The sequence below is a fragment of the Streptomyces sp. NPDC054765 genome, from assembly GCF_053612065.1.
This window is the reverse complement of sequence record NZ_JBSHBP010000049.1, coordinates 1-55,460: the sequence shown is the minus strand read 5'-3', so window position 1 is coordinate 55,460 and position 55,460 is coordinate 1. Positions and strand designations below refer to the sequence as shown.

Genomic DNA, 55,460 nt, shown 5'->3' with positions numbered 1-55,460 from the left:
GGTCTTTTTTGTTTTTGTGGGGGCGGTGGGGGGGGGCGGCCGCGGCGCGCCCGCGGGGGGGCCCCGCCCCCGCGGCGACGTCACCCGTTCCCTGGTACGAGCATCTACGAGTCCGCCAAGGGGTCGCCGGCGTCGGCGGGACTGTATGTCCGTCGGCTGTGTCGGCTATGAGGAAAGAGCGTTCCCGGTGCTCGTCCCGTCAGAGGTCCAGGACGAGGCGCGGGGTCAGGGCGCGCCGGTTGCCGCAGTCACTGCGACCCCTGGTGCCGGTGCTGCGGGCAGCGCACGATGAGCCAGACCCGTATGCCTTCGCCCACCCGAGTGGTGACTGTTCCGGCTGGGGCGGTGAGGGGGCTGTGGGCGGTGCCGCACCGGTACCACGGCTCGCCATGTGGCTGGACGAGGCTTACGTCGGGGTCTGGAGCAGTTGGAGCTGTTGTTGCGGTCAAGGTTTCTCCCAGTGCCGTTGGGCTCAAGAAGAGGGTGGCCCCGCGGGTACTGCTCAAGTACCCCTGCCAGGGGTACCGTTCAGGCGCCCGCTCCTGCGTGGCACCACTCGGCGAAGCTGCTGAGAGATGCGGCGTCCGTGCGCTTCAGGCGACGCAGAGTGGCAGCGTCCTCGCGCACCCACCGGTGCTCCCGGGCGCCCGCGTGTGTCCCTGCGTCGAAGTGAAGTTCGCCCAGCTCATCAGGTCGAGAAGTCGCGCCGAGAGATCCTTCGCCCCGAGCTTGAACGCCACCGCGTCGGCGGCCCGGCAGGGCCGCCAGTGCCGGGCGGACATCGGGATACAGGTCCGACTCATCCCGGAACTCCCCCTGGCCGGCTCGCTCCATCGCCGCCCGTTCGGCCTCTATGCCGATGCCAGGCCGCACGAGTCTCAGCGCGTCGGCGTTGTCCCTCCCCTGGGCAACCACAGCGCCCACCAGGGCCGACAGCGTGTGCCGGTTGACGCCGAGCCAGTCAGCCCACGCCCCCCACCCGCGATCGTCCCTGATCAGGGTCTCTCCCACGTCGAACGCCACCGCACGGATCATGCAGGCAGCCTACGGCGGTCCAACTCACATGCGTTCGTGAGTGAGAATCCGAGGGTTCCGCTCCCGTGCGACCACGCACGTCCCAGGCGCCACGCCGAGGCCAATGAGGGACATGTCGTGTCAGCGTCCGCCGCCTCGCGGGCCCAGCCGAGCGCCCTGCAGGCCACCGCCGACCGCCGGGGCGGTGCCGCTCGAAGCGTTCCGCCAGGAAGCCCCGCACTGCCATGGGGCACTGTGCGCCGCCTCAGAAGGCGGAGTGGGTCACCCAGCGTGCCAGCAGTTCCTCGTCGCCGGTCTTCTCGACGGTGTCCGCGCCGCGCGCCGGGCGGCCGTAGACGAGGAGCAGCAGGTCCGCGGCGGCGCCCTGTACGACGGCGTCGGCTGCCGCGTCCCCGGGCTGCGGCGCTGCCTCGAAACCGTCGGGCCGCAGGTGGACCAGCCAGTCGCCGGCCGTGTCCGTGCACCGGAAGCGCAGGGTCTCACCGTTGCCGCGCAGGTGCGCCACCCCGGGGGCGAAGGAGGCCGCGAACGGCAGATTGACCAGGAACTCGTCCACGCCGTCGGCCGCAAGGGCGGGGTCGATCACCGTACGGAGACCCACGGCGCGTTCCGCGTCGGTGCGGTGCACCAGGGTCTCGAACAGCATCCGCCGCATCCAGAACCGGGCGTGGTGATCGGCGCCCCAGGCCCACATCGCGGTATCCGGGCCGGTGGCGGCGAACGCGTCGGCCGCCACCGCCGCACTCGCCGCCAGCCAGTCGGCCCAGCCGCTCTCGTCCGCGGGCAGCTGTAGCTCCACCTCGCGGCTGCGCGGTGGCTCCTGGACCCGCTGACGCAGCAGGAGGGAGAACCACCGCTGCACGCTCCCGGTGTGCCGGACCAGGTCGAGGAGCGTCCAGTCGGGGCAGCCGGGCACCGGCAGCGACAGCTGCGCACCGTCCAGTGCCGCCACGAACCTCGCGGTCTCCGCCGCGACGGCAGCGCGGTGTACGGCAGGCGTGACGGTCTCCCGGCCCGAGGCGTCCGGCGTGTTCATGAGCGCTGTTCCTGCTCTCCTCGGCCCGGCGACCTGACCGGCCGGGCATCTGCGGGCAGCCTGTCACAGCCGGTCGGGGGAGCCGTGTGCGGGTGGCCGTGAGCGGGCCGCGTGGTTCAGCCGACGTGGACCCGCGGGCGCCGGGCCGGGTCGGGCTCGGCGCGGCGCAGGACCTCCCGGGCGACCGGCGCGACCTCGCCGTCGCCGAAGACCAGGAACCGCAGCAGATGGCTGAACGGATGCCCCTCGGTCCAGTTGAAGTAGGCGTGCGGCACCTGGCCGGTGTGCTCGCGCAGCTGCATCAGGACGGCGGCAATGGTGTTCGCCACGCCGGCGCCCTCCACCCGCAGGATCTGCGCCCCGTACTGCTCCTCGCCCCGGACGTGCAGGTCCGTGGTGAAGTCCGAGGAGTCCCTGACGGTCACTTCCAGGAACAGCACCGGCCGGCCGTCGGGTATATGGGTCTCCTCGCGCTGGCTGTACTCCTTCTCCTGGTACGCCGCCGCATCCCGCTCCTCGGGCTCGTTGGCGATCACCCGCAGCGGACCGGCCGCCATCGCGGTGCCGATCAGCCGCTCGGCCGTCTCGTCGAAACCGACCTGTACGGCGCGCAGTTCGAAGGCCCGGTGGACACGCGAGGCGAACGAGGTCAGCAGGATGCCGAGGATGAACAGCAGCGCGATCTTCAGGCCGTCCGGCCGCTCGATGACATTGGTGATCAGGGTGTAGCCGAAGACGACCGTGATGGCGCCGAAGCCGATGGTGGCGGCATGCAGCCGCCGGTGGCGCGCGGCGACGGTGGAGGCGAAGGACGCCGAGAGCATCAGCACCAGCACACCGGTCGCATAGGCACCGCTCTGCTCGTCGACACTGGCGTTGAAGAAGAAGGTGATGCCGAAGGCTGTGGCCAGGAAGATCAGCACCAGCGGACGCACCGCACGGGCCCACTCCGGAGCCATGCCGTAGCGGGGCAGGTAACGCGGTACGAGATTGAGCAGCCCGGCCATTGCCGAGGCGCCGGCGAACCAGAGGATGGCGATGGTGGACAGGTCGTAGACGGTGCCGAAGGCCTCGCCCAGGTACTGGTGCGCGAGGTAGGCCAGCGCACGCCCGTTGGCCGAACCGCCGGTCGCGAACTCCTTCTGCGGGATGAGCAGAGTGGTGGCCAGGCTCGACAGCAGCAGGAAGCAGCTCATGACCAGCGCCGCGGTGGTCAGCAGCCGGCGGGTGCCGCGGATCCGCCCGGCCGGGTGTGCGTCGGTGTCGCCGGCGGCGCCGCGTATCTGCGGCATGACCGCCACGCCCGTCTCGAAGCCGGACATGCCCAGCGCCAGCTTGGGGAAGACCAGCAGCGCCACACCGACGATCGCCACCGGCGAGGAGTGCTCGGCGGTCATCGCGCCCCACCAGTTGCCGACCACCACCGGGTGCGACAGCACATTCCAGGCCGCGGTGGCCAGGACGACGATGTTCAGCACCAGATAGGTCCCGACGAGGCCGACGGCGATACCGATCGCCTCACGGAAGCCCTTGAGGAACACCGCGCCCAGGGCGGCCAGCAGCACCAAAGTGATCCACAGGTTCGCGCCGTGCAGCAGGGGAGGGGCGAACGGGTTCTCCACGACGTGCGCCGCGGCATCGGCGGCCGACAGCGTCATGGTGATGATGAAATCCGTGGCGGCGAACCCCAGCAGCACCAGGACCAGCAGCTTCCCCGCCCACCACGGCAGCAGCCGCTCCAGCATGGCGATCGAACCCTCGCCGTTCGGGCTCTCCTTGGCGACCTTGCGGTACACCGGCAGCGCACCGAGCAGGGTCAGTGCGATCAGGACGAGCGTGGCGAACGGCGAGAGCAGTCCGGCTGCCAGCGCGGCAATGCCCGGCTGGTAGCCCAGCGTGGAGAAGTAGTCGACGCCCGTCAGGCACATGACGCGCCACCAGGAGTGCCCCTTGTGCTCGGCCGGCGGGGTGCCGTGCGGCCCGGGGTGACGGGCGGCCTGGCTGCTCAGTCCGTCCAGGAGCCAGGCGCGCCACCGCCGGGGGGTGGGGGTGGGAGGCGTGGGGTCCGCCTGGACAGTGGTCATACGGCTATGTCCTGCCGATCATCGGTTCGCGGTGCGGGCAACGAGGAGCGAGTATGCATCACCACCTCGGCGGCGCCTCGGCCCACCCCGCTTTGGACGACATCGAGGGGTTCCCGTCTGCCGTCAAGACCGTGTCAGAAATCGTCCACCGCCCGTACACAGGGCGTTAAGGGACGGCGCCGCGGCGCCCCCGCACCGCCTCGGGCGCGCACTCTGGCGGCAAGGGTCCACCGCGGGTCCACGGGACCGACCGGTCCGCCGCAGGGGCCACAGCAGGAGGTGTTCCCCGTGGCCACCCTTCACCGTCCGGCGCCCCCGCACCGTCCGTACGGCCCCTATGCCCCCCACATCCCCCGCACCCCGCCGTTCCCTCGGGTGACGCGGCCCCGTACCCAGCCGGACCACCGGGTGCCGTCCGACCGTGCCCTCGCCCGGGACCTCGCGCTGCCGCTCGGCGCCGTGGGGGCGGCGCTGCTGGTGACGGCCCTGATGCTGGCCGGCGAGGCCGCCCACGCCGCGCTCGCACTGGCGGTCTTCGCCCTGCTGACGGTGGCTGTGTCCCTGCTCGCCCGGCCGGCTCTGGTGCCCGTGGTGGCCCTGGTGTGCTGGCTGTTCTACGACGGCTTCGTGCTGCACGGGAACTCCGACCTGGCCTTCGGGCCACCGGACCGGACCGGCCTGCTCGTCCTCCTCCTCGCCGGTGTCGCGGGCGCGGGCTGCGCCGCCGCCGTACGGGCCGTCCGGCGGCACGCGGCCCGCTGACCGGCCCGCCTCATTCGGCTGAACGGCACGCGCGGGCCTTCGCGGCACTCAGCCCCGGCAACGGCCGCGGTGGCGCCGACGGCAGCCGGCCGCGTGCCGGTACCGGGATGCCGCGGCCCGGCGGCGGCCGCACGGCGCGGCCAGAAAGCCGAGCCCGATGCCCAGCATCCAAGAGTCCTTGGCCATCGGAATCCCGTCCTGGGTCGGCCGCAGACTCCCCTCCTGCCGCATCCCCGGGACCCGCAGATACAGGCCCACCAGCCCGCCGGAGAACCCGGTCAGGGCCAGCCCGGCCAGCCGGGTCGGTACGAACGGCGCCAGCAGCGCGCCGCCGACCGCGAGTTCCGACCAGGCCAGCAGCCGGGTGAACCGTTCGGCGGGAATCGAGTCCAGGAACGGATACGCCACACAGGCCATGCCGTGCACGGCCTGGGCGGTGGCCTGGTCGGCCCGCAACTTCGTCAGCCCGGAGTTGAGGATGAACACACCGGTGGCCAGACGAGGGGCCAGATCACGCGCTTCGGGCAGCTGCACCACGGGAGCCTCCAAGATCAGGTCTTCGGCCCCTTCACCGAGCTTAGCCAGGGGGCCACGGGGGTGCATCCGCCGGTGACCGGCGGGCGGGCGCGCGGATGGCCGGGGCGCGGGCGACGGCGAATGGCCGGGGCGCGGCGCAACGGCGGACGGCCGGGGCGCGGGCGACGGCGGACGGCCCACCGGTCACCGGCCCGGGACGGCGCGCCGCGCCGCGCCCGCCCCCCGTCACGGCGCAGGGACGTCGTCCCACTGGTCGAGGATGTCGTCGGCCGAGTCCGGACCGGGTTCCGGCCGGCCGCCTTCGAGGGACTGCTCGGTCCAGATCACCTTGCCGTTCGGTGTGTAACGGGTGCCCCAGCGCTGGGCGAACTGGGCGACGAGGAAGAGACCGCGGCCGCCCTCGTCCGTGGTGGCGGCCCGGCGCAGATGCGGGGAGGCACTGGTGCCGTCGGAGACCTCGCAGATCAGGGCGCGGTCGTACAGCAGCCGGACCCGGATCGGCTGGGCCCCGTAGCGAATGGCATTGGTGATCAGTTCGCTGAGGATCAGCTCGGTGGTGAATGCCGACGCTGCAAGCCCCCAGGACTCCAGCGTGCGCAGACAGGCCGACCGGACGGGGGCGACGGCCGCCGGGTCGGAGGACACGTCCCATTCGGCGACCCGGCCCGGGTCCAGCAACCGGGTACGGGCCACCAGCAGGGCGATGTCGTCGCTGGGATGCACGGGCAGCATCGTGTCGAGGACCGCCGTGCAGATCTGCTCCGGGGAGCGGTCCGCCGCGGTGGTCAGCGCCGCGCGGAGCCGTTCCAGGCCGCTGCCGATGTCGTGGTCACGGCCCTCGAGCAACCCGGCCGTGTACAGCACCAGCCGGGAACCCTCGCTCAGGGTGAGTTCCGTGGTCTCCACCGGCTCCCTGCCGCCCAGGCCCAGGGGCGGGGAGACGGGCACCTCGGGGAACGACACCGTGCCGTCAGGGGCGACCAGGGCCGGCCCCGGGTGGCCCGCCCTGGCCAGGGTGGCGCGGCCGCCGACCGGGTCGTAGATGGCGTACAGGCAGGTCGCACCGGTGATACCGGTACGGCCCGCGTGCGTCGGCAACCCCTCGGTGTCCCGGTCCGTGCCGCCCGGCCGGGTGCCCTCGTCGTCGCCCTCATCGCCGGTGGCGGAGCCCGCCGCCCGTGCCTCGTCGGTATCGATATGGGTGACGAGTTCGTCCAGGTGGTGGAGCAGTTCGTCGGGCGGCAGGTCGAGGGCGGAGAAGTTGTGGACGGCGGTACGCAGCCGGCCCATGGTGGCGGCGGCGTGCAGCCCGTGTCCGACGACATCGCCGACCACCAGCGCGACCCGGGCGCCGGGCAGCGGGATGACATCGAACCAGTCGCCGCCCACCCCGGCGTGCGCGGGCAGATAGCGGTGCGCCACCTCCAGGGCGGACTGCTCGGGCAGGGCCTGCGGCAGCAGACTGCGCTGCAGGGTGACGGCCGTGGTGTGCTCGCGGGTGTAGCGGCGGGCGTTGTCGATCGAGACCGCGGCCCGCGCCGCCAGCTCCTCGGCGAAGGCCAGATCCTCCTCCTCGAAGCGGCCGGAGGCCTCGTTCCGCCAGAAGTCGGCCAGCCCCAGCACCACGCCCCGCGCCTGCAGCGGTACGGCGAGCAGCGACCGGACGCCGGCGTCCAGCACCCGCTGGACGCCCGCCGGATTCTGCCGCCGCCACTCGTCCGACCTGCGCAGATCGTCCACCAGAACCGGGCGGCCGCTCTCCAGGGCCGTTGCCATCGGCGTGCCGGGCACAAACCTGAGCACCTCGCCCACCCGGTAGATCGCCAACTCCTCGGGGCCCCCGCTGACCGCCATCCGTCGCAGACCGGTACCCACCCCGGCCGCCGGTTCGTCGCCCCGCAGTACCGGCTCCAGCAGCTCGACGGTGACCACATCCGCGAACTGGGGGACCGCCACGCCGGCCAGCTCCTCGGCGGTCCGCCCCACCTCCAGCGTGGTGCCGATCCGCAGCCCCGCGTCATAGAGCAGCTTCAGCCGCTCCTGGGCCACGCCTACCCGTCTGGCCAGCGCCCGCAGTTCGGTGGTGTCCCGCAGCGTCACCACCGTTCCGGCAGGGCCGCCGTGGGGTGCGGTCGGCCGCACGTTCACCGCGATCAGCCGGTCGCCCGCCAGCAGCAGTTCGTCGGTCGCCGCCCGCCCCGAGGCCAGCAGCGCGCTCAGCCGTGGCTCCAGGCCCAGATCCGCGACCGGGCGCCGCTCCGCGTCCGCGGGCAGTTCGAGCAGCCGCCGGGCCTCGTCGTTGGCCAGCAGCAGCCGCCCGTCGCTGCTGATGATCAGTACGCCCTCCCGTACGGCGTGCAGCACCGCGTCGTGGAGTTCGTACATCCGCCGCATCTCGGCCGGGTGCAGCCCGTGCGTCTGCCGCCGCAGCCGGCGGCTCATCCAGGCGGCCCCGCCGGTGACCAGCAGCAGCCCACCGGCGGCGGAGCCGAGCACCAGCGGCAGCTGGCGCGCCGCCCGCTCGCCCGTCCGCTGGACGCGGATCCCCACGGACACATACCCGGCGGTCGAGCCGTTGCGGTCGAGAACCGGGACCGTCGTGTTCACCGCGGGACCGAGGGACGAGGGGAAAGTGGAGGTGTAGGGCCTCCCGTGGAGCGACGGCAGGTAGGCGCCGCCGACGACATGCCTGCCGATCAGACGCGTATCGGGGTGGGTCCAGCGGATGCCCGAAGGGCTGAACGCGATGACGTAGTCGACACCGGCGGCCTTGCGCGCCGCCTCCGCCTGGGGCTGCAGTACCGCGGTGGGGTTGCGGGATGTCATGGCGGCGAGGGTTCCGGGCGCATGGGCGAAGGTCGCGGCCCCGACGATCGAGCGCTGTCGGGCCTCCTGCATGCTCGCGCCCTCCGCCTGGAAGACGAGCGCCATGACGGCCGCGACGACCAGCAGCACCGCCAGGGCGAGCTGGAGCACGAACACCTGGCCCGCGACGCTGTGCACCTTCAGACGCGAGCGGAGGCGCTGTCCCGGGGAGTGCGATGACGTCCCGGAATCGTCACCCTCTCGCCCGAAATTTTCCGTCATGACCCATATGTAGCATTGTGCTCCACTGTGGGGTGTGCGGCTGCGCCGGTACCGTACGTCGCCGGCGCTCCCGTCGCCGGCCTGTGGAGCCGCGCTCGACCGCTCCCTCCGTACGCCTGCCCGGCCCTGCCCTGCCCTGCCCCTGCCGTACCCGTTCCGGGCCCCGCCGGACCGCGACCGGGCGCGCGGGAGCCTCGCCCTCCTCGCCCTCCCCATCCTTCCCGCCCTTCCGCCCTTCCGCCCTTCCCGCCCCCGCAGGGCACCCCGATGCAGGGGCGCCGGACGCGGCACTTCCCGGTCACCCCGCCGATGGCCTGTGGAAGGATGCGGCCCATGGGAACCACACCGGACGGGCGGCCCATTCCGCCCCTTCAGGCGGATGAACGCGCCATGCTGGAAAGCTGGTTGGACTTCCACCGTGCCACCCTCCCGCTGAAGTGCGCAGGATTGGACGACCGTCAGGTCCGCCTGGCCTCGGTGGCGCCGTCCTCCATGACCCTGCTCGGCCTGGTCCAGCACATGGCGGAGGTCGAACGCACCTGGTTCCAGCGGGTGTTCGCCGGCCAGGACCTGCCGCCGGTGAACGGCGCGGGGGACGGGAACGAGGGCGGGAATGAGGGCGGGAGCGAAGACGGTTTCACGCTCGCCCCGGACCGCGGGATCGACGAGGCGCTGGCACTCTGGCACGCGGAAGTCGCCCGGAGCCGCGAGCTGACCGCCGCCGCTTCGCTGGACGACACCGGCAAGCTCCCGGGACGGGAGGCCGGCCTCGTCGGCGGCCAGGAAGTTTCGCTGCGCTGGATCCTGGTCCACATGATCGAGGAGTACGCACGCCACAACGGTCATGCGGATCTGCTCAGGGAGAGCATCGACGGCGTCACGGGGGCTTGAGGCCCGAGCGGGACTTGAGCCCGAGCGGGGGCGTGAGGCGCCCGGGAGGTGCCCCTAGGGGTTTCGTCAACCTGTGGGGGGAGGGCGGGGGTTCGTGGAAGGTGCCGTCGTGGCGACCGGGACGACCAGGGCCCGCAAGCGTTCGTCGGCCTGGCGAGGACGGCCGGGCCTCGCCAGGGTGCGTCAGCCGCTCTTGCGCTCCGGCAGCAGCAGCTCTGCCAGTGCTCCGCCACCGGGGGCCCGGGAAAGCCGGGCGGTGCCGCCGTGGAGCTCGGCCACCCAGCGGACGATGGCAAGACCGGTGCCGGTGCCGGTGCTCGCGGCTCCGGTGACGCGCCGCTCGAAGACCCGGGTACGGTCCTCGGGCGGCACGCCGGGGCCGTGGTCCCGTACAGCGACCCGGCCGGCGGCGACGGTCACTTCGACCGGGGTGCCGCCGCCGTGTCGTAGGGCGTTCTCCACGAGGTTGTGGACCGCTTGGGCCAGCAGTTCGGGATCCCCGTCGACGATGACGGCCTCGGTGGTGACCGTGACGCCGGTGGGGTCCGGCAGTTCCTCGATGGTCTGTTCGACCAGTTGGTCCAGGCGTAGCGGGGTGAGTTCGACTTCCTGGGTGCCGGCTTCCACCCGGGCTCGGGCCAGCAGCCCGGTGACGAGTCGGCCCAGCCGGTCGACCAGCCGGACCGCCTCGTCCAGGGCTGCGGGTGCCCGGCCTGGCGAGGCGTTGCCGTTCTCCACCACCAGGCGCAAGGTGGCCAGTGGCGTGCGCAGTTCGTGCGCGGCTTCCGCGAGGAACTGCTCTTGCTGCTCAAGTCCCTTTACAGCGGGGTGCATTGAGCGCCCGGTCAGCAGGTGGCCCACTGCGGAGGCCGCCAGCACGAGCGTGGCGCAGCCCAGGGCAAGCCACTGGATCAGCCGTTTGTGATCCGTCTGGCTGCGTGCTGGGTCGGCTCCGACCAGCACGGTGGCGCCGATCCGGTCGTTGTCCCAGACCGGGGCTGCGGCCCAGTGGTACGCGCGTCCGTTGGCGGCGGTGGTGGTGACCAGGGCGGTCTCCTGGCCGTGTTGGACTTCCTCCCAGATCTCGTCGAGTTCTGCCTCGGCGGGCAGGGTGGCGTGGGAGGGGTACGCGTAGAGGATCCGCGGTCCGGCGTTCGGGGGTGCCTGGAGAATGCCGAGTGCCTCGGCGCTGCGGGCGAGTTCGTCCTCGTGCAGCGAGTCGAGGCGCAGAGTGCCGTCCGCGTCGTAGAAGAAGGTGCGGGCGAGGCCGTCGGCGCGGTGGCTGACGGCGTTGTCGAGATCGTTGGTGCGGGAGTGGCTGTCGGTGTGGACCGCGATGGTGGCAAGCACCAGCAGGCAGGCGGCAGTCGTCGCGGCGAAGAGCAGGGTCATCACCCACCGGGCGCGGTGCAGCTGCGCGGCGGCGGGAGTACGCGACGTCACAGACCCGTGGCCGGGTCGGCGAGGCGGTAGCCTGCGCCGCGCACCGTCAAGATGAGCTCGGGTGGTCCCAGCCGGCGGCGCAGCTGGCCGATGAGGACGTCGACGACATTCGAGAGCGGTTCGGCCTGTTCGTCCCAGCAGTGTTCAATGAGATCGCTGCGGGTGACCACCTCGTCGGCACGCAGCATCAGGACCTCCAGGACCGCGAACTCCTTCGCGGTCAGTGTGAGCAGCACGCCGCCTCGCCGCACCCGGCGGCGTGGAAGGTCGAGCTCCAGGTCGCCGACTCGCAGCACGGGCAGCCGTGCGGGCTGGCCGCGGCGGCACAGGGTGCGCACCCGGGCGTTGAGCTCGGCGAACGCGAACGGCTTGATGAGGTAGTCGTCGGCGCCGTGCTCGAAGCCGGCCACCCGGTCGGTGACGGCGTCAAGCGCGGTGAGCAAAAGGACCGGGAGGGGGGAGCCCGCCCTGCGCTGAGCAGCAAGGAGGGTGAGCGCGTCCCCGTCGGGCAGAGTTCGGTCGGCGATCAGGCAGTCGTAGGCGTTGACGGCGAGTTTGCAGTCGGCCTCGGCGAGATCGCCGGCGAAGTCGACGGCGAAGCCTGCCTCGCGCAGACCTCTGGTGATCGCCGGGCCAAGCTCTGGGTCGTCCTCAAGGACCAGTACGCGCATGACCGGGGAGCCTACGTGGTCGGAAGATCGCGAAGGCGTGGGTCATGGTGGGGAGCGTCGACGTGGCGGGGAGCGCCGGGCGCTGTCGTCTTCCTCATGATCCCCTCATGAAGTCGCTGGCAGTCTGCGGGGCATGCCAAGAAAACGTACCCGCGTCATCGGTCTGACCGCTGCCGGCCTGACCGCTGCCGGCGTGGCAACCACCGTGCTTGCGGTCTCTTGCGTTCAGTCCGCCCAGGGAGCGGGCGGACTGGACACAGCGCCCCGCGCCGTGGTGCGCGTCGACCAGGTCGGCTACACGCCCGGTGAGGCCAAGCAGGCCTACCTCATGACCTCGGCTTCCGTGTCCACGGCGTCCTTCCGGGTGCGGGACGCCTCCGGGAAGGAGGTGCTCACCGGCAAGGTCGGGGCCTCCACGGGAGAGTGGAACGGCACCTACAAGGCCGTTCACACCCTGGACCTGTCCCGCCTCACCGAGCCCGGCGACTACCGGGTGGAGATGTCAGGGCCCGTGACCGCGACCTCCCCGCAGTTCCACATCGCGCCCGCAGACGAACTGTTCGGCAAGGTCATCCAGAACAACGTCCGCTTCTTCCAGGCCCAGCGCGACGGAAGCGACGTTGTGCCCACCGCGCTGCGACGTAAGCCCTCCCACCTGGCGGACCGCCAGGCCACCGTGTACGACACCCCTGCCTACGACGCCGACGAGACGGTGCTGCAGGCGCCCCTCAAGCCGGTCGGGGGACCGGTGGATGTCTCGGGCGGCTGGAACGATGCCGGTGACTTCCTCAAGTTCACGCACACCGCCTCCTACTCCACCGCGAGTCTGCTGCTCGCGCAGCGGACCACGCCCGTCGGCGGGAAGGAACTGGCTGCCGAGGCCCGCCACGGACTGGACTGGCTCGACAAGATGTGGGACGACGAGTCCCGCACCCTCTACGTCCAGGTCGGCCTCGGCAAGGGCGACACGGACGACGGCAGCGGCAAGATCCGCTCCGATCACGACGTCTGGCGCCTGCCCGAGGCCGACGACGCCCTCAACGTCAAGCCCGGCGATCCGAACTACCTGATCAAGCACCGGCCGGTCTTCCGAGCGGCACCCCCCGGCAAGCCGATCAGCCCCAACCTCGCCGGGCGCGTCGCCGCGACCTTCGCCCTGGCTGCCCAACTGGATGCGGCAGACAACCCGGACCGGGCGCACGCGGAGCTGGAGAAGGCCGCACACATCTACGAACTCGCCAACACCAACCCCGAGGACAAACTGGTCACCGCCTTCCCTCACGGGTTCTATCCCGAGGATTCCTGGCAGGACGACATGGAATTCGGCGCCGGCGAGCTGGCCCTCGCCGGCCAGGCCCTCGACGACCACCGGTCAGCTGACTGGATCAAGCAGGCCGGCCACTGGGCCGAGCAGTACCTCGCCTCGGACAACCTCGGCACCCTGGGACTCGGCGACGTCAGCGCACTCGCACACGCCGACCTCGCCAAGCTGCTCAACTCCGACGCCCCGAGCACCGAGGTGACCCGCAGCCGGCTCATCGCCGACCTCAAGCGGCAGCTCGATGACGGCAGCTCCCGCGCGGCCCGCGACCCGTTCCGAGCCGGTGCCCCCTACACCGACTTCGACTCCGTGCCCCACACCTTCGGTCTGGCCGCCACCGCCCAGCTGTATCACCGCGTGACCGGAGACTCCCGCTACGACGCCTTCGCCACCCAGCAGCGCAACTGGACGCTGGGCGCCAACGCGTGGGGCTCCTCCTTCGTCATCGGGGCCGGCACCACGTTCCCGCACTGCCCCGAGCACCAGGCCGCCAACCTCGCAGGTGACCTCGACGGCGAAGGCGACATCCTGCTGGGCGGCGTCGTCAACGGTCCCAACGCTGCTGACAAGCTCAAGGACCTCAACTCCTTCCCCACCATGCGCAAGTGCCCGACGAACCAGGGCAACCCCTTCGCAGCTTTCGACGGACGCGGCAGCGGCTACATGGACCACGTAGGAGCCTGGCAGACGGTCGAATCCGCAGACGACTTCACCGCCACTGCCCTGCTCTCCTTCACCCTCTCCGCCTCCACTCCCCAGGACGCCGAGACCGACGCCAGTTGACGACAACATGGGCGATCACCACCAACGTGGGCGATCGCCGGCTCGGGCGTCTGACCTCCCGCCTCCCACACCCCTGAACAGCGCAACAGCTCTGGCTCCCCGCTCACCAAGCGGGGAGCCGGAACGCGTGCGTTCGGTATGCAAGGCGGGGACGGTCCCCAGCGCCCAGCCAGGGCCTGTCCGATAGGTCAGAGAGGCAACGTGGTCTGGCAACGATGGGGCTAGAGATCTTTCCCACTGCTGTTCGGACTGGCCAATGGGTTCCGTACGCAGCTGGAGTGCCGGGGCATGCGGGGCCCGCGGGCGGCGCGCGTGCGTGAGAGAGCCGCTGCGGTGCAGGCGAAGCCGATCAGTGCGCCGAGGGTGTTGCCGGTGAGGTCGTTGATGTCGGCGCTGCGTCCGGAGTGGGTCAGGTATTGGGTGGCTTCGATGGCGAGGGAACCAAGGAATCCCAACAGAGCTGCCTGGTGCCGGCGCATCGGGAGGAGTGCAAGGAGGATGCCGCCGGGGGCGAACATGAGCACATTGAGAACGGCGTCGACGATGTCGGCCTTGTTGGTGACATCCAGGGGCTTGAGGTTGATGGCCTGGCCGCCGCCGGAAGGTGTGCCGAAGGTGAAGTAGGTGACGCCGGCCGCCCAAAACCACAGCAGAGCGAGGGCCATACGCCGTGACATCTGCTGGGGGCATCTGCGCAGGGAGGCGGCGCTGTAGATCAGCACTCCGCCCAACACGCCGATGAGGAAGGCAATCAGGAAGAACATGGCCGGACGGTAGCAGTCGGATATACGCGGCTCTTCACTTTCCGCGTGAGCGGCTCTGCGCCGGCCGTCGTTCTGATGGAGTGCGGTGGTCTGTGCGACGTGGCGGCGCGCGGCGTACCGGGCGCCGGTGTCACCCCGAGCCTCCGGCAGCCCCTCCAAAGACCAGAGAGGGCGGTTTCCGTGCCGGAGAACCGCTCTGGCTACCCTCCGTATACGAGAGGGTGTCTGCGTTTGTTGCGGGAAGTGTGAGGAGAGCAGAGTGCGACCGAATTCCGGGGGGTGCGACGTGGAGCGGGTTTTCGTCTTCCGTACCGAGCGGCGTTGGGACGGCGCGGAGGCGTGGGAGTCCGGCCCGTGGCTGCGGGCGGGTATCGACCGAAGCGTGCGTTCGCCGCTGGATTGGCTCGGCTGGCGTACGCGCGACGGCGCGGAGGCAGCAGTCGGGTTCAAGGCGGCAATGGAGGGCTTCTACGGGTACTACCGGGCCGCCGACGGCCGGTCGGCGGAGTACCGCGGTGAGCTGGAACGGTGCGAGGCTGTCGAGGACGGCGCGGCCCGCCGGTTCCGTACGGAGGAGAGCCGGGGCGAAGAATGGCACGCCGCGGGGGACTGGTGGATCCTGCTTGAGGACGGCGGCGCCCACGTGGAACGCCTGGACTGGCACGACCAGGCGGGCGCATCGGGTTCGATGACGCTGCGGGCCGCTGTCACCGAACCTGGCCTTACGAGCGAGGTCACCGCCCTGGTCGGCACGGTACGGGCGCACCACGAGTACGAGGTGGCCGGCGAGGTCGCCGACAACGTGCTGAACGGCTCGCACGCCAAGTGGCTGGGCAACTGGGGGATGGGCGGCGCGTGGCTGGAGTTCCGCCTCGTCCGGCCGGCCGTCGTCCGGTACTACGTGCTGGCCTCGGCGAACGACTGCCCGGACCGCGACCCGATGGACTGGACGCTACAGGGCTCGCACGACGGCCGGCAGTGGACTGCGCTCGACTCCCGTACCGGTCAGGTCTTCACCCGTCGGCACCAGCCGCGGGGCTTCGCCGTGACCGGCACGACCGGCATGGCGTACCAGCACTACCGCCTTGAGATCACCGCGAACGCCGGCTCGGTACACGTTCAGCTCTCCCAGGCCCGGCTGTTCGACACCGCCCCTGACACCGCGTTCGAGGGCTTCTTCGGCTACCGCCAGCGGGCGGGCCAGAGCCCGTCCGGTTTCCGTGGCGCGCCGATGGCACCCGCACCGGAAGGCACCGCCTTGCGCACCGTCGAAGAGTGGCGCGCCTATTTGTTCGACTACAGTGCCGATGTCATCCGCGTAACCCAGGACCGCCAGCCGGGGAACGTCAGCGACGAGCAGCGGGCCGCCGGCTGGCTGGGATACGAGGGCGCGAGCAAAGAGCGGCTCGCGGCGCTGGAGGAGCGACTCGGCACCCGGCTTCCGCCCAGCTACCGCGCGTTCCTCGGCGCCTCCGACGGCTGGCTGCAGCTGAGCTCGTTCATGTGGGAGATGCGCACCACCGACACCGTCGCCTGGCTCACCGAGACGGACGCTGCCGGCTTGGCCGACTTTTACGACGAGGCCGATGAAGACGATGAAGAAGGCGCCGTCCTCGGACGCTCGCTGCTGATCTCGCAGGACGGCGACGCGCAGTACTGGCTGCTCGATCCCGGCGACGTGTCCGGGGACGGGGAGTGGGCGGCGTACATCTGGGCGAGCTGGTACCCGGGCCTCGGCGAGCGGCATGCGTCGTTCGCCGAGCTGGTGCAGGCCGAGCGCGCCAGCTTCGAACGGCTCAAGGGCCGAGAGGGCCACGGCGTGCACCCGGAGGGCGCCGAGGACCTGGTCACCCAGGGCCGTGAGCAGGCACTGCGGGGCGAGGCCGAGCAGGCGCTGGCGAGTTTCGATCGCGCCGAGGTCAAGGGCTCAGGCGTCGGTATGTACCTCAAGACCATCCTGGGCGCGTTCCTCGACCTCCGGTTCGCCCACCACGAGATCCGCAACAACATCTTCGGCCGGGACCACGTCATCGCAGCGGTCGGCGAGGACCAGGTCCGGGCCGAGGCGCTGCCCCTGTACCTGCGCCGTACGGTGGAGGAGCACGGGCCGCTCGTCGGGTTGCCGCGGCTGGAGATCCTCGGCCGGCTGGTCCCCGAACTGAGCTTCTCGGAGGGCGAGTCCAACAACGACTGGATCGAACGCGCCGCCGCCCACGTGCCGCCCCGGCTGCCCGAACCGCCGGCCTTCGAGCAGGCCCTGCACCTGGCCCGTTCACTTGCCGCGCAGGGCGACGACGAGGAAGCGTGGACCGTCATCGAGGCCGCCCTGCCCCGCTGGTACTCCGACAACCCCCACCGCATCGCCCCGGTCATCCTGCTGACGGACCCGGTCCTTCGTGGCGTGATCACCCCGCACCGGGCCCAGCTGGTGGTAAGGATCCCCTGCGGAAAGGTCTTTGGAGGAGATACGCACTGGTGATCACCGCGATGTCCCCGCAGCGCAGCTCTTTCGCGGATGCGCTTCACCGTCAGCGCGTCGACCATGCTCACCTGCCCGCTCCGGTCGGCCCGCTCGTCGGCAACGTGCTCCCTGAGTACCGTCAGCACATCCTTGTAAGCGGCCAGGAGCTGCTCGGTGGACGCCTTGCGGCGCTGTTCCAGGTCCGCGAGCTCCTCCTGGGCCCGCCCGGCGTGCCGGGACATCCGCTTGGACAACATCACCACGAACTCGTCGCGCACCCGCGCCCGAGCCTTCGCCACCACACAGGCCAACAGAGCGGTCCGCCGCGGCTCCGAAATGTCGGGCATCTCACCGACCGACAGCACCCTGGCCTGCTCCGCGAACGCGCTGACCTTCGCCGCGGCCACGCCTTCGACCCGGCTCCCGGCGTCGCCGAGGCCGTCGACCAGAGCCACGCGCTCGCCGCGCTGCCGGAACCTGGACCATGTCGCCCGCCGCCCCGGCTCCTTGACCCTGCCGAACGAGCTACGGCGCTCGCCGTCCGGCACGACCAACAGCCCCGCCAGCCGGGGCCGGGCCGGGCCCGCCCGCTCGGCGATCCGAGTGCAGATCTCGCCCTCCACCCGTCTCCGGACCGAGGCCGCCATCCGGTCCAGCGTCGAGAACCCCGGCAGCTCCGGACCCGCACGGGCCAGCTCCTCCCACGCCATGTTCACACCGGGTGACCTTCTCGGGCGTCAGCAGTGGTGGGCAAAGGCTGCGGACATTGCCCTTTGTGGGACGGGGGCGGGCTCTGGGCGTGTGGAAGAGGGCGGGTAGACGGTCCTGCCCTCCTTGATGGTCTCCACGACGGTGATGTCCTTGATTCTTTGCTCGGAGATCGTGAGCGGGTTGTGGCTGAGGATCACCAAGTCGGCGAGCTTGCCCACCTCGATGCTGCCCTTGGTGTCCTCTTCGAAGTACTGGCGGGCGGCGTTGAGGGTGATGGACTTCACCGCGTCCAGGGCCGACACGCACTGGTCCGGGCCCAGGACGCTTCCTGAGGTGCGGGTGACGCGGGTGACCTGGCTGGACAGGATGGCGATCGAGTTGGGCAGGGCGACGGGGGCGTCGTGGTGGGAGGTGTAGGCCATGCCGCGGTCCACCGCCCACCGGGCCGGCGAGATGTTGACAGCGCGTTCGGGGCCGAGCACGGTCTTGCGGTACCAGTCGCCCCAGTAGTAGGTGTGCATGGAGAAGAACGACGGGATGATGCCGAGTTCCCGAAACGCCTCGACCTGGTCCTCGCGGGCGGTCTGGCAGTGGATGGCCGTCGTACGCCGGTCCTGCCCGGCTTCCTTGGTGGCCGCGCGCACGCAGTGGAGGAGTTGGTCGATGGCGGCGTCGCCGTTCACGTGCGCGATGACGTGCCAGTTGTTGGCGAAACCCGCCCGGACCTGGGCCAGGACGTCCTTGTCCGGCAGGGTCGCATAGCCGCGGTATTTCTTGTCCTGACCGTCGGGCGGGGTGAGGTAGGGCTCGGTGAGCCAGGCGGTGCGCCCCTGGGGTGAGCCGTCCAGGATCAGCTTCACCCCGGCCGCGCGCAGGCCCTTGGTGTACTCCCGGCTCGCCCGGACCGTGTCAGGGGATTTCATGGCCTGGTCAGCCTTGACGTAGACGACCACGTCGGTGGGCAGGCCGGCGGGGTGGGCGTCCGCGACCTGCCGCAGGAGGTCCAGGACCTCCAGGCTCGCTGCCCCCTCCTGCACGGTCGTGAAGCCGAAACTCGCTGCCGACAGGAGGCCCACGGGCAGGAACTGTCCGCTGTCGATGGGGTCCATCCCGGCGACGGCCAGGTCGGCGGCGGGGTTGAACGCGGTCTCCTCCAGCACCCCGTTCGGCTCCCCGTACACGGGCCCGGATTCGGTCCCGCGCTCCAGCCTCCGCCGGATCACCCCGCCGTCCGGGTCCGGTTTCATGGCGGTGTACCGGAGCCGTTCGAGTCCCAGGCTGTTGACCGCTCCCAGATGGAAGGACTGATGGATCGCCAGGACAGGCTTCTCGGTGGATACCACGTCCAGGTCGTGGCGGGTGGGGTGCCTGCCCTCGGTGAGCATGGAGTCGTCGTAACCAAAACCGACGATCCAATCCGAGCGTTTCCCCACCGCACTTTCGGCGAACTCGCGCAGCTTGCCCTGGAGGGACGCGATATCGGTGACGTTGCCGTCGGGAGCGGCCAGGAGATTGGCGATCGTGGCCTGCAGGCCGGTGCCGACCACGTGGCCGTGCGCATCGATGAAACCCGGCAGCAGGGCCTGGTCCGGCAGCAGGTCGTGCAGCCGCGTGTCCGGCCCCCGCCAATCGGCCTGTGCCTGGGACAGGTTGCCGACGAAGACGATCCGGCCGTCCTTGACGGCCACCGCCTCGGGCGCCGCCGACTTCTCATCGGTAACCGTCACGATGGAACCGCCGGTGAAGATGATGTCGGCATCTCCGGACCGCGTTCCCGGCGAGTTTTCCTGGGACATCACGCACCACCTGTTCCCCTGAGAATGATCAGCTTTCACCGCGAAGAGTAGCCGCATGAACGCGGAGCGTGATCGATTGAGGTCGGCCGGCAGCCGGATGAAGTCGGCTCGACGCAGTGCACGCAAAGGTGGCATCCCATGGACCCTTATTGCCTATAGTTCGCAGTTGCAGAATTAGCGCATTTAAGCTGGCCGCGGTACGCGAGAGGAGAACGGCATGCGTGGGACACCCGTGGTACTGGGCATCGAGTCGTCCTGTGACGAAACGGGCGCCGGACTGGTGCGGAACGGCCGGCTGCTGGGTCATGCCGTGGCGTCGAGCATGGACGAGCATGCCCGGTTCGGCGGGGTGGTTCCGGAGATCGCGGCCCGTGCCCATGTCCACTCGTTCACCCCGGTGGTGCACCGGGCGCTGGCGGAGGCCGGGCTGCGGATGTCCGACATCGGGGCGGTTGCGGTGACGACCGGGCCGGGGCTCTCCGGTGCGCTGCACGTCGGACTGGCCGGCGCGAAGAGCCTGGCGTACGCGCTGGACGTGCCGCTCCACGGAGTGCACCACCTGGCGGGTCATGTCGCGGCCGACACCCTGGAGCACGGCCCGCTGCCCGACCCGTGTGTGGTGCTGATCGTCTCCGGCGGTCACACTTCGCTGCTGCTCGTCCGGGACCTGGCCCGCGACCCGATCGTGCACCTCGGCGACACCCGGGACGACGCCGCCGGTGAGTGCTTCGACAAGGTCGCCCGGGTCTTCGGGCTGCCCTACCCCGGCGGCCCGGCCATCGACCGGACCGCGCGCGAGGGCGATGCCCGTGCGCTGCGTTTCCCCCGCCCGCTGACCGGGCCGCGCGACGATCCGTACGGCTTCTCGTTCTCGGGGCTGAAGACCGCCGCCGCGCGATGGGCGGAGCGGCATCGTGGTCAGGTGCTGCCGGTGGCGGACGGGGCCGCCGCGCTGCAGGAGGCGGTCGCCGACGTCCTGACCCGCAAGGCGGTGGCCGCCTGCACCGCCCACGGCGTCGGCACCCTCGTCGTGGTCGGCGGGGTCGCCGCCAACTCCCGTGTCCGGAGCCTGGCGGAGGAGCGCTGCGACGCTGCCGGGATCACCCTGCGGGTGCCGCCGCTGCGGCTGTGCACGGACAACGGGGCGATGATCGCCGCCATCGGGGACCTCCTGGTCCGGGCGGGAGCCGCGCCGGCCCCGCTGGACGTCGCGGTCGATCCCTCGGCGCCCCTGGAGTACGCCGCACTGCACCCGGTCGCCCGTGCCTGAGTGGCGCCGGACCGGCAACCCGCGCGCCGCGGAACGCAGGGCGTGGCGGGGGCGGTGCTGCGGAAGCGGCATCGGAGCGAGTGCTCATCAGTAGGTGCGTCCGGAATCCACGCTTTTTGGGCGTGCGTGTGTCGAACCATCGGGAACTTCGGAAATCGCTCCGCGAGGTCGTCGCCGTCGTACTCCTCTTCGATTCGCTGAAACCTTTCTTCGTTCTTGTTTCTTGTGGTCCCGGCCGAACCGCGGGTCTTCCCCACCGGAAGGCCCGGTGAGCGCCGCACTTGTCCGGTATCGGCCCCGGCGACAGAGACGGCGGGGCGCCGGTCAGGTGGCCGGCTGCGGAATTGTCAACTCCTCTTGGGGTGTGCTGAGTTAGCGCGCCGTCGTCGGAAACCCGAGATTTCGCCATGCCTTCCACCTTCTCCCGTTGCCGGTATCAAATGAGTCCGGTGCGCCCGGGTGTGCGGCCTGACCTCCGCGTTGTCGGTGAACGGGGTCCCGGGGGCAGAGGGGCCGGGGGTCCCCGGGTGCGGGTGCGGGAGTGGAAAGGGTGGCGAGTGCATGGGAAGTGCGGGCGATCTACCTGGCAGTTCGATATCTACCTATCGGTACAGCCAATATGGCGCGTTTAACTCCCCCCGGAGCGTCACTCTGCGAGCATCATCGCCAGTGGAATTCAGGCCATCCGGAATGCCGTGGGGGGAGTGGCCATGGGGCTGCTCGGCGATGAGCTGGCGTTCGCGCGCGCTCTGACAGTCCAGGAAAACGAGAGTGTGATGGCTCTCGGAAATCGGAAGCGTTATGCGGCCGATGCTCATCTTTTGACCGAGGGCGACCGATCCAGTCACGTAATGATCATACTTGCGGGCTGGGTGACCGTTTCTGTCGTCACGGACCGCGGTGCCACCCGACTGATACTCGGGCTGCGCGGTCCCGGCGAACTCCTCGGCGAGATGGCCGCGCTGGACAGCCGCCCGCGCAGCGCCACCGTACGCGCCCTGGGCCCGATAGAGGCCCAGGTCATATCCGGGGACGCATTCCGTCGCTTTCTCGCCCTGCACCCCCGCGTCAGCGGTCTGGTGATCCGCCAGCTCACCTTCCGGCTCCGAAGCGCCGACCAGGAGCGGTCCGCACTCGCCTCGCTCACCGTGTTGCAGCGCCTGGCCGCCCGGCTCACCGAACTCTCCCGGGCCGAACCCTCCGGCCCCTACACCCCTTCCGCCCCCGGCCCTTCGCCCGCGGGCACCGTCGTCCAGCTGGCTCAGGACGAGCTCGCCGCCACCGTCGGAGCCACCCGCGAGGCCGTCGCCAAGGCCCTGCGGCTGCTGCGTACCCAGCACGTCGTGCGGACGGGGAACCGGATGGTGGAGATCCTCGACCCCGCGCTGCTCGCCCTCCTCGCGGAGGGGCATCAGGAGTAAATCCCCGCCCGGTCGTGTGTAAACGGCTACAGACGGCCTTGGTCCCGGGCCCGAAGCTGACGGGGACGGCAAGCGGACAGGACAGGGGGCACGGAGTGGACGACGACGCAATGGATGTCGCCGAAGCGCGCTACGAGTTGGTGATCAGCGTCGACGCCCGGCGTTCCGGTGCGTACGACGACGTGGACAAGCCGCGGATGCGCGCCCGGATCTACCGGGTCCTGGAAGCGGCGTTCACCCACGCCAAGGTGGCGCGGGACGCCGTGCACATGGAGGACCGCGGCGACGGGGTGCTGCTGTCGGTGGCCGGCCGGATCGCGGTGACCCGGCTGCTCGGCCTGTGGATGGTCGAGGTGCACGAGAGCCTGCGGGACGAGAACCGCGCGCTGCGCGTCCCCCTGGGGCTGCGGGTCGGCATGCATGTCGGTCCGGTCCGGCACGACGGCCGGGGCATCAGCGGGCGTGCGGTGGACCTCGCCTGCCGGCTGGCGGACTCTCCCGTCGCCAGGCAGCTGCTGGACGCCGAACGCGCCGACCTCGTGCTGGTGGTCTCGGAGTCGCTGTACGAGGACATGGTCAGCAGCGGCGGCAAGTTCATCGAGCCCGCGCGCTACTCCTCGGCCCGCCTGAAGCTCAAGGAGGGCGAGGTCACCGCCTGGTGCCAACTCCCGGGGCGGCCCGCTCCGGCGATACCGGCCGGTGATCCGCCGCCGCCCGCCGGTACACAGACGCCCGAGAGCGGCGAGGCGGGGGCCGTGGCCACCGAGCCGGGCGCCGGCCCGGACACCGGTCCGGACGACGACGCGGACGATGACGACCGGACCGGTACCTCGGGCGCCCGCTACACCGTTCACGGCGACATGTCCCAGCACCGGGACAACGTGTACCAGCAGCCCGTGCACATCGGGCGGATCGCCGGTGGCGCCGGACCACGGAAGGACTGAGTCACGTGGCCGACGAACAACAGCAGGTGGACGCTTCCCCCGAACCCGCACCCCGGAAAGCGGCCGGAGCACCCGCTCGCGGGGCCGACAACGCCGGCAACGCCGATAACGCCGACAACGCCAACAACGCCGACAACAAGGCCAGGGCCGGGGACGGCGACGACCGGCCACGCGGGGAAGAGGGAGACGGCGGGGATTTTGCCGACAGCGAGGCCGCGGAGAAGGAGAAGGAACGGGAGCGCGCCGCAGGGCGGTTCAAGGAGCACACCCGCGACCCGCTCGCCGAGGCGGAGGGCGAGGACGGTCCCACGGATCTCGCCGCCGCCTCGCGGGCCCGCCGCTCCACTCGGATGCTGTTCGACACCGGCCGTGACCTCAACAGCTTCGACCGTTCCTACATCCAGAGCGCCCATATCGGCGATATCCATCTGCGGATGGACGCCCGCCACTCCAGCGCGGGGATGCGCAGCGGGCCCGTTCCCGACGAGGAACTGCGCAGGCTCCGCCGGGTCCATGTGGAGCCGGAGGGCTATCTGCATCTGCGCAACGCGCTCCAGGCCCGTCGGCTGCTGGTGCTCGGCGCCGCGCCCGGCACCGGACGTACCAGCACCGCGCTCTCCCTCCTCGACGAGGTCACCGCCCGTGCGGAGAGCGGCACCAGCACGGAGACCGGGACGGGTTCCCGGGTGCGGCGGGTCGATCCGGACGTACGGGGGCTGGCCGGCTCGCTGGAGGAGCGGCGCGGCATCGGCTACCTGCTGGAACTCTCCCTCGCCGGGCCCGGTTCGCTGCCGCCGGACGCGATGGACCTGGACGGGCTGGCCGCGGCCCTGGACGAGCACGAGTCGTTCGCGGTGATCGTCGTGACGGTCGGATCGGCGGCGAACCCGCTGCTGGCCGGGCGGTACGGGATGCTCTGTCCGCCCGTGCCCACGCAGGAGCTGCTCACCACCCGGCTGCGGGAACGGCTGGAGGACCGCATCGCCACGGCGCGGGCCGGCATGCCGGACGGCGGACCGCGGGTGGCGGAGCTGCTGGGCAGCGCGGAGGAGCTGGCGGGCCGGAAAGCGGTCAGGGATGCGGTCGGACTGAAGGAACTGCGCCCCGCCGAGGCCGAGTTGGTCGCCTCGCTGCTGGCCGAGCATCTGCTGGGTGACGTCTCGTACGAGGAACTGCTCGCCGGCTGCCGCAGCCTGGCCGCGGACCAGGCCCAGGAGTGGTTCGCCGGCGTGGACCGGGCGCTGGCCGCGCTCCCGTCCGATACGGAGGGCCGCGCGGGGCCGCCGAGTACGGCAACCCTGTTCCACCCGGTGGCGTTCCGCATTGCGCTCGCCGTCCTGGGCGGGGCCTCGCGCAGCGCCGTGGCCACCGCCGCTCATCTGCTGACCTGGGAACTGTCCGTACAGAGCGATCCGGACATCACGCCCGCCCGCCCGCTGTTCTGTGACGACCCGGTCTCCGATCTGGCGCTCTCGCGTGCCGAACTCACCGACGGCAGGGTCGAGGTGGCCGGCACCGAGGTGGGCGCCCAGCTGATCTGGTACCGGGGTTCCGCACTGCCCGCCGCGGTGCTGAGCGAGATCTGGGACCGGCACTTCCCTGCCAGGGCGCCGGTCGTCCGGTGGCTGCGGCTGCTGGCGGACGATCCCCGCCCCCAGGTGTGGATGCGCGCCGCGGTGGCCGCCGGGGAGCTGTGCGTACGGGACTTCGACCACGGTTACGCGGAGCTGATCCGCCCGCTCGCCGAGGCGTCCACGCCCCGCCGGAGGATCTTCGCGGCCACCACGCTGGACCAGGCGGCCGGGCACGCCACGCACCGGAAGGCGGTGCGCAAGCTGGTCGACGACTGGAGCAGGTACGGGACGAAGTCGCTGCGCTGGACCGCGGCGATGGCGCTGGGCTACGGGAACGCCGCCGCGACGACGGACGACGCCCTCGACGCCCTGGCCCGGATCGGGGTGCGCGACAACGGGGACCAACTGGCGGCCGCCTCGTTCAACGTCGTACGGCTGCTGGCGCTGCCGGACCGTGCGAAGGTGCTCCGGCGGATGTCCGAGTGGACCCACCACAAACGCGAGGCACACCAGGACCTCGGTCTGGTGACCACCGTCCGGCTCGCCGTGACCCCGGTGGACGAGGTGCTGAACGACGAGCCCGGATCCCTGCTGGCGGACCGCGGGGACTGGCCGCTGCCGCTTGCCCTCGCCGCCGCCCGTCCCGAACTCGTGGGCCCGATGGCCGACTTGATGTGGACCGCGCTCAACACCCCACGGTCGCAGGAAGTCGCCATGGACGCCCTGGAGGCCCTGCTGCGATCCGCCGTACGCAGGGACGGAACGGAGTGGACCCAGCCGGGCCTGGCGGCGCTGCTGCCCGCGCTGACGACCGAGGAGCACGACCGGCGGCGGCTGGACTGGCTGCTGCGCCGCATGATGAACGATCCGGAGAATCCGCTCCCCGACGCGCAGGCGCGCTCCTTGTGGTGGCTCGCCGTCGCGCCGCGGGACCGGACGGGCGAGGAGGACAGGCATGGCTGAGTACGAGGGCGTGGCGGCGGAGGGGGGCGCGGACGCCGGCCCGGGGACCGCGGGCCCGTTCCTGCGGGAGTACACGCCTGTGGGTCCGTTCCGGCAGGCGAGTGCCCGGACGGCCTCGGTGCTGTTCTACCGCAACGGCGGCTACAGCGTGGCCACCGTCTCCGGCGTCCAGCACTATGACAAGCGGGCGCTGGCCCGGCCGCACACCATCTGCGAGATCGCACTCGGCACCTTCGAGACCACGCTCCACATGGAGCTGCCGGCCGCGGGCGGCACCACGTTCTTCAAGGCCGAGGTGGACATCCACTGGACCGTGAGCGATCCCCATCTGGTCGCGACCGAGGTCGTCACCGATGTCGCCAAACGGCTCACCGCCCCGACGCTGGAGCGGCTGCGCGAGGTCTCCTCGGAATTCCCGGTGGCCCAGGCCGAACAGGCCGACCGCGCCATCACCCGGCACTGCGCCGGCGGGCGCTGGGACGACCTGGGCGCCGAACTCGGCCTGCGGGTACGGCTGTACGTCCGTCTGCGGGTGGACGACCGGACCATCCACCACATGGACGGCATCCGGGACGCGCATGCCTCGGCCGAGGTGACCCGGGTGCATCAGCACAAGTTCCGGTCGATGCTGCAGGGCGGGGAGCTGGACCAGCTCAGCTACATGCTGGCGGCCGAACCCGAGGCGGCCAAGGACTTCTTGGAGAAGATCCGCCAAGAGGGCAGGCAGGACGAGAAGGAACGCGTCGACCGGCTCTTCGCCATGGTCGACAGCGGGCAGATCCACTCCAGCGACGTGGAGTCGCAGGCACTGGAACTCCTCAACCGGGGCCGCCATCGCGTCCAGGGGCCCATCGGCTCGCTGCCCGCCCGCCGGGACACCCCGCAGCTGGCGCCGCCCGAGCCGTTCACCCCGGACTGGGTGGCGGACGAACCGGCCTCCTGGGCCGGGGACCGTCCCCGTCCGAGCAAGGACGAGGACGCCGAACCGGAGCCGCCCCGCCGCCGGAGCCGCAGCCGGGACGACGGATGGTCCTGGGCGGAGGAGGAGTGATGGCTGCCGACGGCGGCGCACACACGTCCCCCGACCCGGTCGTGCCGGTGCTGGACGGGGGTCTGCACGGGCACGACCAGGTCGGGGAACGCCTCGCGGAACGACTGCTGATCACGGTCCGGGAGGACCTCGGCCGGGCCGACTCGAAGGCGGCCGTGCTGCTCTCCGGGGCGCTGGCACTGCCCGCGTTCCTGATCGGCCGGCACGGCACGCCCGACTGGCACGGGCCGGCCGACCTCACGCTGGTCGTCGCGGGTGTGCTCTGGGCGGTCGCGGTGACTGCGCTGGTCCGGGTGCTCATGCCGCGTACCGGCACGGTCCGCAGCCGGGACGGGGTGACGTTCTTCGGCGACCTGCTGGCTCCGCACGACTTCGCGCGGCTGTCCGCCGAGCTCGCCGAGGCGGGGCGTGACCCGGCCGGGTGGCTGCTCATCCAGGCCATCGACGTCAGCTCGATCCTGTCCGCCAAATACCGGGCCATCCGCTGGGGGGTGGGCGCACTGGCCCCTTCGGCAGCACTGGCACTGGCCTGGGGACTGACCGCGCGCTGACCGCGGCCGGCCCGCGCCGTCGACGGCGGCGCACCACCACGCACATGACGCACAGACGAAATAAGGGGACGGCCGTGGGAGCAGTCAGGGGAAGACGGCAGAAAAGAAAGGGCTGGGCGCGCCGCGGTGCACTGCGTGCGCTGAGCGGCGCCGCGGTGCTCGTGTCCCTGCTGGCACCCGCCGGTCCTGATCCGGTGCCGGCGGCGGCGTCCACGCCGGCTTTCAGCTCCGTCAACTACGCCGTCGCCGTGGACGAGTCCGCCAGCCTCGCGCCCGCGGACATGAAGGCGGAAAAGGCCGCCGCCGCACGGATCGCGCTGGGCGACGTCTCCTCGTCCTCCCATGTCACGGTCTTCGGTTTCGCCGCCGCCGAATCCGGTGACCAGCGCGCGGTGGACCCGGTGTGCCCGCGGACCACGCTGGACGCGGCGGGGCGCGAGTCGATCGGCGGGTGTGTCGGCAAGCTGCGCAGCCGTAAGAAGAACGAGGGCACCGGCACCGACTTCCCGAGCGCGATACGCCAGGGAGTGCACGAACTCAGCACCGGCACCGACCCGTCGGTGCCCCGGGTGCTGTTCCTGCTCACCGACGGGGAGATGGACGTCACCGGCAGCCCCCAGTACGGCGATGCCGCGCACCGCGAGAACGAGGGCAAACAGCAGCTGAACCAGGAGCTCGCGAACGCCGCCGCGCAAGGGGTCCAGATCTGGCCGCTGGGCTTCGGACCCGCTCCGGACAAGGCGCAGCTCGGCCGGATGGCCGCGGGCGGACACCAGAAGGGCTGCGTCGAACTGCCCTCCGCCCGCCCGACGGCCGGCAAGGTCTCCGGGGCGAAGGACGTCGGCCCGATGCTGGAGAAGATCTTCGCCGCCGCCCATTGCCTGCGCTACCAGCAGGGAGCCAGCCAGCGGCCACCCGCCACCCTGGAGGTCGGCATCTCGCCGCTGGCGACCGTGGGCAGCATCGTGGTCGACAAGAGCGACCCCGCGGTGACGATCAGCTACCTCGACCCCAGCGGCCACAAGGTCCCCACCTCGGGGACGTACCGGAAGTCGCGATTCGAGCGGGCGGGCGCCGGTGACACCGTCGAGGCGCTGAAGATCGTCGACCCGGTGCCCGGCATCTGGAAGGTGAAGGCCGAAGCCCCCGAAGGACACCGCGCCCTTCCTGTCGGCGTCAGCGTGCTGTGGCAGGGCGAGCTGCGCGGCTCCCTCACCATGGACCCGCCGTCGCCCCAGGCCGGAGCGACGGCCACGGTGACCATGCGCCTGCAGACCCGCGAGGGCTACGAGATCAAGGACCCGCGTGACTACGCCGGGCTGAGGGTCCGCAGCGAGCTGACCGGGGACGGTTTCGCCCCGCTGGCCCTGCGGCTCGCCGACGACGGGAAGGGGCCCGACCCCAAGGGGAGCGATGGCTCCTTCACCGGATCCGTGAAGATCCCTCAGAGCGCCTCCGGGACACTGAAGGTGAGCGGCACGCTGACGGCCTCGGGCCTGAGCGCCGACACGCGCAGCGAGAGCGGCCAGATCGCGCCCGGGGTGCTGCCCGTCACCACGGCCCTCACCCTGCCCGCCACGGAAGCCCACCCCGGCACCACGCTCACCGGCACCCTGGCCGTGCACAACACCAGCGGCATCCCGCACACCCTGCGGCTGTCCGTCGCCGACCTCCAGCCCGGACTGCTCTCGATCAGCCCGGCCGAGATCGTGGTGAAGCCCGGCGAGTCCGGGACCCGGAAGGTGACGGTCGACGTCGCCCCCGAAGGCGTCTTCGGTGACCGCCTCGACGACGACGGTCTGCGGCTCGGCGGCACCGTCACGGTCGTCGACACCACGGATCACGACCGGACGCTGGTGCGGTCCCCGCTCTCGGTGCCGGTGACGCCGGAGCCCGGCATCTGGCAGAAGTACTGGTGGGCGTTCCTGTCCGCCGCGGTGCTGAGCGCGTCGGCCGCCGTGGCCGCCCTCGCCTGGCTGCGGCAACGCCGCACCCGCAGGGACCCGTTCGGCCTGGTGCTGCAACTGGTCTCCCCAGAGGGCGACGTCCTCGGAGAGCACCCGGCCGGGCACGGGCACAAGCAGTGGTACGAGTTCGCCGTCGTCGAGCCGCACCGCAGCCCGCGCATCGAGCGGCGCAGCCACGGCCCGTACGCCGTCCAGCGCAGCCCCGAGGGCGGAGCGGTCCTGCGCAAGCGCGGCGGCGGGCGGACCCGGCTGCCCACGCGGGGGACGGTCCCGCTGACCGATGCGCTGAGCCTCTCCCTCGGCGAGGAGACCCGCACTGCAAAGGCCCGGCGACCGCGGTCGTCCAAGCCACCGGCGACCGCGGCCACCACCCCCGCGGCCACCGAAGGCGGGAGCGCGAGCACCTACGAGTCGTACCGGTGACGCGCGGGGCGGGCCGGTGCGCCACCGGCCCGTCGGCGCACACCGCCGCGCGGCCGCCGTGCCGCGAGGAATCCACAGACGTACCGAGGACGAACCGGCCGCCGATACGGCCGCAAGCGGGAGGGAACCCATGAAAATCTTCCAGCCGATGCTCTTCGTCGGCCTGGGCGGCACCGGTGGCCTGGTCGGTGCCGAACTCGAACGCAAGCTGCGTGCCGAGCTGTGCGGTCCGGACGGCGTCGCACTCAGCCACCTGAGCGGCCACGCCCCTTACCAGCTTCCCGACTGCCTTCAGTTCGTGTACGCGGACTACAGCGAGTCCGACCTTCAGCGTCTGCCCCAGTTCAATGTGGACCCGTCGCTGCGCCCCGCGTACGCCCGTACCTCCCGGGCCACGCACAACCTGCTGCCGAACTTCGACAGTTCACCGGAAGTGACCAAGATGCTCCGGGCCAGCCTGCGGGACGAGGTCTCCGGCTGGCTGCCGCCGCGCATCGACGAGCCGAAGGTCACCCCGCTCCACAACGGCGCCGGCCAACTGCCCACCGTCGGGCGCGCCGCCCTGTTCGCCACGCTCCGGCACAGCCTCGCCCCGGTTCTGGAACCCCTCCTCCAGGCCATCGACGCGATCGCCAAGTCGGCCGGTGAGCTGAGCGAGCTCGGCGGCGGCAAGGTCAACGGCTGCGATGTGTTCGTCGCCTTCTCGGTTGCGGGAGGCACCGGCGCCGGGATCTTCCTGGACTATCTGCACTTGATCAACCACGCCTTCCAACTGCGCCGCTTCGACGGGGTGAAGATCTACCCACTGGTCGTGATGCCCTCCTCGTTCTCCTCCGCCGCCGGCGGCGGACGGGAGGCGGAGCTCAACTCGGCCCGTGCGCTGGTCGACCTGTTCCGGCTGGTGGACGGGCAGAACGCGCCGACGGAGGGGGCGGAGATCGGCGACCTGGACCATGACTCCGGTCTCGGCATCCGCTACCCGGGCACGACACCGATCCGGCTGCGGACCGGCATTTTGCCCACCGCGTTCCTGTTCAGCCCGACCGCGGGGATCCGCCAGGACGACCTGCGCCGCTCCATCGTCTCCCTGGTGATGTCACTGATCGGCACCGAGCTGGGCGACGGCCGCTCCCGGGGCCGGATGACGGCGGCCGACGACGACTTCCAGACGTTCGCCGCCAGCTTCATCAACCGGGGGGTGCACCGCAGCGCCATGTCCCCCACCGGCATCGGCCGGCAGGGGGTCTCCACCAGCCTGGTGGCCTCCATGACCGCCCCGATGGACCAGCTGGCCGACCTGGTGGCCGGCCGGCTGCTGCGGGAGGCGGTCACGGATCTCGTGGAGCGGCCGCGTGCCGTGCTGCGGGAAACCGCGGTGCCGATGATCCGGCACTTGTTCGCCGACTCCCATCTCGAAGAACTCTGGGAACGCCGGCAGTTGCCCGTACCGGAGCCCGAGCCGCTGCCGCGCGGCAGCAGGGCCATCGAGCAGGCGCTCGGGGAACGCATCGCGGACATGCAGCGGCTGCTGTCCGACCTCCAGTCCATCGCCGACCGCCAGGCCGCCTCGATGGCCGACCGGTTCGCCCCGCGCCCCGCCATCGACAAGCTCCTCCAGACCGTGGACCCCTTCCTCGCCGAACGCGTCGTGCGGGGCGTCCCGGACAGCGATGAACCGATCGCCCGGGTCGGGTTCCTCGGCATGCTCAACAGCCGCTCCATAGCCCCCCAGCGCCCGCCGGGGGTGACCGAGCAGCCGCCCAAGACCCCCCGGATCAAAGGCCGGATGGCCGGTATGTCACCGGCCCGCTGGGGCGACGACGACGTGCAGGCCGCCCTCCAGGAGCAGGACGCCTGGTACCAGTGGCGCAGCCGGATCGTGTGGCACGAGGCATGGCGGGAGCAGCAGCAGCGCTGGCAGCCCCAGGCGGACGCGGCGGGGACCGACCTCGGACGCCTGGTGAACGCCTTCCGCAAACACTCCGACCAGGAGCGCAAGGTGTCCGCGCAGAAGGGCCTCGAACTCTACGAGGACCGCACCGGGATCTCGTATCTGCTGCCACCGCAGCGCACCCTCAACCACTTCTACGAGGACCTGGTCACCCGGCTGATCCGCCGGGAGGGGCTCCGTGACCACGACGACGAGGCCACCCTCCTGCTCAAGATGGTCGACGGGGACACCTGGCGCACGGTCCACTCGCTCAGCCGCCGTAACCCCGACAGCGCGGTGTCGGTCGTCAAGGCACAGCTGGAAGGCCGCATCACGCGGCTGTTCGCCGAGAGCGGCGAACAGCTGGAGGAGCGCCCGCTGTTGCCGTCCATGAGCGCGCTGCTGGCCGCCGCGGCGGGCGACGCGGACGCCACCGAACACGTCAGCAAGGAGGCGCTCGACCTGTTCGGCCGCAAGCTGACCGGGCTGCTGCCGGTGGGCTTCACCCCGGAGGGCACCGGACCGCTGCGGGTCCTTGTCACGCACCCGCGCGTGCAGTTGGTGGAAGAGGTGCAGGAGTACCTTTCCAAGGCGCTGCGGCTGCCCTCCGACGCCAAGAACTCTGTGGAGTACCGGGGCGTGGAGAGCGATTCGATCACCGTGGTGCTCTTCCGCAGCGAGATGAGCCTCACCCAGGTGCCCGAGGCCCGCAAGGTGCTGCGCCAGTGGGCCAGGGCGAAGGACTCCGAGCAGGCCCAGGACGTGCTGCGGTGGCGTCAGCGGCTCGGGTTCCGGGACAGCTGGATGGTGAGCGGCGAGGAGGACCGCCGCGCCATCCTGCACCGGCTGCTGTGCTGCATGTGGAACGGCCAGGTGGACGTGGTGGACGGCGACTTGGCGTCGCCGGACCGTGTGCGGCTGAGGCTGTTCCCCGAGACGGGTGACAATGTGCCCGGTGTCCGGCTGCGGCTGGGTGACTTCCCCGGCGGCGTGTCGAGCTGGGCGGAACTGCTGCGCTCGTACGAACGCTGGACCGTCCTCGACGACGAACGGACCGTCGAGGACTATTGCCGCGAACTGATGGGGGCCCAGCCACTGGGTCTCGCCAGGAGCGGCAGTACACCGCATCCGCTCTTCGTCGAACTGGTCGAGAAGATCGCCCCGCGCCAGCTGGAACTGCTGGAGGACCGCCGGGAGCGCGGCGGCGAGCGGGTCGAGGGCTGGGTGCGGCCGCTGTGGGAGTTCTGGGCGGAGACGCTGCCGGCGGCGCTGGACACCGAGTTCGGCGACCAGCGTGCCGTCCAGCCGACCCTGCGCACGCTGCTGGAGCACGTACGCGGCGGAACGCCGAAGCCGCGCGCCCGCAAGGAGCTTGCGGAACGCCGGCATGCCGTGTCCGATGACGACGACTGGGGTACCGCCCCGCGCCGCTCGGCCGACGCGTACCAGGACGGCAGCGAGGGGCGTTCGCGGCGCGTGTCCGTGGACGACTATGACGGCGGGTACGGCGACGGCCGGAACGGCGAAGACCGGAACGGCGAAGACCGGTACGGGGACGACCGGTACGACGACGGGCGTGGTGACGGCCACGGCGAAGACGGCAGGCACCTTCGGGGCGAGAAGACCGGCAGAGCCGAGAGGGGCAGCCGGGACGAAAGGGACAGCAGGGGCGAGCGGGACGGCAGGGGCGAGCGGGACAGCCGGGACGAGAGCAACCACGCAGACGGCTGGGGCGAACCGACGCCACGTGCCTCCGGCAGCGACGAATACAGCGCCGAGTACAGCGCCGGCGAGACGCACGACGGCGGCGCCCGACGCTCCTCCGGGGGCCGGGACCGCGACCGCGACCGCGGCCGAGACCGGGACCGGGACCGGGACCGCGACCGGGACCCGGACCGCGTCAACGGTCACCCCGGCAGCGCCGACCGGCCGTGGGCGCCATGGGACGACCCCGGAGCCCCCCGCCCGTTCGACGGCGCCGACGACAGTGGCCGCGACCGCTCACGCCGCAACCCCTGGGACGGTGATGCGGAGTGATCACGTCCGAGGACATCGGCGCCGTCATCCACCTGGACCTGCGCACCGGGGCGGCGGAACTCGACACCGCCCCGGCCCTGCGGGCCAAGGTCGCCCGGCAGTTGGGCCGGGCCGGACTTCCGGAACCCGACCACCCGCTGTTCCTGGTGGTCGACACCCCGGCCGGACTGACCGACCACCAGCAGCAGTACGAACTGCTCACCGCCTACCGGGCCGTGGGCGAGGTCAGGATCCTGGTCCTTCTGGTGGGCAGTGCGCCCGGGTCGTACGCCGGTGAGGACGAGGTCCTCCAGCCGGACCGGCGGCTGGTGCGGCCGGCGATGCTGCGGGCCTCCGGCACCGCTCTGCTGTGGGCGGGCGACCTGCGCTCCGCCCGCACGGCGCTGGAACAGCCCGCGCCCGACGCCCCGGAGGCGCTGGCGGTCCTGGTGGACCTGCTGTCGGTCCCGGACGTCTTCCTGAGGGTGCTCGACGACTTCGGGTCGCTGCCCGACACCGTCGCCGCGCCCGGCGTGCGGCTGCTGGAGCAGGACCTGCCGCCACAGGTGCGCGACCGCGCCTGGCGCGACGCGCTCGCCCGGTTCGCCGGCGAGGACACCGAGCTCGCACCGGATCTGCCGGTGACCGCCTGGACCGCTGCCGATCTGCCGGAGCCGCTGCGGGGACTGGCAGCGGGCCGGACCGGCCGCGACCTGCGGCACCGCGAGGCGGGCGGCATGGCGGACGCCGCGTACCACGCGTGCGCGGCGGCCCTCGACGACGCCGAGGACGCGCTGGCCGGGCTGCGTTCCGTCCCCGGGCTGCTGCGGGCTTCCCGCAGGGAGGCGTTCGAGGCGGACCTCGACCAAGCGCGCCAGACGCTCGACGACTACCGGGGCCTCGTCGGCTCGGCCCTGCACAGCGGCGGCGGCTCCGGCACGGCAGCGTCCGCAGCCGAAACGGCGGCCCGGCTCGCGGCCCTCGGCCTGCGGGTGCCCTCGGCCGAGGGCGTGGGCGAGCGGATCGGCGAGGGCCTGCGGGAGTTCGCCGGGAAGCTGCTGGGGCGGGGGCTTGCGCTGCGCGCGGTGGCCCAGCGCTTCACCGGACTGGCCGGGCGGGTGGAGCCGGTGCCGGGCTCGGTGCTGCTGCCGAAGCTCGCCGATCATTCCGCCGACGCGGTGGCCCGGCGGTCCGGGGCGGGCAGCGGCCCGGTGCCGGGCCCGGTGGCCGGGCCGTCGGCGGCAGCCGTGGCGGGGCTGCTCGGCGCGCTGTGGCAGGGGCCGTTCCTGGCGCTGGCGATCGCCGTCCCGCTGGTGTTCCTCGGCCTGGCGGTGTTCGGCGCGTCCCGGCTGCGGGGCGCCGGACACCCGCGACGCTGGGCAACGGGGCCCCGGGCCGCGGCACTCGGCGGTGCCGTGGCCGGGGTGGTGGTGGCATACGCGACCGAGCCTCCGCTCCGGCTGAGCGCCCCCGCTCTGCTGGTGGCTCTCGGCATTGCGGTGGAGACGGCACGCCGGCTCTGGCGTGCGGCGGCCGGTTCCTGGGCCGCGGTCCACGGCACCGCCGCGCTGCGCCAGGCCCTGGACGGGCTCGACGCGCTGCTGGCCGAGGCGGTCCATGAGCACTGGGCCGCCGACGAACGCCTGTACTGTGCCGACGCGGCCCGGTCCGTCGCCGGCATGCTGCGGGCGACGGCCGCCGCCGCGGACGCCGAGGCGGTGCCCGAGCCGGAGCGGCCCTCGGCCACCGCTGCGTCCGGCGGCACCGAGCCGTTCGCCGCGGACGACTGGCTGTCCAGCGCCTCGGCCCTGGAGACGGACGCCTGCGCCGCGGCCGACGACGGGGACAGCGACTGGGCGAGCGCGTACGCCTGGGAGGACGAGCCGTCCGGGGACGAGGCCGCGGAGCAGAGTTCCGCCCGGCCCGCCGACCCGTGCCAGGACGCCACCGCCGGGACTCCGCGCTGGCTCGACCGGGAGAGCGGCGAGGGCGGGCCGGAGCTGGTGGCCACCCTCGCCGGTGATCTGACGGACGCCGCCATGGTGGCGATGGCGCCCTACTGGGGTGCCGTCGAACGCGGCCAGGCCGGCGCCCTCGCCCTACGGCGTACCGAGGACCGGGTCCGCGAGCTGCTGTCGACGGCCCGTCGGCACCTTCAGCGCAACGGTGTGCTGGCCCCGCCCCCGTTCGCCGCCGCGCACCGGACCCGCACCACCTCGGCGAACCTGCTGGGGACCGACCCGCAACGGGTGGCCGACCTGGTCGGCGCGGAGCCCGACCGGCAGGCCGTGGTGCAGCTGTCCTCGCCCGAGCAGGGCACGCTGCTCAGCCGCGACCCGGCGGCGGCGGTATGGATCCGGTTCGCGCCGGAGGCCGTACGCGCCGAGGTCGAGAAGGCCTGGCGGACGAGCGGTGCGGTCGGGCCCGAGGAGGCGCTGTGGACCTCGTCGGGACGGTACGCCGGGCTGATCCGGCTCACCCCGCTGCGGATGGGAGTGGTGGATACCGTCCGGCCCCGCGAGAGCCCCGCATCCGACCCGGCGGACGGGTACGGCCGAACGGACGGTGACCGCTGGTGACCAGTAGCCCGCACCCCCACGTGAGGGAGCCGGACAGCCCGCAGCGGACCACGCTCGCCTTCACCGCCCCCTCGGGACGGCGGCGCATCGCCCCCGTCCGCTTCGGCCGCGCATCCCGACGTGATCCGCTGCTGCCCCAGCGGATTCGCCACGGCCTGCTCGACGACGAGGGACAGCAGTGCGTCCAGGTGCGGCTGACCGCCGCTGACGCGGCGAACCCGGCGGCGCGGGCACTGCTGGATGCGGAGACGGGCACTGCCCTGCACCTGCACCGGGTGCTCGACGACACGGAGTACGCGGCCCTCTTCCCGAGGATCATCGGCTACGAGCTGGACACCGCCGAGCCGTTCCTGCTGTACGCCGCACCGCGCGGCACCGCCGCCGTGCGCACCCATGTGATGTCCGCGACCGACCAGCGGGTCTTCGCCCGTGACCTGATGCTGGGGCTGTGCCTGCTGGACAGCCAGGGCCTGGTGTTACGCGGCATCTCGCCCGCCACCGTGCTCTGGGACGGCACCTCGCTCCAGTTCTGGGGCCTGGAAGGGGTAGCCCGCACCGGACGGCCGAGGACCCGGTGGGGGCGGGCGCCCTACTGCTCGCCCGAACAGCGCAGGGGCGAGGGCCTCGTCGACTCCCGGGACGCGGTGTGGAGCGCGGCCCAGGTGCTCTACCAGCTGGTGACCGGCCGGCCCGGTCCCGCCGACCGGGCGCCCGCCGACCTCGGCGAGCACCGGGTGCTCGCCGAGACGCTGCGGGGCGCCTTCGCCCCGCTGGCGGCCGGCCGGCCGGCACCCGCCCGGCTGCTCGACCTCCTGGCTCCGGGGGCCGCCCGGCGCATCGCGCTCTCCGTGCCCGCCGACGAGACGCGCCCGCACCGGGAGGCCTTCGCGCACGCGCTGCGCCTCAAGCGGCAGGCGCCCGCCGCCGGACCCCGCGACGGGTCCGGGGCGCCGGCCGGGCGGAGCAACGGCCAGGTGCTCTGCCCGTATTGCCTGGAGACCATCCAGCTCGACCTCACCTCACTGTTCGTCACCGACAGCAAGATGCAATACCGGGCGCTGGACCCCTCGGGCATCAGCAACCCCTTGCGGCGCCAGGACGTCATGCGCGGTGCCGTCCAGAAGTGCACGGCGGACCCGGACTTCCCCGAACACTTCATCCCGGTGCCCTACCTCACCTACGGCCGCCCGCTGACCGTCGCGATGGTCGGCCAGTCCTCCACCGGCAAGAGCCACCTGCTGACCCAGATGATCGCGGAGATCACCGACGGCGGCCTGGAGCCGTTCGGCCTGAAGTGGCAGTCCGTCAACCCCGAACAACACGCCCGGTTCGTACGGGAACGGGTGCAGCCGCTGCGCAACGGCAAGGTCCTCGACCACACCGGCGGCCTCGGCCTGGACGGCTTCGCCCGCTTCGTGGAGTCCCTCCTGCTCACCGACGCGCGCGGGCAGGTACGTCCGGTCGCCTTCTTCGACCTCGGCGGCGAGGACCTGGTGCGCACCGATGCGGCGCTCCGCTTCCTGCTGGGAGTCGACGCCATGGTCTTCGTCGTCGACCCGGCGCTGGCCCTGCCGCTGCCGCATCTGGACCACGCCAGGGAACGCTGGGGTCTCGACGTGAACCGGGACGGCGATCTCGCCTTCGGCACCGTGTTGGACCGACTGCCGAAGAACGGCCCGTATCTGGACGTGGCAGCCGCCATGGTGCTCGGCAAGGCCGACCTCCTGCGGTTCCAGCCACCCGTCGACCGCTGGCTGGGGGCGGCGCCGCCCACCTCGCTCGACCCCGCGCTGGTACGCGAGGAAAGCCGGGACGTCTACGGGCTGCTGCGCCACCATGCCGGCCAGGCATGGCTGCGCCCGTTCGACACGATCCGCCGGTGCACCCTGCATGTCGCGTCGGCCACCGGCGGCCAGGAGGAACACGGCCGCTATCCGGCGGGAGCCGGGCCCCGGCGGGTGCTGGAGCCGCTGTTGTCCCTGCTGGCGATGCACGGGCTGATTGAAGTGCCGGGCGGCGCCGAGGCGTTCGCCGTGGGAGCGGTGCCCGCGAGGGAAGCGGAGCCGCCGTCGGAAGCCAGAGGAACAGCCAGAGGAACAGGGGGAGAGGAAGCGACGTGAGCGACTTCCAGGAGCGGAGGCCACCGGCCGGCACGGGCGGGCCGGGCGGTGGCCCAGCCGCGGGACCGGTGCACCAGGTGATCTTCCGCTGGGACGGCAACCAGGGCCGCCAGGGCACCGGCATGAAGGCCGTCGCCCACTCCTGCCCGGCCGAGCGCGCCGAGGAACTGGGCAGAGAACTGGGCCCGTTGCTGTGGGTGTCCGGTACGGCGGCCCCGCGGCACAGCGTCGTACGCACCCTGTCCCGCGACGGTGACGTCATGCTCGTCCAGCGCTGGCCCACCACCGACCGTGGCGGACGGCCCAGCACGGTCAGTCATGTCCTGGTCGGTGACCCGCGGGCACTCAAGACCCGGCAGTGTCTCGGCCTCTCCCACGGCGGCTGGAGCAACCGGGAGTCCGCGGAGAGGGCCGCCGGGCGGCTGCGCGCAGTGGAGTGCGAGCGGCTCGACGCGGTGGCTCGCCGGCGACTGCCGGGTATGCAGAAGCTGCTGCCGACGGTCCGGCACGCGCTGATCCTGGTCACCGCGGAGTGGCTGCGCGATCCGGCACAGCGGGTGTCGCTGCTCACGGACGAGCAGCAGCTGCCCGGCTGGCCGGACCAGGACGCGGCGCCGCTGGTGTACCTGGGGCTGTTCATGCTGTTCGGCTCCTGGCTCGGCCAGGAGTGGACGTTCGCCACGTACGACACGGCCGACACCCATCAGCTGCGTCTGATGTGCGTCCCGCGCTGGGAACCGGACGCGGGCGGGCCCGGTCCGCTGGCCCGGATCATGGGCCACCCGCCGGCCGAGCCCCAGTTCGAACACAGGGCGGCGGCCCGGCTGGTGGACCATCTCCTGGCCCACCCGGCGGACCGCCCCGGTGTGCCGCAGCTGGCCGACGCCCTGCGGGACGGTGCGGCGCTGGAGTGGCCGCGGCGTCGCGTCCTGCTGAAGCAGATCCTGGACGCCGACCCCCGGACCGGCACACGCACCGCCGCCGCACCGCACCGCCTCCCCACCCCGGAAGAGGAACCGTCCCGGGCCCCGTCCGCCCGTCCCGCCGACCCGCAACCGGACCCCGCACCCGCGCAGGTACCTCCGACACCGACCCCCGAACCTTCTTCCCCGCCTCTCACGCCTGCGCCTCTCTACCCACCTCTCACGCCCGCACCCGCCTCCCCGCACCTCCCGCCCGAGCCGCCACCGGTATCCGCCCCCGGACCCACGCCCACACCCACGCCTACGCCCACACCCCGACCCGCACCCACACCCGCACCCACCACGACCACTCCGCGCTCCCTCCAGCAGCCCGCCCCTCGGCCGGCGGCGTTCGGTACAGGCCACCCGGCGGCCACCCACGAAGCGGCCGCACTCCACGAGGATCTGCGTGCCCCTCAGCGCAGGAACGCCCTCCAGCGCGGCCTGCTGAGGGAGCGGCTGCGCACACAGTCCGACGCTCTGCTCCTGGACGAACTGCGCTCCGGCGACCTGCCGTCGGATTCCTTGGACCTGCTGCTGGACGAGCTGGGCGACGACCACCGCGTCCGGGTGCGCGAGACGGCGATGACGCACGAGCTGTGCGCCGAGGTGCTCCGCAACGGCCTGTACTTCGAGCCGAACGGGCAGGGCACGGAGGCCGTTTCGAGGACGGCCAGGGCCCGGCGGGCGGCCTCCCTCTTCACCTGGGCCGTCGCCCCCCTGGGCCGGGACGAACGCTACCGGCGGGACTTGCAGGAGCTCTTGCACCGTATGTGCCGGGACCGCCACCCCACTGCGGGCAACTGGCTCTGGCAGAGCATCATCGCGCCGGGCAACGGCCTGGCCCCCGATCTGTCCCCCGTCCTGTGGCAGCAGATCCTGCGCGATGTGATCGGCCAGAGCGCTGCACCGTCCACCACGCCGCACACGGCCCACACGTCCCACGCTGCTTCCCCTGCCGAGTCCCACGCCGCCCCGGTGTCCACCACGTCCCCGGGGCCCTCCGCCACCGTGCCGGAGCCACCCACCTTCGCGTCCCGGCTCTCCGAGCTGGCGAACAACCCGGGCTGTGTGGTGGGGACCGGTGTCGGGGTGATCGTCGTGCTCATCGCGATCGTGCTCATCTTTGCGTGACAGGCAATCAGGCGAGCGCACAGAAGCGTGGCGGGAGCGGGCCCAGCAGCATGGGAGGCGCCCCCCTGTCCGCCACGCGGCCGGTTCGTCCTCACCGGTGCTCCCGCAGCAGTGTGATCCGCCGTCTGTACTCGTCCTCGTCGATCTCCCCGCGGGCGAACCGCTCAGCGAGCAGCTCCTCGGCCCGCTTGCTGACGCTCCCCGCCTCACCGGAGGAGGGGGGCAGGCCACCCGGGTGGCCGTGACGGCCGCTCGGGAGGTAGCGGACCAGCGCCACGACACCGGCGATGATCAGCGCCCAGAACAGCACCATCACCACGGCCATGAAGAACCAGCCGCCCCAGCTCCAGCCGTACCACATCATGCCGATCACCTTCCCTCGGCCGGTACGCAGACGCCCGTTACACCTCCACGTTACGTCGGCTACGCCTGGGCCGAGGAGGGAAACCCGGCCCACCCCACAGGGCCGAACGGGCCACGATGCGGATCACGTGGCGGCCTGGGAACGCGTGACGGCCCGAACCGTGAGCCGGTTCGGGCCCTCATGTGGGCTCACCACGCATCGGCGTGGCCGTACGTGCCGGGAAGCGCCGGCTGGGGGAGACCGGCCGACGACGGGTCGGCCTCCGACCGCGACTCGGACCGCAGTAGTGCGTGGCTGCACGGCTTCGGTCGCCTGCGTGTCCGCCCCGGCGGCTGAGCCAGGTGTGTCAGCCGTTGTCACCCCGGTCGCCCGTGGGGGCCTTGGAGAAGCTGTCGTGCCAGGCGGCCTTCGCCCCGGATTCGCCGATCCGGTACACGTTCACGACGGCGCCCGCGGCCACCCCTACGGCCAGCACCGATGCGACGATGCGGATGACCAGCGCGGACCGGGACGAGGCGGACCGGGTCCGCTCCCCGGGGGTGGCCTCCGCCGGGGCCGGCCTGCGGGTCGTCCACCAGACCACCGTCGCCAGCACGAACAGGCCCACAGCCCAGGGGAGCAGCCCGTCACCGAGTTCGGTGTGCCTGCGTACCAGGGCGTTGCTGTCGACGTGCTTCTCCAGCCACTCCCCGGCCCCCGTGGCCACGGGCACGCTCGCCAGCGCCACCAGGGCCAGCAGCGGCAGCACAATCCCCATGCGTCGGGCGGCACTCGGCCACATCGCGCCGGCCACGACCGCCAGTGCGCTCAGGGGAACGAGCACGATGACGAAGTGCACGATCAGGACGTGTGCGGGCAGACCGTTGATAACGGTGAGGTTCATCGGGGTGTTCCTCCAGGAAGGGACTGTGAGGAGTCGGCTCGCGCACGGTCTCCCCGTGCCGGCCAGCAGGGCGCGTCAGTCTGGCACGGGAAGCTCTCAGCTTCCTCTGAACCCGCGTGCCTCCGGCAAGCAGCGAATTCGAGTCCGGTGTCCTTCGCCCCTCACTCCCGGACACGGTGCCGAAGAGCCGCGGCGTTCGTGGGGTCCTGGGTGTTGTCCGTCCCGGTTGGCTTCCTGTTCGCTTCAGGCGGCGCAGGCGGCGCAGGCGGATGGGCGAGAGGCTCTTTGTGCGGTGTTTCCCTCATCGGGGTGGTTTGGGCCTGATTGCCAGGTCGCTGCCAGTAATCTTCCGATTACCTCTCCAGTTATCACGCAGTGTGCAGAGCGGCACACTGTGCGCCGACACGCGCAGAGGGGCACCATGGCTGACGGGACGGTTCTGTTCGCGGTACGGGGGTTCGCACAAGGCGCAGTTGCAGGAACCGAGCAACTGCGCAGGATCCACAAGGAGTTGGAGCGCTGCGGCTTCGAGGTGCGCTGGGCTTCCACGGGCGCCGACGCTCAGGCGGTGCTGCGTACCGAGGCGGGCCTGGCCGCTGCCGTGGTGGACTGGGATCTTCCGGGGGACGGCAAGACCAGTGGTGAGCCGGGCGGTGCCGACGTGCTGCGCCGGCTCGGCCGGCGCTTCCAGAACCTCCCGGTCTTCCTGGTCACGGCCGGCGAAGACCTGGAGCATCTGCCGCTGTGGGTGGCCGAGTGTGTGGTCGGGTACATCTGGCCGCTGGAGGACACCGCGCCCTTCGTTGCCGGACGGATCGCCGGTGCCGCCCGCGCCTACCAGCAGAACCTGCTACCGCCGTTCTTCAAGGCGCTGCGCCGCTTCGACCACGCGCACGAGTACTCCTGGCACACCCCTGCCCACTCCGGCGGTGTCGCCTTCCTCAAATCCCCGGTCGGCCGGGCCTTCCACGACTACTTCGGCGAGCGGCTGCTGCGCAGCGACCTGTCGATCTCGGTCGAGGAGCTCGGTTCCTTGTTCGAGCACACCGGCCCGGTCGGCGCAGCGGAGCGTAACGCCGCCCGCGTTTTCGGTGCCGACCGCACCTACTTCGTCCTGCACGGCGACTCGACCTGCGACCGGATGGTCGGTCACTTCAGCGTCACCCGGGACGAGATCGCGCTGGTGGACCGCAACTGCCACAAGTCGGTGCTGCACGGGCTGGTCCTCTCCGGAGCCCGGCCGGTCTATCTGGTCCCCAGCCGCAACGGCTACGGACTGGCAGGTCCCCTGCCGCCCGCCGAGATCCAGGAGCAGTCGGTCGCTTCCCGGATCGCGCGCAACCCGCTGGCCCGGGGTGCCGTCTCAGCCGAAGCCCAGTACGCGGTTCTCACCAACTCCACCTACGACGGCCTGTGTTACGACGCCCTCCAGGTCGCCCAGGCCCTCGCACCCAGCACACCCCGGCTCCACTTCGACGAAGCCTGGTTCGCCTACGCCCGCTTCCATCCCCTCTACGCCGGGCGCTACGGCATGGCGGTGGGCCCCGACACCTTCCCCGGCCCCGATCGCCCCACCGTCTTCTCCACCCAGTCCACCCACAAGCTTCTGGCCGCGCTGTCGCAGAGCGCCATGGTGCACGTCAAGCCCGCGCCACGGGCGCCGGTGCAGCACGAGCGGTTCAACGAGGCGTTCATGATGCACGGCACCACCTCGCCGCTCTATCCGATGATCGCCTCCCTGGACGTGGCCACCGCGATGATGGACGGGCCGCAGGGCCAGTGGCTCATCGACGAGGCGGTGACCGAGGCGATTCGCTTCCGCCAGACGGTCGTACGCGTCGGCCGGCGCATCGCGGCCGCCGGTGACCGGCCCGGCTGGTTCTTCGGCGTCTGGCAGCCCGACACCGTGCGCGACCCGGCCACCGGGGACCGGCTGCTCTTCGCCGACGCGCCGGCCGAACTGCTGCGCACCGAACCGTCCTGCTGGCAGCTGGAGCCCGACGCCGACTGGCACGGTTTCACCGGCCTGGCCGAGGGATACTGCCTGCTCGACCCCGTCAAGGTCACCCTCACCTGCCCCGGCATCGACGCCACCGGGCGGATGGCCGACCGGGGCATCCCCGCCCGCGTCCTGACCGCCTATCTGGCCACCAGGAACATCGTGGTGGAGAAGACCGACAGCTACTCCACGCTCATCCTGTTCTCCATGGGGATCACCAAGGGCAAGTGGGGAACCCTGATGGACGCCTTGACGGACTTCAAGGCGCTCTACGACCAGGACACACCACTGGAGCGCCTGCTGCCCGAGCTGGTCGCCGCCCACCCGCAGCGCTACACCGGCCGTACCCTGCGCGGACTGTGCCAGGAGATGCACGACCACCTGCGCGAGGCCCGTCTGGTCGAGCTGCTCGACACCGCTTTCCAGGACCTGCCCGAGCCCGTCACCCCTCCTCAGCACTGCTACCAGCGCCTCATCCGCGGCGGCACCGAGCGCGTACGACTGGCCGACGCGGCAGGGCGGGTGGCCGCCGCCATGGTCACCGTCACCCCGCCCGGCATCCCCGTGCTGATGCCCGGCGAACACACCGGCACCTCCGACGGTCCGCTGCTGTGCTACCTGACCGCCCTGGAATCCTTCGACCGGCGCTTCCCCGGCTTCCGCAGCGAGACTCATGGTGTCACCCTCGATCCGGACACCGGCGACTATCTCATCGAATGCGTACGCCGAATCCCCGCCCAGCCGGCCGACCCGACAGCCGGAGAGCATCAGGAGACGCCGGCGTCGGACCCGGCCGACTCCCGACTGTCCGCAGGCTGACCCCAAGGGGGCATGTCCGAACCGCCCACCTGGGTAAACGAGGACCCGGCCAGATCTTGGTCAGGGTCCTCGTCCGGTCTCAGTTGTCGCCGGACAGCCCGTGGACCGATCAGGCCGAACGCTCACCACCTGCCCTGAACCCGGTCGCCCGCATCGGTCCTTCGGCGGTGCAGGGGCCGGTGGATGCCGGGGCAATGGCGCGACCGATGAGGTGTGGGGAAATGGTTGGCGCTGGTGTGCGGGGCTGGTCTACCGTTGGCGCGTTCCGGATGGTGGCCTGCGGCTGCCGTCCTCGGCTGTTGAGCAATCGGGAGGTGAGTACTGATGACTGTCGCCGTGATGGGCGCTGCCCGCATCCAGAAGATCATCAATTTCGCCTCCGTGGTCTCCGGCTGACTCGACTTCTCTTCCTTCTCGCGCGTGGCGCGCAGCCGGGGCCGCTCTTCCCTGAAGGGCCATCCCGTTGTTCGACTTCCCTCTCTCTGCTGCACACCCGTTGACCGCCTACGGCTGGGACGACGGATTCGCGGAGAATTTCACCCCCTATGCCGGGCAGGGGATTGTGCCCGGCCGTATCGTCCGCGTGGATCGCGGGCGGGTGGATGCCATCGTGGCGGACGGCGTGGGCGTCCGGGCCGTTCTGGCGGACACCGCACTCGTAGCGACCAGCGACCCGATGAGGGTGCCGTGTACGGGCGACTGGGCCGTGATCGACCTGGAGAACGGGTTGACCGGCGACCATCTCGACGGTGTCGTCAGGGCGTTGCTGCCGCGGCGTACGGCGTTTTTGCGGTCCGCTTCGTCCAAGCGTTCCGAGGGGCAGATCCTCGCGGCGAACGTCGATCATGCGGTGATCGCGGTGTCGCTGGCCGACGCGCTGGACCTTGGACGCATCGAGCGGTTCGTCTCGCTGGCCTGGGAGAGCGGGGCGCAGCCGCTGGTGGTGCTGACCAAGGCGGATCTGGCGGGGGAGCCGGACGGGCCGGCGTATCTCGTCGCGGATGCCGGGTCCGCCGCTCCGGGTGTGCAGGTGCTGGCGGTCAGCTCGGCGACCGGGGACGGGATCGATGTGCTCTCCGCGGTGCTCGCCGGGGGGACGTCCGTACTGCTGGGGCAGTCCGGTGCGGGCAAGTCCACGCTGGCCAATGCCCTGCTCGGCGAGGAGGTGCAGCTGGTGCAGGCCGTCCGCGACCGGGACGGCAAGGGCCGGCACACCACGACCACCCGGGATCTGCGGGCGCTGCCCTGCGGCGGAGTGCTGATCGATACGCCGGGGCTGCGCGGCGTCGGAATGTGGGATGCGGGGACGGGCCTGGCCCGGACCTTCTCCGATGTCGAGTCGCTGGCCGAGGAGTGCCGCTTCCACGACTGCGCGCACGGGGCGGAGCCCGGCTGTGCGGTGCAAGAGGCGGTCGAGGACGGGGAGTTGCCTGTACGACGGCTGGAGAGCTACCGCAAGCTGCTGCGCGAGAACCAGCGCATCGTGGCGAAGACGGACGCCCGGCTGCGCGCCGAGATCCGCCGCGACTGGAAGCAGAAGCAGGCGCTGGGGCGCCACATGATGGAGCGGAAGCGGGGGCCGCAGAGGTGAGGTGAGGGGCAGCGGGTCAGGGGCAGCGGGTAAGGGGGCAGCGGGTAAGGGGCAGTCCGGTCGCCCCTCACCCGCTCGCTCCCTCCGCCTCCTGGTGGTCCGCCATGCGGTTCAGCGAGCACGGGGTGGTCGACCGGGAGGGTCGGCGCGACGGCTGGGTACCGCGCGCGTCAGGTGCGGCGACGCGGCAGCTGGGTCGTGCGCGCCGGCCTACCGCCCCCGGCGGGGGCGCGCCGGGGCGCCGCCGAGTGGGCGCTGACCGCACTGCCCGGGGCCGTGCAGGGAGGGGCCAGGAGCGGGACGGGTACGGGTACGGGTACGGGACGGGACGGTGGCGCCGGCCGCCGGGTGGCGGCCCCGGGGTGCGTATGCCTTGCGCCATCCGGGCAACGCCGGTCTGCTGCGGAGGGGGAGCTGCCGGGGACACCTCAGCCCGCCGCGACGGCGCCGGCCCAGGCGCCGACGACCAGCAGGCAGGCGATCAGCTCGATGAGCACGCTCAGGCCGATGGCGCGCATGACCGTACGGGTCGAGGCCAGAGCGTCGCCGTGGCTGCCGAGCCGGATCCGCTCCAGCAGATAGAGGCCGCCGACGGAACCCAGCGGACCCCCGACCACCGGGATCAGGAAGAACCCCACGATGCCGGCCACCCCCGCCAGGAACAGCGTCCGGTAGGGCGCCCCCGCGGCCCGCAGATTGCGGACCGGCAGCAGCCACTTCAGTGCCTGGTTGAGGAGCAGCACGGCGGTGGCGCCCATGAGCACGATCCAGGCGAGCGAGGACTTCTCGGACAGCGTCCACCACGCCACGCCCGCCCAGACGATCAGCGGACCGGGGATACCCGGCACCAGCACCCCCAGCAGCCCGAGCAGCATGACCAGGCCCACCGCGACCAGCTGCCACACGCTCATGCGCCGGCCTCGCTTCGCCCGGCCGGCTCGCCGCCGCGAGGCAGGCCCCCGTTCCTGGCCCGCCCGCTGCACTCCCTCACGCGCCGGCCTCACGCCCGGCGGGCATACGCCCCGTGACGGCTCGTACGCGGCACACTCTCATGGGCCCAGCGTGCCGGACCTGACCCGGAAGCGCTTGCCGGCCGGCCGGGCAGGGGGTGCCCGGCAGCTGTCCCGCCGTCAGCCCGGCCCCTCTCGCGTCACCCGGCGAACAGGTCCCGCCGAGCGGCCGAACTGACCGGTTCCCACCGTAATTCGTCCCCGCCGTGCCCCGGCCCATGCCCGTGAGGTGCCGGGACCGCTGTACTCTGCCGGGCGGTCACCCGTGGGGGGCCGGCCGCCCGGCGGACGCTCTTTCGCGCCCTGTTTCGGCCGTGGCCGTCCAGGGACAATACGGCGCATGAATCAGCAGGGAGCCGCGCGCCGCCACGAGGACGACTGGTGGCGGGAGTTGTACGGCGATGGCGACAGCGACGGCGACGGCAGCGGTGGTGAGGGCGCGGGAGAGGGCGCCCCGGCGCGCGGCGCGGTGTGCGATGCCGGGCCGTCCGACGCCCCGGACACCCTCGATGACCGGGTCGCGTCGGCGCTGCGGGCGCTGGGAGCACCACGGTGGGCCGATCCGGCTCCGGAGGCGCCCCCGGATTCCGGTGCGGCCGGGCCCGCACCGTGGAAACCGCCGGGCCGGCCTGCATCACTCCCGCCCGAGCCGTCCTCACCGATCCCCCTCCGGTCCACCGGGCCGGGCACGCGCACGGCATCCGCCGGCCGCCCGGCTGTCGACCGCTCCTCCGCGGACCGCCTCTCCGCCGGCCGCTCGCCCGCCGACGACTCGCCTGTCGGCCGCCCGTCCGCTGCCGGCTCGTCTGCCGACCGGTCCTCCGCGGGCCGCCTGTCTGCCGGCCGCCCCTCCGCGGACCGCCCGTCTGCCGCCCGCCCGTCTGCCGACCCCCTGCCCGCCGGCCGTCTTTCCACAGAGCGGCGAGCCGTACCGGCCCCACGCGCCTCCTGGGACACACCACGGCCCGCCACCACCGATCTCCCCGGTGACCGGGCGCCCTCCCACGGCTCCGAGCCGGGCGAACTGCCCGCCGCCGACCCGGCCGCGCTCGACGATCTGGTGCCCGACACCACGCTGGACGGCGCCCGGTACGGTGCGCTGACCCTGCGGGCCGCCGCACAGCGCGGTGAGGCCGCGCGCCGCCGCGGTGACGTACGGCGTGATGCGCTGCTCACCGCCCGCTTCGGGGCCGGCCGGCACGCGCTGATCCTGATCGCCGTCGCCACGGGCCGGCCGGGCGACGGGAGTGCCCAGCGCGCCGCCAGGGAGGCCTGTACCTGGATCGGCCGCGCGGTCGGCCGCAGTTACACCCGACTGGCGGAGGACATCCGGACGGACCGTCGCGGCGCCTTGAAATCCGGTCTGCAGCGGCTCACCGACCGCGGCCACGGCAAGCTGCGCGGCCGGGCGACGGAGCACGGCACCGCACCGGAGTGGTACCCGGCCGCGCTGCGCTGTCTGCTGCTGCCCGCCGACCCGGACTGCCGTACGCGGGTGTTCTTCGGCACCGGCGCGGGCGGCCTCTTCCTGCTGCGTGACGGCGCCTGGCAGGACCTGGAGCCCGCCGCGGGGGACCGCGTCCCCCGGACGGCCGGTGCCACCGGCGGCCCGCCGCGGCCCGTCCCCGGCCTGCCGCACGGCCCGTACGAGACCGAGACCGAGGGCGAGGGCGAGACCGAGGGCGCGGCGCGGCCCGAGCCCTTCCTCTTCCGGACGGTCTTCGCCCGTCCGGCGGACACCCTGCTGCTGTGCAGTGCGGGTCTCGCCGAGCCGCTGCGGGAGGAGCCCGCGTTCGCCGGCCGGCTGGCCGACCGGTGGTCCGCCGCCGAGCCGCCGGGCCTGGTGGACTTCCTCGCCGCCGCGGAACAGCGGGTCGCGGGCCACCCGAAGGACCGTACGGCCGTCGGGGTGTGGGAGACGTAGCGCCGGGCACACGAGGACCCCGAGCACGGACCGGACGAGAACCCGGAGCACGGACCGGACAGGAACCCGGAGCGCGAACCGGAAGGGAACCCCGAGCACGGACCGGACAGGAACCCGGAGCACGGACCGGAAGGGAACCCCAGCGCGGACCGGAAGGGGACGCACAGAGGAGGCGCGCCGGGGCACCGCATGGGTTGATGGGAAGGCCGCCCCCACCGCGCCGGCGGGCAGCCACCCACCCGTCGAAGGAGCGACAGCGACATGGCGAAGCAGACCGTGGCCGAGCAGTTCGTGGACATCCTCGTGCGGGCAGGGGTGCAGCGGCTCTACGGCGTCGTCGGCGACAGTCTCAACCCGGTGGTGGACGCCATCCGCCGGAACTCCGCGATCGACTGGATCCAGGTCCGGCACGAGGAGGTCGCCGCCTTCGCCGCCGGGGCGGAGGCCCAGCTCACCGGCACGCTCGCGGCCTGCGCCGGCTCCTGCGGCCCCGGCAACCTGCACCTGATCAACGGCCTGTACGACGCCCACCGCTCCATGGCCCCGGTCCTCGCCCTGGCCTCCCACATCCCCTCCAGCGAGATCGGCACCAGCTTCTTCCAGGAGACCCACCCCGACCGGCTGTTCGCCGAGTGCAGTCACTACAGCGAACTCATCTCCAGCACCAAGCAGATGCCGCGGGTGCTGCAGACCGCGATCCAGCACGCCATCGGGCAGAGCGGGGTCTCGGTCGTCTCCCTCCCCGGCGACATCGCCGCCGAACAGGCCCCCGAGCGCGCGATCGAACACGCCCTGGTCACCTCCCGCCCGTCCGTCCGCCCCGGAGACGAGGAGCTGGGCAAACTGGCCCGGATGATCAACCAGGCCGGCAAGGTCACGCTGTTCTGCGGCAGCGGTACGGCGGGTGCGCACGCCGAGGTGATGGAGTTCGCCGAGCGGGTGAAGTCGCCGGTCGGCCATGCGCTGCGGGGCAAGGAATGGATTCAGTACGACAATCCGTACGACGTCGGCATGAGCGGACTGCTCGGCTACGGCGCGGCCTACGAGGCCACCCATGAGTGTGATCTGCTGATCCTGCTCGGCACGGACTTTCCGTACAACGCGTTCCTGCCCGATGACGTCAAGATCGTGCAGGTCGATGTCCGGCCCGAACACCTGGGCCGCCGCAGCAAGCTCGACCTGGCCGTCTGGGGCGATGTCCGCGAGACGCTGCGTGGTCTGATCCCCAAGGTGAATCCGAAGACGGACCGCACATTCCTGGACCGGATGCTGAAGAAGCACGCCGATGCGCTGGAGGGCGTGGTCAAGGCCTACACCCGCAAGGTCGAGAAGCACATCCCGATCCACCCCGAATTCGTCGCCTCCGTCCTGGATGAGGAGGCCGCCGACGACGCGATTTTCACGGTCGACACCGGCATGTGCAACGTCTGGGCGGCCCGCTATCTGACCCCCAACGGCCGCCGCCGGGTGATCGGTTCGTTCAGTCACGGCTCGATGGCCAATGCGCTGCCGCAGGCGATCGGCGCCCAGTTCATCGACCGCGGACGCCAGGTCATCTCCATGTCGGGCGACGGCGGGTTCTCCATGCTGATGGGCGACTTCCTCACCCTGGTGCAGTACGACCTGCCGGTGAAGGTGGTGCTGTTCAACAACTCCTCGCTGGGCATGGTCGAGCTGGAGATGCTGGTCTCCGGCCTGCCGTCGTACGGCACCACCTACAAGAACCCGGACTTTGCGGCCATCGCCCGTGCCGCAGGGGCGTACGGGATCCGGGTGGAGAAGCCCAAGCAGCTGCACAGCGCCCTGCGCGACGCCTTCACGCACAAGGGCCCGGCGCTGGTCGACATCGTCACCGATCCCAACGCCCTGTCGATCCCGCCGAAGATCAGCGCGGAGATGGTGTCCGGCTTCGCGCTGTCGGCCGGCAAGATCGTGCTGGACGGCGGGGTCGGCCGGATGCTGCAAATGGCCCGCTCCAATCTGCGCAACGTTCCCCGGATGTAGACCGGACGGCGGGCGGATGCTGAGGGCGGAGCCGCAGTGTCAGGATCCGGAACGGACGCAGCTCCACCGTCACATCCGACGTCGGCCCTATGGAATGGCTGCCCCGCTTCCCGCGGTTCGCCAGGTAACGGTTGCGGAAGTGCTGGCCAAGATCGAAAAGTTCAAGCGCACGCACCCGCATCCGCACCTGACCACCACCGGTCGCGACCGTCGCAACATCAAGCCCCCGCCCCCAGTTCGCCAGGGACGAAGCGAGCCCCCGTCGGGATTCCGGCGGGGGCTTTTGCGTTTCAGCCCACGAGTACGCTGACGCCAAGGGTAGGTGAAGCCATGTCTCCACAGATCTCCGACAATGTTCGCAGCCTTCGCCGTCGCGTCCCTGCAACGGCGGCTGCCAAGGCCATCGAGGACCGGTCGCTGATGCGCGACGCCCGCGGAGTACTGCGGGACTCCGGTCAACGGCCGCTGGCAGGGCCTATGTTGCGACGCCCCGGCCGTCCCAGCCCCAGCAGTGGGAACGGGCACCGTCTGGATGTCGTTCGGACGCGCGCCTTGTCAACGAGGTGGTGGCACCGGGCGCGCTCCTCACGGAGGGCCCAACCGAACCCTGGCGGCCCCCATCTCGTCCATTCCGAAGGTCCGAGACGAAGAGGGGAGCGCGAAGCGGTCACCCGGAGATGAGATCGACAAAACCCGGGTGACCGCCTATAAGTTCCCGCCCTGGTCTCCCCGGCTGACTCGGTCGGCCAGGGCGGGCCTTCCAGATCCGACTGGAGAACGGTGCAATGTCCGTGTCTGAAACGAGCGATGAAGAACTGTTCGACTTGATCGGCGCAATCGGTGCCGGAGCGAATGCCGCCCGGGACGAAAGTCTGAGTGCCGACGAGCGGTCGCTCGCTCGAGATCTGACGAATGGTCTGACGGACCGTCTGAGCGACGAGAAGAACTGACAACAGAACGGAGGAAGCCGAGAAGCGCACGTGCGGCAACCCCAAATGTCCCCACTGTGGGGGACTCCCGCGCCGGTGGCCGACGTAACACCAGACTCCCGTACTCTCCCTCCTGGCACGTTCCGGCAGGCGCAGGCGCAGGCGGGAGTTCAAGCACAGCAAACAGGCCCCCACGGACTCTCCATCTGGCTACGGTGAGTCTATGACCGGTAACGATGGCGATCACGTCAATCGGATTCTTCATGCAGCTACCAAGGGACGTGACGGGAAAGCCGTCTTGTGTGGTCGCTGTGACACGCCCCTGATCTTCACCGGACGGGAGCGCACCACCAGTGCGCAGACGCCCATGGTGGTAATCACCGGACACTGCCCGAACCCCGACTGTCTCAGCGTGAGGGACCTGCCTCATTCACACCAAGAGGAGTGATCATGGCGTGTCCTAAGTGCTACAGCACCAACGTCACCAGCGGCGGCATGTCCGGTCAGTGGATCTGCATGGACTGCAACCATCATTTCCAGCGGGGGTACACCCCGCACGGCGGAACCCTTGCCCCTGCAGTGCCGGAGCCCGCGCCGAAGATGTAGCGCTGACACCCCGCAGGATCGCCCCTGTTCGTGTCCTCCCCATTACCTTCTTGGTGGCCCCGCAATGGGGTCGCCAGTTGAGTCACATGGGCAAAGGCGCGGGACGCCTTGCGCACGGTCTCGCGCAGCGGCCACAGCCAGGCGGAGTCGATATGCGCATGTCCGGCGGCCGAGACGCGGTGCGCGCCGGCGGCGGCCGGGCGGCTCAGCACGTCCGCCGGCGCGGCGCGGCCCGCGGCCGCCGTGCCGCCGACATCCCGTTCGTGGACCACGGCGGCCCCCAGGGCTCGCCGACGGCGAAGGGCTCGTACGGGGCCCGCTACGCCTCGCCCACCGCAGGGGAGGACCCGAAGAGCCCGGCGCATGCCGGACCGCGAGCCGCAGCGGCACCCGTGCCGCGTACTGCGCGGACCTGATGAACTGCCCGAGTGCCCGCTCCAGGCGCCCCTCCACCAGCAGTCGGTCATCGTGCACTGCGACCCCTCATGCCCGTACTCCCCGACGCCTCCACGACGCGGGCGGGGTGCCCTGGCGGTTGCCGGGACGTGACCCGCCGCAGCCGGGGCCCGGCCGGGGTTCCACGACAGGCTCGGGTCAGGCATACCCACCGGGGCCCGGCCCGGCCCACCCGCCGCGCGGGACACGGGCCGGTGACCGCAGACCGGTGGGCGGAAGCATGGCGGCAGACCGGATGGGCATGCTGACCGTGAGGCTGTTCGAGGCAGAGCGCCGATGTTTGTTGGGGGCGGGGGAGAAAATGCGTCAGCCTGTGCGGCGCCAAGAACGGGTCAGAAGGCAGGAAACGGCTGAGGGGAGCCGGAACGGGGGGATCACCGCGCGAGCGCCGGGCGTGCTGGAGCGGAAGGTGCGGCATGCGGATCTCAAAGCGGTCGGCGAGGTGCGCAGGGAGCTGCGCCAGCTGCTGAACCGCTGGGCGGCACCGGGGGGCGGTGAGCTCGCGGAGGTCGCGACGCTGCTCACCAGCGAGCTGGTCACCAACGCCCTGGTGCATGCCGGGGGCGGCGCCGTCGTCACGGCCAGGGTCAGCGACCGGCTGCGGGTGGAGGTACGGGACTTTGTACCCGGCCGCCCCGAGCCCCGCACACCGACCACCGACGGAACCTCCGGCAGGGGGCTGATGCTGGTGCGCTCCTTAGCCGACGCGTGGGGGATCCGTCCCGAAAGCCTCGGCAAGAGCGTGTGGTTCGAGCTGGGCGGCGGACCGGCCTGACCCATGGGCAGGGGCGTCGGCCGGCGCGGTCCGCCACCGGTCAGCCGAACTGCCGTTCAATCTCGGCGAGTTTCTCCTCCAGGGAGTCCAGACGGGGAATCGTCTGGGTGTCGTCCTCGGCGGTGAGATCCACGGTCCGCGGGGCTCCGGCAGCACCATCGAGGCCTTCGGCCTCAGCTCCGGATACGGCCTTGAGGGCAGGACGGGGGGAGCGCGACGGCAGCTCACCGGTGAGCGGCGATTCGGCATCGCCGGCTATGGCGGGGTCGGGGCCGGCCACCTCCGCGGGGGCCGCCGCCTGCGTCACCGCCAGCTGCCGGCCGCCGCCACGGCCGGAACCCCAGCCGCGGTGCTGCCGGTTGATGGCCTTGATGCGCGCCCGGTCGAGCTTGCCCTGCTCGCGCCTGCGCAACCGGTTCTGCTCCTTCTCGCGCCGGTCCTCGCGGACCTCCTCGACCGCCTCGTCCAGCGTCCGTACGCCTTCCAGCAGCATCAGCGACCAGGCCGCGAACGTCTCGCGGGGAGCGCGCAGCCAGCGCACGATCCGGATCTGCGGCAGCGGACGGGGCACCAGGCCCTGCTCGCGCAGCGCCGCCCGGCGGGTCTGCTTGAGCGCCCGGTCGAAGAGGACCGCCGCCGACAGCGACATCCCGGCGAAGAACTGCGGGGCACCCGCGTGGTCCAGGCCGCGCGGCGCATGCACCCAGTTGAACCACGCGGCCGCGCCCGCGAACGTCCACACCAGCATCCGGGAGCCGAGCGCCGCATCACCGTGGCTGGCCTCCCGCACGGCGAGCACCGAGCAGAACATCGCCGCGCCGTCGAGCCCGAACGGCACCAGATACTCCCAGCCCCCGGAGAGGTTGAGGTTCTGTACGCCGAAGCCGACCAAACCGTGGAAGGACAGCGCGGCCGCGACCGCCGCACAGCAGAACAGCAGCAGATAGGAGGCCGAGGCGAAGACCGTCTCCTTGCGGCGGCGGCGCTCCTCGCTGCGTTCCCAGGAGTCGTCGCCCGTGGACCGGGCGGCGGCCGCGCGCCTGCCGCGTACCACCACTGCCGCGACCACCGGCACGCCGACGAGCAGCAGCGCTCCGGGGACCAGCCAGTCCAGCGGTATGTCGGTCATTCTCATTCTGGGATCCCTTTGCCTCGGGTACGCGATTTCCGCGACATCCTGGCGGACGCCGTCGCCGTAACCGAGGCATTCGGAATAAGACAACGCCAAGAGGTGCAACGAAGTCACCTCGATATCGAACTAGCTTTCAATGGACAGCAGTTGAGTTCGAGCGTGATCGCCTCTGGTGTGTGGCGTGGGGGATCGGGTCGCGAGGCCGAGCGTCGATTCGTGGCTGCGAAACCTGCCACGGGGTGGTCTGGCCGAGAGTGACCATGCGTCCAATGTGTGACCACCTCTAGGCCCAATACCGGTGCTTTAGTACTTAATTCGTGGGGTTGGGGATGTTTTGGTGGGTTCGACGAGGGTGACGGCGGGGGTGGCCGGGCGAGGTGGGTTGTTGTGTTCGGTGCGTTTGAGTGCCCAGTTGGACATTTTGCGTTTGATCACTCTCGGGTTGGACCGTAACCGCCGTGGTTCCAGGAGGCGTTCGGTGATTTCACGCAGGGTCTGCTTCAGTGCCCGGGTGAGCCGGGAGGGGGGAAAATCCCGCCTGGCTGGTGGTCTGCCGGCGGACGACGCGCAAGGTGCGGGTGAAGGGCATCCGGTCCGGATCCTCCCTCTCCTGCCGGGCGGCCTGGTGCATGAGGTCGCGCAGGGCGTGGTGCACCAGGAGGAACCCGAAGATCTCCTGCT

35 protein-coding genes and 2 pseudogenes are annotated in these 55,460 nt (G+C 71.6%); 22 read left to right on the top strand and 15 right to left on the bottom strand.

The window, feature by feature from the left end:
• Positions 1–528 precede the first annotated feature (528 nt).
• The 3 genes from ACWGJY_RS26905 to ACWGJY_RS26895 all read right to left on the bottom strand — a co-directional run bounded on the left by ACWGJY_RS26905 (position 529) and on the right by ACWGJY_RS26895 (position 4,155).
• Complete coding sequence (locus ACWGJY_RS26905) at positions 529–1,035, bottom strand: hypothetical protein (protein ID WP_453263423.1); 507 nt, start codon at positions 1,033–1,035, stop codon at positions 529–531.
• Between the two features lie 244 nt (positions 1,036–1,279).
• Complete coding sequence (locus ACWGJY_RS26900) at positions 1,280–2,071, bottom strand: maleylpyruvate isomerase family mycothiol-dependent enzyme (protein ID WP_453263422.1); 792 nt, start codon at positions 2,069–2,071, stop codon at positions 1,280–1,282.
• Between the two features lie 116 nt (positions 2,072–2,187).
• Positions 2,188–4,155, bottom strand: coding sequence for an amino acid transporter (locus tag ACWGJY_RS26895; RefSeq protein WP_453263421.1), 1,968 nt, complete (start codon positions 4,153–4,155; stop codon positions 2,188–2,190).
• Positions 4,156–4,443: 288 nt separating this feature from the next.
• On the opposite strand from ACWGJY_RS26895, the gene ACWGJY_RS26890 reads away from it, so the two are divergent.
• A complete protein-coding gene (locus ACWGJY_RS26890; protein WP_453263420.1) occupies positions 4,444–4,917 on the top strand; it encodes a DUF4118 domain-containing protein in 474 nt (157 codons plus the stop codon).
• 48 nt (positions 4,918–4,965) lie between these two features.
• Here the strand turns inward: ACWGJY_RS26890 and ACWGJY_RS26885 are convergent, their stop codons facing one another.
• Together ACWGJY_RS26885 and ACWGJY_RS26880 are read right to left on the bottom strand one after the other, a co-directional pair.
• Positions 4,966–5,454 carry a hypothetical protein gene (locus tag ACWGJY_RS26885; RefSeq protein WP_453263419.1) on the bottom strand — a complete coding sequence of 163 codons (489 nt, stop codon included), beginning with the start codon at positions 5,452–5,454 and terminating at the stop codon, positions 4,966–4,968.
• 225 nt (positions 5,455–5,679) lie between these two features.
• Positions 5,680–8,457 carry a SpoIIE family protein phosphatase gene (locus ACWGJY_RS26880; RefSeq protein WP_453263418.1) on the bottom strand — a complete coding sequence of 926 codons (2,778 nt, stop codon included), beginning with the start codon at positions 8,455–8,457 and terminating at the stop codon, positions 5,680–5,682.
• A gap of 417 nt (positions 8,458–8,874) precedes the next feature.
• Here ACWGJY_RS26880 and ACWGJY_RS26875 point away from each other — a divergent pair, with 417 nt between their 5' ends.
• Entirely contained in the window at positions 8,875–9,432 is a 558-nt protein-coding gene (locus ACWGJY_RS26875; protein ID WP_453263417.1) for a DinB family protein, read from the top strand.
• A 183-nt stretch (positions 9,433–9,615) separates the two neighbouring features.
• On the opposite strand, the gene ACWGJY_RS26870 is transcribed toward ACWGJY_RS26875, so the two are convergent.
• Complete coding sequence (locus tag ACWGJY_RS26870) at positions 9,616–10,875, bottom strand: sensor histidine kinase (RefSeq protein WP_453263416.1); 1,260 nt, start codon at positions 10,873–10,875, stop codon at positions 9,616–9,618.
• Positions 10,872–11,546, bottom strand: a complete 675-nt coding sequence (locus ACWGJY_RS26865) for a winged helix-turn-helix domain-containing protein (protein ID WP_453263415.1) — start codon at positions 11,544–11,546, stop codon at positions 10,872–10,874. Before ACWGJY_RS26865 ends, ACWGJY_RS26870 begins: the two co-directional genes overlap by 4 nt.
• 133 nt (positions 11,547–11,679) lie before the next feature.
• Between ACWGJY_RS26865 and ACWGJY_RS26860 the strand changes: the two genes are divergently transcribed.
• Entirely contained in the window at positions 11,680–13,650 is a 1,971-nt protein-coding gene (locus ACWGJY_RS26860) for a glycoside hydrolase family 9 protein (protein ID WP_453263414.1), read from the top strand.
• A 221-nt stretch (positions 13,651–13,871) separates the two neighbouring features.
• Here the strand turns inward: ACWGJY_RS26860 and ACWGJY_RS26855 are convergent, their stop codons facing one another.
• A complete protein-coding gene (locus ACWGJY_RS26855) occupies positions 13,872–14,414 on the bottom strand; it encodes a VanZ family protein (RefSeq protein WP_453263413.1) in 543 nt (180 codons plus the stop codon).
• Positions 14,415–14,673: 259 nt separating this feature from the next.
• Between ACWGJY_RS26855 and ACWGJY_RS26850 the strand changes: the two genes are divergently transcribed.
• Positions 14,674–16,893, top strand: coding sequence for an SMI1/KNR4 family protein (locus tag ACWGJY_RS26850; protein ID WP_453263412.1), 2,220 nt, complete (start codon positions 14,674–14,676; stop codon positions 16,891–16,893).
• A gap of 719 nt (positions 16,894–17,612) precedes the next feature.
• Here ACWGJY_RS26850 and ACWGJY_RS26845 read toward each other — a convergent pair.
• Positions 17,613–19,382 (bottom strand): amidohydrolase, encoded by a 1,770-nt coding sequence (locus ACWGJY_RS26845; RefSeq protein ID WP_453263411.1) that lies wholly within the window; start codon positions 19,380–19,382, stop codon positions 17,613–17,615.
• A gap of 217 nt (positions 19,383–19,599) precedes the next feature.
• Between ACWGJY_RS26845 and tsaD the strand changes: the two genes are divergently transcribed.
• The 11 genes from tsaD (at position 19,600) to ACWGJY_RS26790 (ending at position 40,287) form a co-directional block, all read left to right on the top strand.
• The gene (gene tsaD, locus ACWGJY_RS26840) at positions 19,600–20,652 is read left to right on the top strand and encodes a tRNA (adenosine(37)-N6)-threonylcarbamoyltransferase complex transferase subunit TsaD (protein ID WP_453263410.1); all 1,053 of its coding nucleotides are present in this window, start codon (positions 19,600–19,602) and stop codon (positions 20,650–20,652) included.
• Positions 20,653–21,362: 710 nt separating this feature from the next.
• On the top strand, positions 21,363–22,073 hold the full coding sequence (locus ACWGJY_RS26835) for a Crp/Fnr family transcriptional regulator (protein ID WP_453263409.1): 711 nt from the start codon (positions 21,363–21,365) through the stop codon (positions 22,071–22,073).
• 95 nt (positions 22,074–22,168) lie between these two features.
• On the top strand, positions 22,169–23,017 hold the full coding sequence (locus tag ACWGJY_RS26830) for a hypothetical protein (protein ID WP_453263408.1): 849 nt from the start codon (positions 22,169–22,171) through the stop codon (positions 23,015–23,017).
• Positions 23,018–23,022: 5 nt separating this feature from the next.
• Positions 23,023–25,554, top strand: a complete 2,532-nt coding sequence (locus tag ACWGJY_RS26825; RefSeq protein WP_453263407.1) for a hypothetical protein — start codon at positions 23,023–23,025, stop codon at positions 25,552–25,554.
• Entirely contained in the window at positions 25,547–26,605 is a 1,059-nt protein-coding gene (locus ACWGJY_RS26820) for a hypothetical protein (protein WP_453263406.1), read from the top strand. The genes ACWGJY_RS26825 and ACWGJY_RS26820 overlap by 8 nt, the downstream gene beginning before the upstream one ends.
• On the top strand, positions 26,605–27,156 hold the full coding sequence (locus tag ACWGJY_RS26815; RefSeq protein ID WP_453263405.1) for a Pycsar system effector family protein: 552 nt from the start codon (positions 26,605–26,607) through the stop codon (positions 27,154–27,156). The genes ACWGJY_RS26820 and ACWGJY_RS26815 overlap by 1 nt, the downstream gene beginning before the upstream one ends.
• 74 nt (positions 27,157–27,230) lie before the next feature.
• The gene (locus ACWGJY_RS26810; RefSeq protein ID WP_453263404.1) at positions 27,231–29,546 is read left to right on the top strand and encodes a VWA domain-containing protein; all 2,316 of its coding nucleotides are present in this window, start codon (positions 27,231–27,233) and stop codon (positions 29,544–29,546) included.
• A 130-nt stretch (positions 29,547–29,676) separates the two neighbouring features.
• Positions 29,677–33,513, top strand: a complete 3,837-nt coding sequence (locus ACWGJY_RS26805; protein ID WP_453263403.1) for a tubulin-like doman-containing protein — start codon at positions 29,677–29,679, stop codon at positions 33,511–33,513.
• A complete protein-coding gene (locus ACWGJY_RS26800; protein WP_453263402.1) occupies positions 33,510–36,071 on the top strand; it encodes a hypothetical protein in 2,562 nt (853 codons plus the stop codon). The genes ACWGJY_RS26805 and ACWGJY_RS26800 overlap by 4 nt, the downstream gene beginning before the upstream one ends.
• Positions 36,068–38,191: a hypothetical protein gene (locus ACWGJY_RS26795; RefSeq protein ID WP_453263401.1), complete on the top strand. Its 2,124-nt coding sequence runs from the start codon at positions 36,068–36,070 to the stop codon at positions 38,189–38,191. The genes ACWGJY_RS26800 and ACWGJY_RS26795 overlap by 4 nt, the downstream gene beginning before the upstream one ends.
• Positions 38,188–40,287, top strand: a complete 2,100-nt coding sequence (locus tag ACWGJY_RS26790) for a hypothetical protein (protein WP_453263400.1) — start codon at positions 38,188–38,190, stop codon at positions 40,285–40,287. The genes ACWGJY_RS26795 and ACWGJY_RS26790 overlap by 4 nt, the downstream gene beginning before the upstream one ends.
• 91 nt (positions 40,288–40,378) lie before the next feature.
• Here ACWGJY_RS26790 and ACWGJY_RS26785 read toward each other — a convergent pair whose 3' ends face one another.
• Together ACWGJY_RS26785 and ACWGJY_RS26780 are read right to left on the bottom strand one after the other, a co-directional pair.
• The gene (locus ACWGJY_RS26785) at positions 40,379–40,651 is read right to left on the bottom strand and encodes an SHOCT domain-containing protein (RefSeq protein ID WP_453263399.1); all 273 of its coding nucleotides are present in this window, start codon (positions 40,649–40,651) and stop codon (positions 40,379–40,381) included.
• Between the two features lie 346 nt (positions 40,652–40,997).
• The gene (locus tag ACWGJY_RS26780) at positions 40,998–41,534 is read right to left on the bottom strand and encodes a DUF2231 domain-containing protein (protein WP_453263398.1); all 537 of its coding nucleotides are present in this window, start codon (positions 41,532–41,534) and stop codon (positions 40,998–41,000) included.
• Positions 41,535–41,955: 421 nt separating this feature from the next.
• Here ACWGJY_RS26780 and ACWGJY_RS26775 point away from each other — a divergent pair, with 421 nt between their 5' ends.
• Positions 41,956–44,352, top strand: coding sequence for an Orn/Lys/Arg family decarboxylase (locus ACWGJY_RS26775; protein ID WP_453263397.1), 2,397 nt, complete (start codon positions 41,956–41,958; stop codon positions 44,350–44,352).
• A 463-nt stretch (positions 44,353–44,815) separates the two neighbouring features.
• A complete protein-coding gene (gene rsgA / locus ACWGJY_RS26770; RefSeq protein ID WP_453263396.1) occupies positions 44,816–45,943 on the top strand; it encodes a ribosome small subunit-dependent GTPase A in 1,128 nt (375 codons plus the stop codon).
• A 428-nt stretch (positions 45,944–46,371) separates the two neighbouring features.
• On the opposite strand, the gene ACWGJY_RS26765 is transcribed toward rsgA, so the two are convergent.
• Complete coding sequence (locus ACWGJY_RS26765; RefSeq protein ID WP_453263395.1) at positions 46,372–46,854, bottom strand: DUF456 domain-containing protein; 483 nt, start codon at positions 46,852–46,854, stop codon at positions 46,372–46,374.
• A 439-nt stretch (positions 46,855–47,293) separates the two neighbouring features.
• Here ACWGJY_RS26765 and ACWGJY_RS26760 point away from each other — a divergent pair, with 439 nt between their 5' ends.
• From ACWGJY_RS26760 to ACWGJY_RS26745, 4 genes are all read left to right on the top strand, one after another.
• Positions 47,294–48,877: a protein phosphatase 2C domain-containing protein gene (locus ACWGJY_RS26760; protein WP_453263394.1), complete on the top strand. Its 1,584-nt coding sequence runs from the start codon at positions 47,294–47,296 to the stop codon at positions 48,875–48,877.
• Positions 48,878–49,138: 261 nt separating this feature from the next.
• A complete protein-coding gene (locus tag ACWGJY_RS26755; RefSeq protein WP_453263393.1) occupies positions 49,139–50,881 on the top strand; it encodes a pyruvate dehydrogenase in 1,743 nt (580 codons plus the stop codon).
• A gap of 791 nt (positions 50,882–51,672) precedes the next feature.
• On the top strand, positions 51,673–51,831 hold the full coding sequence (locus tag ACWGJY_RS26750) for a hypothetical protein (RefSeq protein WP_453263392.1): 159 nt from the start codon (positions 51,673–51,675) through the stop codon (positions 51,829–51,831).
• Positions 51,832–52,260: 429 nt separating this feature from the next.
• On the top strand, positions 52,261–52,416 hold the full coding sequence (locus tag ACWGJY_RS26745; protein WP_453263430.1) for a hypothetical protein: 156 nt from the start codon (positions 52,261–52,263) through the stop codon (positions 52,414–52,416).
• A gap of 71 nt (positions 52,417–52,487) precedes the next feature.
• Here ACWGJY_RS26745 and ACWGJY_RS26740 read toward each other — a convergent pair.
• A pseudogene (locus tag ACWGJY_RS26740) lies at positions 52,488–52,673 on the bottom strand (glycoside hydrolase family 38 N-terminal domain-containing protein); the annotation flags it as partial.
• A 500-nt stretch (positions 52,674–53,173) separates the two neighbouring features.
• On the opposite strand from ACWGJY_RS26740, the gene ACWGJY_RS26735 reads away from it, so the two are divergent.
• On the top strand, positions 53,174–53,647 hold the full coding sequence (locus tag ACWGJY_RS26735) for an ATP-binding protein (protein ID WP_453263391.1): 474 nt from the start codon (positions 53,174–53,176) through the stop codon (positions 53,645–53,647).
• Positions 53,648–53,687: 40 nt separating this feature from the next.
• Here ACWGJY_RS26735 and ACWGJY_RS26730 read toward each other — a convergent pair whose 3' ends face one another.
• Both ACWGJY_RS26730 and ACWGJY_RS26725 read right to left on the bottom strand, forming a co-directional pair.
• Entirely contained in the window at positions 53,688–54,782 is a 1,095-nt protein-coding gene (locus ACWGJY_RS26730; protein WP_453263390.1) for a DUF2637 domain-containing protein, read from the bottom strand.
• Between the two features lie 481 nt (positions 54,783–55,263).
• A pseudogene (locus tag ACWGJY_RS26725) lies at positions 55,264–55,460 on the bottom strand (IS4 family transposase); the annotation flags it as partial.

What these genes read in the sequence shown, in the direction of transcription:
- ACWGJY_RS26775 (WP_453263397.1), top strand. Translation starts at nt 41,956, where the DNA reads ATGGCTGACGGGACGGTTCTGTTCGCGGTACGGGGGTTCGCACAAGGC.
- ACWGJY_RS26785 (WP_453263399.1), bottom strand. Translation starts at nt 40,651, where the DNA reads ATGATGTGGTACGGCTGGAGCTGGGGCGGCTGGTTCTTCATGGCCGTG.
- ACWGJY_RS26760 (WP_453263394.1), top strand. Translation starts at nt 47,294, where the DNA reads ATGAATCAGCAGGGAGCCGCGCGCCGCCACGAGGACGACTGGTGGCGG.
- ACWGJY_RS26895 (WP_453263421.1), bottom strand. Translation starts at nt 4,155, where the DNA reads ATGACCACTGTCCAGGCGGACCCCACGCCTCCCACCCCCACCCCCCGG.
- ACWGJY_RS26875 (WP_453263417.1), top strand. Translation starts at nt 8,875, where the DNA reads ATGGGAACCACACCGGACGGGCGGCCCATTCCGCCCCTTCAGGCGGAT.
- ACWGJY_RS26745 (WP_453263430.1), top strand. Translation starts at nt 52,261, where the DNA reads ATGGCGTGTCCTAAGTGCTACAGCACCAACGTCACCAGCGGCGGCATG.
- tsaD (WP_453263410.1), top strand. Translation starts at nt 19,600, where the DNA reads ATGCGTGGGACACCCGTGGTACTGGGCATCGAGTCGTCCTGTGACGAA.
- ACWGJY_RS26820 (WP_453263406.1), top strand. Translation starts at nt 25,547, where the DNA reads ATGGCTGAGTACGAGGGCGTGGCGGCGGAGGGGGGCGCGGACGCCGGC.
- ACWGJY_RS26845 (WP_453263411.1), bottom strand. Translation starts at nt 19,382, where the DNA reads ATGTCCCAGGAAAACTCGCCGGGAACGCGGTCCGGAGATGCCGACATC.
- ACWGJY_RS26780 (WP_453263398.1), bottom strand. Translation starts at nt 41,534, where the DNA reads ATGAACCTCACCGTTATCAACGGTCTGCCCGCACACGTCCTGATCGTG.
- ACWGJY_RS26860 (WP_453263414.1), top strand. Translation starts at nt 11,680, where the DNA reads ATGCCAAGAAAACGTACCCGCGTCATCGGTCTGACCGCTGCCGGCCTG.
- ACWGJY_RS26735 (WP_453263391.1), top strand. Translation starts at nt 53,174, where the DNA reads ATGCGTCAGCCTGTGCGGCGCCAAGAACGGGTCAGAAGGCAGGAAACG.
- ACWGJY_RS26805 (WP_453263403.1), top strand. Translation starts at nt 29,677, where the DNA reads ATGAAAATCTTCCAGCCGATGCTCTTCGTCGGCCTGGGCGGCACCGGT.
- ACWGJY_RS26835 (WP_453263409.1), top strand. Translation starts at nt 21,363, where the DNA reads ATGGGGCTGCTCGGCGATGAGCTGGCGTTCGCGCGCGCTCTGACAGTC.
- ACWGJY_RS26765 (WP_453263395.1), bottom strand. Translation starts at nt 46,854, where the DNA reads ATGAGCGTGTGGCAGCTGGTCGCGGTGGGCCTGGTCATGCTGCTCGGG.
- ACWGJY_RS26855 (WP_453263413.1), bottom strand. Translation starts at nt 14,414, where the DNA reads ATGTTCTTCCTGATTGCCTTCCTCATCGGCGTGTTGGGCGGAGTGCTG.
- ACWGJY_RS26900 (WP_453263422.1), bottom strand. Translation starts at nt 2,071, where the DNA reads ATGAACACGCCGGACGCCTCGGGCCGGGAGACCGTCACGCCTGCCGTA.
- ACWGJY_RS26865 (WP_453263415.1), bottom strand. Translation starts at nt 11,546, where the DNA reads ATGCGCGTACTGGTCCTTGAGGACGACCCAGAGCTTGGCCCGGCGATC.
- ACWGJY_RS26815 (WP_453263405.1), top strand. Translation starts at nt 26,605, where the DNA reads ATGGCTGCCGACGGCGGCGCACACACGTCCCCCGACCCGGTCGTGCCG.
- ACWGJY_RS26905 (WP_453263423.1), bottom strand. Translation starts at nt 1,035, where the DNA reads ATGATCCGTGCGGTGGCGTTCGACGTGGGAGAGACCCTGATCAGGGAC.
- ACWGJY_RS26755 (WP_453263393.1), top strand. Translation starts at nt 49,139, where the DNA reads ATGGCGAAGCAGACCGTGGCCGAGCAGTTCGTGGACATCCTCGTGCGG.
- ACWGJY_RS26730 (WP_453263390.1), bottom strand. Translation starts at nt 54,782, where the DNA reads ATGAGAATGACCGACATACCGCTGGACTGGCTGGTCCCCGGAGCGCTG.